The organism is Kitasatospora sp. NPDC059327 (genome assembly GCF_042752535.1).
In the GTDB taxonomy this organism is placed as follows: Bacteria; Actinomycetota; Actinomycetes; order Streptomycetales; family Streptomycetaceae; genus Kitasatospora.
The window spans coordinates 1-56,295 of sequence record NZ_JBHYYB010000059.1; the positions used below are offsets into that span (position 1 = coordinate 1).

The window sequence follows — 56,295 nt, forward strand, 5'->3', positions numbered from 1 at the left end:
GCCGGCCCGCGGGGGCGGGTCGCCCCCCCGGGGGGCGGGGGGCCCCCCCCGGCCGGGGGCCCGGGCGCCCCCGGGCCGGTGCGGCGCTCCCGGTTCAGGAGGCGATGCCGCAGTACTGCTGCTGCTTGCCGATCGCGCGGTACATGCAGTCGGCCGTCTCGACCAGCCGCAGCACGGCCTCGCGGTTGCGGCTGGTCTCGCGCCCGATCACCTCGTCGGGCGGGTAGAAGCCGCTGCTGCCGTTCGGGCCCGGGTACATCTCGAAGGTGTACGCGAAGATCCGCTGCGCGCCCCACAGCCAGTCGTCGATCGCGCCGTCGGTGATGTACAGGTCGCTCGACTGCTCGGGCGTGTAGCCGTTGGTCCCGGCCATCGTCGTGCCGAAGGTCGCGAAGGTGTCGTACTCGTCGGCGGTCATCCCGGTGGCCGTGTTGGCGGTGGTCCAGCCGAACGGCCAGAGCACCAGCTGGCTGTAGGTGTGGAAGTCGATCGCGGCGGTGATCTGCTGCTTGCCGCCGACCACGCGGGTCCGGACGAAGTCGGCGACCACCTTGGTCTCCTTGGCGGACTCCGGGGCGGCGCCCCGGTAGGTCTCGCTGGAGGTGGAGCCGGAGGAGCCGCCGCAGCAGCCCCACTTGTAGTCCCAGTTGCGGTTCAGGTCGGTGCCGACGTTGCTGCTGCCGGCGTTCGGCTGGCGGTCCTTGCGCCAGCTGCGGTAGCGGCCGGTGGCGATGTCGTACTCGCCGCCGTCCGGGTTGAGGTCGGGGATCACCCAGATCTCCCGGCTGTTGACGGCGTTGGTGATCCGGCTGTCGCTGCCGTACTTGTCGCCGAACTCGTGCAGCAGATAGAGCGCCATCTCGACGGTGAGGTGCTCGCGGGCGTGCTGGTGGGCGGTGAACAGCACCTCGGGCTCGTTCTCGTCGGTGCCGACGTTGTCGCTGATCTTGACGGCGACGATCGGCCGGCCCTCGTAGGAGGTGCCGATGACGCGCTTGCTCATGATGGCGGGGTGCGCCGCCACGACGGCGTCGATGTCGGCGGAGGCCTCCGCGAAGTTGTGGTAACCGGAGTCGGCGGACGGGAAGTCGTACACCGCCGCGCCGACGCCCTGTTCGCCGGCCCCGGCGCCGTACGTCGGGTTCGGCAGCGGGCTGGGGGACCAGCCGAGCGCGCGCAGGCGGTCGGCCTCGGCGGGGGTGGCGGTGACCACCACCGAATCGGTCCGCACCGCGTCGACGGAGGCGCCGGTGGCGGCGACGGCGGTGCGTTCGGCGACGGTGCGGGGGCCGTCGAGGACGTACTGCCGGGCGGTGTCGGCCGCCGCGGCGGTGACCGGGTGGGCGGCGACCTGGGTGGTGAGGGGCGAGGCGAGTGCGAGAGCCAGTACCGCGGCGGTGACCGCGGCGGGCTTCCCTCGGCGGGGCAGTCGCATGACTGTCCTCCTGTGGGGGGTCCGTAGGGACGGAACAGGGGAGGAGCTGCGGCGCGCGCCAGCATGATGGTCCGTCAGTGTCATGCAATCGTCAAGACGGTGGGCGGTGGTCGGTCCGTTCGGGCCGCGTGGTGCGCCGCGGGCGACGGGCGGTAGTCAGCCGGTCCGGCCCTCGTGCCGGTCGTCGCCGGGGTCGCCGGCGGCCCAGGAGTCCGGTGTCCCGTAGGCGGTGCGCAGGTGGCGCAGATAGCCGGCCGCGCCGCCGTGGCGGTGGTCCTGGGCGCCGTGGCGGTACAGGTCGAGGCCGCCGCCGGGGTGCAGGCGCAGGGTGGTGGTCGCCCGGCGCGCCGGTGCCGGTCCGGTGGCGGGGAGGTCGCCGAGGGGGAGGCCGGTGGCGGGAAGGTCGCCGGTGCCGAGGACGGCGGTGCCGGCGGGGAACATGGCCAGGGCGTCGGCGGCGCTCTCCGCGGGGGGCCTGCCGGTCCGGTTGGCGCTGCTGACGTACAGCAGCGGGAAGGGGGCGAGGAGTGGGCGCAGGGGAGCCCAGCGGGCTCCGAAGAGCAGGGCCCAGCCCGCCTGGGCGGCCGGTGCCAGCCAGTCCGGCGGCGGGCCGTCGGTGCGCAGCGGGACCAGGAGGGTGAGGTGCTCCTCGGCGAGGAGGCGATGGGCCAGGGCGGCGGCGGAGGCGTCCAGGGCGAGGGCTTGGCGGAGCGCCGCCAGGGTGTCCGGATGGTGGGCCCAGAGTGCCACCGGTTGGGCGACGGGGCGGCCCTTCGCCGCGTTGACGGTCCCGGGCGCGGTGGCGGCGACCACGCCGGTCAGTGGCGCCGGGTTGGGCAGGACGACCGCCGCACCCCGGTCGAGGGCGCTGCGGGCACCGGGCAGGCCGACGTTGCCGGTGTCCGCCGCGCCCCGGTGCGCGGTGTCCCGGTTCACCGGGCGGCCCCGGTCGCGGTGACGGGGAGCACGGGGACGGCGGGTGCGGGGGCGGGGATCGCGCTGCCGGCGGGTGCGGCCGCCGCGGGGCCGGCGAGGCCGTCGAGGTAGGCGGCGAAGGCCTCGTCGTCGACGACGGCACGGCCGGTGCGGAACGCCCGGGACTTCACCCAGGCCATGGCGGTCCCCGCCTGCTGCCGGTCGAGGTCGTGGCCCAGTCGGGAGGCGACGGCGGTGACCACCCGGGCACTGGCCAGCTGGGTGAGCACGACGCTCGGGGCGATGCCCAGGAGCTGCTCCGGGTCGTAGGGCTGGAACAGTCGGGGATGGACGAACGGCGTGCCGGTGGAGATCGTGCCCACCCCGGGGCCGACCACCGGGGTGGTCACCGTCAGGGGCACCCCGGTCTCCGCGCCGACCATCCGGGCCACGGCGGGCAGCCGGGTGAGGTCGGGAGGCGTCCACCACGGCTCGGCGGTCTGGCCGCCCAGGAGCTGCGCGGCGCGCTCGGGGCGGTGCGCGAGCAGGAGCAGCAACTGCTCCGTGGCGACCATGCCGGAGCGCTCCGCGATGCCCAGCCAGGCACTCGACACCACCCGTACGCCGGCCCGCAGTGCCTCAAGGGTGTTGGCCAACCCCAGTCCGAGGTCGTTGTGCAGGTGCGAGGCCAGCACCACGTCATCGGTGCAGGCGGCTCGGACCCGGGAGAACATCGCCGCCGCGTCGGAGGGGAGTTGATCGCCGACGGTGTCCGCCAGGACCACCACGCCGGCGCCCGCCGCCGTCATGCGCTGGGCGGCGGCGGCCACCAGGGCGTGGTCGGCCCGGCCGGCGTCCGCCAGACAGACGTCGACGGCGACCCCGTCGTCCAGTTCCCGAGCGTCCTCGACCAGCGTGACGCCGCCCTCCAGGGCCTCCCGGGCGGTGCGATGGACCATCACCTGCGCCATCGCCTCGGAGGCCGGGACCACCACCATCACCCGGGCGTGGGCGCTGCCCCGGACCGCCGTGACGGCCTGCCGCACATCCGCCGCCGCGCCCCGGCAGACCGCGGCCACGCTCACCGCTCCCTCGGCCTCCACCGCCACCCGGCGTACGGCCTCGAACTCCTCCGCGCACACCGCCGGGAAGCCCGCCGCGAACACCACGTGGCGGGGTCCGTCCGCCCCGAAGATCCGGCCCTGCTCCAGGGCCAGCCGCACCCGGAAGTCCGCGCTCATCAGGGTCTTGGCCTGGGCGCCGTCGCGAGCCGACTCCTCCCAGATCACCACCCGGCCCGCCAGGGCCGACTCGCGCACCACGTCCCGTGCCATTGCTCCCCCTCGTGCCGGTCGTCGCCCCGGCCGCGCCGTGCGGCTGACGGCGCTCCGGGCCTGCGTCCGAGGGGCCGGGGGCGCAGTGATCGTCGCACCGTGGGGCGCGGGCGTCCGGCCGGTGTGCTTCCGGTTCACTCGTTCGAGTGAAGAGCGCGCGTCGCAGTCCTGACCTGGTGGGTTCCGCAGCGAGAATCGCGCGTCTTCCGCAGGTCCGCCGGGGGCCGATGGTCGTCAGCGGCCGGTGCCGGGGCGCTCCGCCGGTGGCTCGTCGTCGTCCGGCGCCGGTGCCACGGCCGCCGAACTCCCGTAGAGGTCGTCGTCGCCGCTGTGGGAGGCCGCCGCGCGGGCGGCCTTGCGACCGGCTGGCCTCGAACGCCCGGTGAACAGGTCGTCGGGCGCTGCCTCGCTCATCCCGGACAGCGGGTCCGCCGCGCTGTCCCGTTCGTTTCCGCCGGTCATCGGATGCTCCTGCCCTCCGCCGCTCCGGACACCGCCGATCGTACTCCGGGTGGTGGCGGCGCCGGCGCCGCCGCAACGGCCCCCGGGGCGCGGTCCGGGGTGGCTCCGAGCTGCGAGGACGGGGCTTCCGGCGGGCGGGCGGCGGTGGGTAGGTTGGTGGTCACCGACCGAGGAGTTGCGCCGTGCCCGCCCGCCCCAGCGTTCTGTTCGTGACCGATCTCGCCTACCAGGCTCGTGGCCGGCGGTACTGCGACGAGGACATCGGGCTGTCCGCCCGGCTCCGGGCCGACTTCGACATCGCGCTGAGCCACCCCTTGGACGCGGCCGCGCTGATGGACGGCTTCGACGCGGTGGTGGTCCGCAACAGCGGGCCCGTCCTGCACTACCAGGAGCGGTACGAGGCGTTCCGGGCCGCGGCCGCGGCGCGCGGTACCCGGGTCTACAACCCGCTCTCCGGCCGCGGTGACATGGCCGGCAAGCAGTACCTGCTGGACCTGACCTCGGCCGGGTTCCCGGTGATCCCCACCGTCGACCGGGCCGAGGACCTCGGGCGCCTGCCCGCGTCCGCTCAGTACGCCGTCAAGCCGAAGGCGGGCGCGGACTCCATCGGCCTGACCTTCGTGACACCGGACCGGCTGTCCGGCCTCGCCTACGGCGACATCCTGGTCCAGCCGCGCATCGACTTCCGCTACGAGGTGTCGTTCTACTTCGTCGACGACGAGTTCCAGTACGCCCTCCACGCCCCCGATCCGGACCGGCGCTGGGTGCTGGAGCCGTACCGGCCCACGGACGCGGACCTGGGCTTCGCCCGGCGGTTCATCGACTGGAACACCCTGGACCACGGCATCCAGCGGGTGGACGCCTGCCGGACCCCGGAGGGGGACCTCCTCCTGGTCGAGCTGGAGGACCTCAACCCGTACCTGTCCCTGGACCGCGTCGCGGAGCCGACCCGGGAGGCCTTCGCGACGGCCCTGACGGACTCGCTGCACCGCTTCCTGGAGACCCCGCACCGGGACTGAGGCGGGACCCGCGCGACCTGGGCCGCGCGGGTCCGGCACCGGCTGGTCAGGGGCGGACCAGCCGCACGTCGGAGACTTCGAGCAGGCCGTCCAGCTCGACCTTGCCGACGGTCTGGCCCGGGTCCACCACGAGGCCGTCCCGGCGCACGATGTCGAGCAAACGTTCGGCCAGCGGCATCACCATGTGGCGCCCCCAGCAGCGTTCGTTGACGTGGCCGAACGGGAGGTAGCCGGGGTGGTCGTCGGGGTCGAGGCCGGCCCAGCGCTCCGGGCGGTAGGTGTCGGGGTCGTCCCACAGGCGCGGGTCGCGGTGGCTCAGCAGCGGCAGCAGCAGGATGTCGTCCTTCGCGCCGATGCGGTCGTCCACGGCGGGGAACTCGGGGGAGGCCACCCGCAGGATGTTCCAGGACGGCGGCAGCAGCCGGAGGGCTTCATGCAGGACGTCCCGGTTCGAGACGCCGTCGTCGAAAGGCGATCCCAGCCAGAGCGCATTGGTCACGAGGGCGGACACGGTGAAGCAGATCGGCGCCGCCACCCGCCGGTAGAGATACATGGCGTAACGTCGGTCGGCATATCCCTCGGCATTCAGGACGCGCGCCGCGAGATTGGACAGCGGTACTTCCGAGCCGGGCTTTCCGAGCATGGCCGTTCCGGAGGCGACGGCCGCCCAGGTCAATTTCGGAGTGAGTTCCAGCCGGCGGTCCACGAGGACGCGGAATCGGAAACTCTCGCGGCCGAAGACGAGGTCCCGGAGATGGACGTGGGCGACGTGCGGCCATTTTCCGGTGAGGTCGACATCGTCGCCCAGGGGCTTCTTCAGGGCGGCCCGGACATCGGCGGAGACGGCCTGCATGAGCGCGGACGCGTCCGCCCGGGTGACGGACCTGCCCTGCACGGGCTTGAAGGTCGGGCGCTCGGCGTCGTTGGCGGGCCTGCCCCGGAGCAGGCTGTCCATCAGGTCGGCGCCGGCCACCCCGATGGTGTCGGGCTCCAGGCGGAAGAGGTCGGCCCCGCGGTGCGTGCGGAGAAGTTCCTTGAGCCGCGGTGCGAAGACGGTGGCCCGGGCGCTCCTGCCCGTGCTGGACATAGGCATCGGTGAACTCCAAGGGTGAAAGGCCCGGCCCGGTGAGACAGGGCTCACCGGGCCGGGCCCGGTAGGCGAACTACCCGATTAGATCCAGCCGTACCAGGCGTAGGCCTTCAGGCTCTTCTCCGGCATGACCTTCTTCACGAAATGCACGAGCTTCATGACAGTACCTCCGTCTGACGGTGAACCGGACGAATTGCTTTGATGGTTCGACGGGTCGCGGTTGTTCGGCAGAATTCTGCGATCCGCTTCTCGTCGACCCGAAGTGAAGCCCGGCGGCGAAAAGAGCGTCAAGTGACGCAGCTCACGCGCCGGCCGGCGGTTCGCCAGGTTTCGCGGCCGGCCGCTGCCGATTTCCCGTGGAACGACGGAAAAGGTCCGGATTGGGCGGGTCGTGCGCATCGGGGCGGTTGTCGGACCGGGGTGGCCGGGCGTCCGTGCTGGTCGGGGCCGTGCGCGGGGTGTCGGCCCGGTGAACGGGCGGCGTCCGGCGTTCGGCGGTGGAGGGTCGCGAAGGGGATGGCGGGTGCCGACCGAACGTTAGGTCTGCCCGTTCGGGCACGTCCGCTGCCCCGGCGAACCGGAGTGCGGCCCTCCGCGTGACGGCGTACCGTCACACCGGTGTCACCAACTGTCGTCGCCCGGTGGGTCGCGGGCGGCCGACCGGGCACCGCGGCGCGCGATCCGAGGTGATCGGCCGTCAGTTCCTGTCGTGTTCAGGAGGATATGATCTTGGTCCGCGCGCGGGACCCGCCGTGCGAGGGACCGACGAATCAGGGGAATCCGCCGATGGTGAAGATCAGGCTCGCGCGTTCGGGAGCGGTGGCCGCGGCCGCCGCCCTGCTGATGGCCGGCGTCGGAGCGGGCACCGCGGTGGCCGCGCCGGTGCCGACCGCGCCGCCCGTCCCGGACACGACCGCTGTGCGGGCCGCCCTGCAGAACACCCTGAACGCGGGGGCGCCCGGCGCCTTCGCCGTGATCAGGGACCACGGCAGCGGCGAGCTCGCCTGGTCGCTGACCCTGGGCAAGGCCGACCTCGACGGCAGCCCGATGAAGGCCAACCGGCAGTTCCGGGTGGGCAGCAACAGCAAGATGTTCGCCTCGGTGCTGGTGATGCGCCTCGTCGAGCAGGGGCTCATCGACCTGGACCGGCCGCTGCGCGAGTACCTGCCGCAGGGCACCCTGCCCGAGGGCTGGACGATGACCGGTCGTCAGGTGATGCAGCACCGCGCGGGCATCTACGACCACACCAACGACCTGCTGGAGCAGGCCGGCGAGGAGACCACGAGCGCCTTCGAGGCGCGGATCCGCAACACCGTCTACGCGCCCCAGGACCTGGTGGCCCTCTCGGTCAAGCACGGTGTGCAGTACACCCCGGGGACGAAGTACGCGTACTCGAACACGGACTACGTGCTGATGGGGCTCGCGATCGAGCACCTCACCGGGCGCGCCTACGGCGATCTGCTGCGCGAGGAGATCATCGAGCCGCTGAATCTGCGTCAGACCTCCTTCGTGGTACCCGAGAAGGCCATCGCGGGGCCGCACATTACCGGCTACCTGACCAACGACGACCGCGGCAAGCCGCTGCTGGACTCCACCGAGCAGACCGCCTCCTGGCTGTGGAGCGCGGGCGGGGTCATCTCCTCGGCCGGCGACATGGACCGCTTCCTCACCGCGCTGCTGGCCGGCAGCGCCGGGGGCCTCGTCTCGGACGACTCGCTGAAGCAGATGACCAGCGTGCTCCCCACGCCCACGGCGAAGATCAGCTACGGCCTCGGTGTCCGGCAGATCGCCCTCTCCTGCGGGAACGTCTTCGGCCACGGAGGCATCGTCCAGGGCTTCCAGACCCAGAGCTTCGTCACCCCCGACGGCCGGCGCAGCGTCGTGGTGTTCGCCAACGCCTCCAACAACGGGGCCGTCACGACGGGCCTGATGGGCGTGCTGGAGCCGGCCTTCTGCGGCAAGCAGCCGGCCGCCGCGGCACCCCGGTCGGCGCTGACCTCGCCCGCCGGCGGGGCGCAGCGCGACGCGGCCGGTGCGGCCGACAGGACCGTTCCGGTGGTGGAGGACACCCGGATCTGACCGGTGGGCGGCGGCGGGCCGGGGCACGCCGCGGTCCGCCGCCCCGGTCCGCTGCCGGTCCGCTGCCGGTCCTGCCCCGCTTCGCCCCGCCCCGGTCCGGCGGGCAAGGAGCTCAGGCCCAGGGCAGCGCGGCGCGCGTGTGCCAGTACGCCTCGGCGGGCTCGGCCAGCGGTGCGAGCGCGGCCAGGTCCGCCGGAGCGAGGCCGATCCCGGCCGCCGTGAGGTTGGAGGCCAGTTGCTCCACGGTGGCCGCGCCGGAGAGCACCACGTCGGCCCAGGGCTGGGCGGCGGCCGCGGCCAGGGCGAGCGCGTCGCAGGAGGCGCCGGTGCGGGTGGCCAGCGCGCGCAGCGCGGCGGTGTCCGGGCCGGTGGCGTTGCGGTCGGCGAGCCGGCCGTTGGCCATGCCCTCCTTCACCACCACCAGCCAACCCGCCGCGTGCGCCTCGGCGAGGGCCGGTCCGGCGGATGGCTCCAGCAGGTTCCAGGTGGACTGGACGGCGGCGAACAGCGGCCGGCCCTGCGCCGTCACCTCCAGCGCGGCCCGGACGGTGGCGGCCTGCGCCGGACCGCTGGTGGACAGGCCGATCCGGACGCCGTCGGCGGCCAGTCGCGCCAGCCGCGCGTGCAGCGCCGGGTCGGTGAGCGCCGGGCTGTCGGGGGTGACCGAGTGCACCAGGTACACCTGCGGCCACGCACCCAGCAGCGCCCTGGTCTCCTGGACCTGACGGTCGAACACCGCCGTCGAATGCTCCTTGACCTCGTGCACCGCCACCCCGGTGGCGCGCCAGTCGGCGGTGTAGGTGTAGCCCCACTTGCTGCCGACGACCACGTCGGGCGCGGCCTCCGGACGGGCGGCGAGCCACTGGCCGACGAACTCCTCGGCACGGCCGTAGGAGCGGGCGGTGTCGAAGTAGCGCACCCCTGCCGCGTAGGCGGCGTCGAGCAGGGCGTGCGTCCGCTCCCGCAGCGCCTCGACATCGCGCCCGGCCGGCAGGTCGAGGTCGCGGCCGAGCGTGATGTAGCCGGGCCGCCCGACGGCGGCGGTGCCCAGGCCGAATCGCGCGAGCGACGGTCCGGCGGCTGGTCCGGTGGCGGGGGCGGTCGGCATGGCGGGGGTCCCTTCGGCGGCACGGGTGCGGTGGCGGTGGTTCGCCCACCCGCCCGCGACCCTATCCGTCGCCGCCGGAGCACCCCTGATCTGGGCCGACTCCGTGACCTGGTCCGACCACGTGGCCCGGTCCGATGGCGCGGCCCGGTCCGAGTCCGCGATCCGGTTCGACCCAGCCCGGATGCCGACGGCCTCGCCCCGGGGCACGGCGGCCGGGGTCGGTCAGCCGTACCAGGAGGCCTCGGTCGGCCGCGCCCGGTGGGGCACGTCGCGCGGGGGCATCGGCAGCCGGGCGTCGCCGTCGACGAGCGTGGCGCTCGGCAGGCCCCGGATCGCGCCGGGCAGTTCCACCTCGACGGTGATCGTGCGCGGCGGGTCGGTGGGCAGCGTGGTGGCCAGCGAGCGCCGCTCGGCGTGGTGGCCGTGGACCGGTTCGACGACGACCTCCTTGCCGTCGACGAGGAGCTCCACCTCCCGCGTCCCGGCCAGGCGGACGCCGACGGTGACCGAGCAGTGCGCGTGCTCGCGGTGGAAGTGGTATTCGCGGCTCATGGGACCGCCTCCCTGTCGCGGCGGACGAGGGTGCCTCGCGTCCATCCTGGCACCGGCACGGGTGCGGGCGCCCCCGGGGTGCCGTGCCCGGCCCGGTGCTGGGGCCGGGCACCGTCGGTCAGGAACCGAGCAGGCGGGCCTTCTGCGCCTCGAACTCGGCCGCGGTGAGCACACCCTGGTTCTTGAGCTCGCCGAGCTGCTTGAGCTGGTCGAGCTTGGCGGACATGTCGTCGGGCTGGGCGGCCGGTGCCGGAGCCGGCGGGGGCGCGTAGGCGGGCTGGGCCGGCGCCTGCGCCGTCTCCTGCTGGGCCCAGCGGCCGGCCTGCCGTCGGGAGACCCGGTTGGAGACCGCGGTCGCGGTCCCGGCGACGACGGCGGTACGGGCGACGCCGCGAAGAAGTCCTGGCATGGTGCACCTTCCTGACTCTCGGGGTGGGCCGACTCCCGGGGTGGGTCGCCCGGGTGTCCGACGGGATCAGTTCCCGTCCGTGCCCTCGGCCGCTTCGAGGGAGGCGAGGACGGCCTGGACGGGGATCCGGCCGTCGGCGACCAGGCGCGCTCCGCCGCGCCGCAGGGCGGCGGCGAAGGGGCCCGCCCAGGCGTTCTCGTAGACCAGGATGCCGGCGGAGCTACCTGCTTCGAGGACGGCGCCGGCCTGGGCGAGGTCGTCCTCGTCGAGCAGACCGGAGGAGACGCCCTCGAACACGGTCAGGTCGAGTTGGCCGTCACCGTCGAGGTCGGCGAGTTCGATACCGGTGACCGATCCGTCCGCCTCCTTGCGGACGAAGACCAGGTCGAGGATGCGGATGATGCCCCGGTCGACGAGGTCGACCAGCAGCGGCAGCCCCTCACCCGTCATCCGGTTGCCGGGGAACTCGACGACGATGTAGTCGATCGGTCCGGTCTCGTTCAGCTCGTCGCTCACGTGGATTCCTCTCCGGCCGGTCGGGTGGAGGATGCCGGCCGACGCCGTGGCGGTGCCCGCCCGGGAGGGTGGCACGGACACAGGGCCGCTCCCGTCACCGGGGGGCTCCCGCTCCTGTCATTCCAACAGGGCCGGTACGACCGCGCATCTCGGCCGGGTACGGGAGCCGGCGGTCGGTCGGGGCCACCGGGCGGTCAGGTGCCGGCGTGCGGTCCGGTGCCGGCGGTCGGTCCGGTGCCCGAGACGCTGCCTGGGCCGGTGGGGGGACGCGCGGCACCGTCTGCGCCGGGCCCGGGGGCCGGGCCGGTGTCGAGCAGCTCCCGGATCAGGAAGGCGAGCAGGACGACCAGGGTGATCCACAGGACCACCACCGTGGTCGGGTAGTTCCAGGTGGCCAGGACGACCGCCGCCACCGCGAGGATCAGCGCGCCGAGCCACTTCTTGAAGCGGTGGACGAACGGCCCCACCGGGCCGAGCCGCAGCCCGATGCCGAACAGCACGTCGCGCAGGGCGTCGACCATGCGGCGGCAGGCGGTGCGGATCGCGACGGCGGCCTTCGAGGGGCCGATCACGAGCGCGCCCAGGGCGGTGACGACGGCCACCGCGAAGACCACCCGGACGCTGGCGCGCATGAACCGGATCAGGGTGTCGTAGACCGCGCCCGCCGCCGCCTGGCTCGCGCCCGGTGGGAGGTGGTCGAGGTAGAAGGCGCGGAAGACGGTCAGGACGATCCCCAGCAGCAGCATGGCGAGCGCCACGCCGGTGGCCGCGCCGACCAGGGCCCGGCGCCGGTTGGCCGCGAGGAACACGCCGCAGGCGGCCACCACCACGGTCACCAGCGGGAGCCAGGAGCCCATGATGTCCAGCAGCCGGAAGTACGTCTTGATCTTGCCGATGTCCTCGGACTGGAAGACCACGAAGTCGGTGTGGACCTCCGGGATCTTGGCGGCGACCCCGAGGCCGGCGTTCACCAGCTCGGTCTTGACCCGGTCCACGATCGGTGCGATGTCGATGCCGACCTGGTTGTTGGTCAGCGTGATCGCACCACCCCCCTTGCCGGTCAGGGCCTTGTCGAGGGAGGTGTGGATCACCCGGTTGGCATCGACCCAGATCGTCTCGAAGGCGCTGCTGGTGACCACCCGGTCGACGGTGGAGTGCACCAGGTTGGTGAGGCCGCTGGTGATCGGCGCGCTCAGGTTTCCGATCAGGTTCGCGAGCTGGGGCGGCACGCCCTGTTCGGCAGCCGCGTCGGAGAGTTGCTTGACCAGGGCCTTCACGTCGATCTGGTCCAGGACGACCTGGGTGACCCGGTTGGTGACGGCGTCCTGGACCGCGGGTTCGGTGGCCAGCGGCGCGACGGTGGCGACGTAGCGGTCGGTGTTGCCCACGATGTCGCTCGTCCAGACCGCGAGGACGGAGAGCAGGGACAGCAAGGACGCGATGACGATGACCACCACGGACCCGGAGGTGCGCAGCCGGTGGTGTTCCCGGTGCTTGGGCGGGGTGGCGGCCTCCAGCGCGGCGAGCCGGGCCTTCAACTGCTCGACCTCGTCCGCCGGTTCCGGAGTGGGCCGCGCGGTGGGGGGCAGCGGCGGCGTGACCGGTGGCGGACTGACCGGTGGCGGGGTGGTGGGCTTCGTCGAGGGCGTCGAGGGCGTCGAGAGTGCCGAGGGCTCGGTGGGAGGCTCGGTGGGGGGTGGAGTGACCGGCGGCGGGGTGGTGGGCTTGGCCGAGGGCTCGGTGGGAGGCTCGGTGGGAGGTGGAGTGACCGGCGGCGGGGTGGGGTGCGGGGGCCGGTCGCCCGTGGGCTCGGCTCCGCCCGCCGCGGTGGGATCCGCTCCGGAATCCGTCGGGGCCATCGCCACTCTCCCTGGGTCGGACGCTTGCCCCGCCGGGGAGCGCACGTGGTTGTAGCTCCTCTCCAGCAGAGCCGCGCCCGCCCCGGCCCACCAGCGGGCACGGCCGGACGGGTGGCGGTCACCGGTCGGTCGCCGCCCCCGGGGAGCGGTCGCCCGGGCGGCCCCGACCGGTCGGCCGGTGGGATCCGGCACGGGGAGCGCGTCCGGCACCCGTGTGGAACGCTGGAATGCGGAGCTGCGGCCGGGCCCGGACCGATGGGCCCGCGGGCTCCCCGAGAGTTCGGAGGCCCCCATGGCCGGCAACCTCAACACGCCACCGCCCGCAGCCGCCGAGCCGCCACCGCCCGCGGGCGTCGGCACGGGCTCGGGTTCCTCGGGGCACTTCCTGAGATCCGGCTGGATCGTGCTGGCGGGGGTTCTGATGGTCTTCGGCGGGACGATGGCGATCTTCGAGGGGATCGCGGCCATCGCCAAGGACGACATCTTCGTCAGGACCAACGACTACGTGTTCCGCTACAGCCTGACCGGCTGGGGCTGGATCCACCTGATCCTCGGCATCGTCATCGTGCTGGCCGGGGTCATGGTGTTCACCGGAGCGGTCTGGGCACGCGCGGTCGGCGTGGTCCTCGCGGGGCTGGCCCTGATCGCCAACTTCCTGTGGCTGCCGTACTACCCGTTCTGGGCCATCACCCTGATCGCCGTGAACATCTTCATCATCTGGGCCCTGTGCGCGGGCACGCTGCGCGGGCGCGACGTGGTCTGACCCGCGGCACGCCGTCGTGACCGGCGCGGGGGCGCCGGTCACGGGCCAACCGGCTGACTTCGCGGTGTGTCGGGTGGGCCCGCCCGCCGGCCGCGGGGACGATGCCCGCCATGGCACCCACAGCAGGCACGTCCGGCAGGTCCGCCGTCGCCGGGTTCGTCCTTCCGACCCTCGCGGCCGGACAGTTCCTGATGGCGCTCGACAGCTCCGTCATGAACGTCTCGATCGCGACGGTGGCCGAGGACGTGGGGACGACGGTCGCCGGGATCCAGGGCGCGATCACCGCGTACACCCTGGTGATGGCGATGTTCATGATCCCGGGCGGCAAGGTCGGCGTGCTCATCGGCCGTCGGCGGGCGTTCATGATCGGCTGCGTCATCTACGGCTGCGGATCGCTGACCACGGCGCTCGCACCCGATCTGACCGTGCTGCTGATCGGCTGGTCGTTCCTGGAGGGGGTCGGGGCGGCGCTCATCCTCCCGTCGATCGTGGCGTTGGTGGCCGGAAACTTCGCCGTCGAGCGCAGACCGGCCGCCTACGGGTTCGTCGCCGCGGCGGGAGCGGTGGCGATCGCGCTGGGCCCGCTCATCGGCGGCATCGCGACGACGTACTTCTCCTGGCGCTGGGTGTTCGCCGGCGAGGTCGTCATCGTGCTCGTCATCCTGCTGTTCGCCCGCCGGCTCGCCGACGCCCCGACCGGCGACCGGGCCCGGATCGACCTGGTCGGCGCGGTGCTCTCCGCCCTCGGGCTCGGGGCCTTCGTCTACGGGGTGCTGCGCTCCAGCGCCTGGGGGTGGTTCCTGCCCAAGCCCGGCGCGCCCGGCTGGCTCGGCATCTCACTCACGGTGTGGCTGCTGCTGGCCGGTCTGCTGCTGATCCTGCTCTTCCTCCGCTGGGAGGCCCGCGTGCTGGCGCGCGGCGGAGAGCCGCTGATCGACCCCGCGCTGCTCCGCAACCGCCGACTGACCGGCGGCCTGACGATGTTCTTCTTCCAGTACTTCGTCCAGATGGGCGTGTTCTTCGTCGTGCCGCTCTACCTGTCCGTCGCCCTGGGCCTGTCCGCCCTCCGGACCGGGGCCCGGCTGTTGCCGCTCTCGCTGGCCCTGCTGGCCGCCGCGATCCTGATCCCGCGCCTGTTCCCGGACGTCTCGCCGCGCCGGGTGGTGCGGCTCGGGACGCTCGGCCTGCTCGCGGGCGCCGTCGCTCTGCTGGCCGCGCTCGACGCGGACGCGGGGGCGGAGATCGTCACCCTGCCGCTGTTGTTGATCGGGCTCGGGATGGGCGCGCTGGCGTCGCAGCTCGGCGCGGTCACGGTGTCCGCCGTCCCGGACGAGCAGAGCGCGGAGGTCGGCGGCATCCAGAACGCCGTCACCAATCTCGGCTCCTCGATCGGCACCGCGCTCGCCGGCGCGATCATGATCGCCACGCTGACCAGCTCCTTCCTGAGCGCCGTCGAGCAGAGCCCGGTCGTTCCGGACGAACTCGCCGGCCAGGCCGTCGTCCAGTTGGAGAGCGGCGCGCCCTTCCTGTCGGACGTCCAGCTCCGGACGGCTCTGGAGGAGGCCGGCGCGAGCCCGGAGGTCACCCAGGCGGCCCTCGACGCTAACGCCGCCGCGCGGCTCGACGGGCTGCGGGCGGCCCTGGCGATCCTCGCGCTGACGGCCCTCGTGGCGCTGTTCTTCACCCAGCGGATTCCGGCCGCCCAGTCCGGTGCGGTCGAGACGGCGGGTGGGTAGGGGGGCGGGCTGTCCTGCTGCTGTCGAGCCGCGCTGTCCTGCGTCCGTCTGTGCCGGCGCCGCGCCCGACCCCGCGCCCGGCCCCTGCCTGGGCGATTGCCTCCCCGATCTGGATGTGTCACATGTGAAATGGTAGTTTCGCCGTGAATCGGACTGCGGCGATCGGAGACATGTGATGGAGCAGCAGGGCGGGGCGCGTGGAACCGGGAGCCACGATCGCGCCATGTCGGCCGCGTTGACGGAGCACCTCCAGCAGGGCTGGGCGGACACCGGGACGACGCTGCCGCTCCTTCCCGGCGCGGCCTTCGCCGCCAAGCGTCGCGCGGCGCTCTCCGCACGCTTCCCCGGTGAGCGGATCGTCGTCCCCTCGGGCGGGTTCAAGGTCCGCAGCAACGACTTCGACTACACCTTCCGACCGCACTCCGCGTTCGTCCACCTCACCGCGGAGCAGGGGACGCGGGCCGTCCCGGACAGCGTCCTCGTCTTCGAGCCCACCGGGAGCGGGCACGAGATCACCCTGTTCACCCGGCCGCGTTCGCCGCGCGACGGCGGGCCGAACAGCGCCGAGTTCTACAGCAGCCGCCAGCACGGCGAGTTCTGGGTCGGGCGGCGGCGGACGCTCTCGGAGACCTCCGACGCCCTCGGCGTCCAGGCGGCCGCCCGCGACGACCTGGAACGGGCACTGGCCGGACACCTCCCGACCCGGGTGGTACGCGGCGAGGACGCGCTGGTCGACGCGCTGGTCCGGCCGGCCCGCGAGGCCGAGGCCGAGCTGCTCACCTTCCTGGCGGAGTCGCGGCTGATCAAGGACGACTGGGAGGTCGAGCAGCTGCGGGCGGCCGTCGGGTCCACGGTGGCCGGGTTCCACGACGTGGTCGGCGAGCTGCGCCACGCCACGGGCCTCGCGCGGGGCGAGCGCTGGATCGAGGGCACCTTCAACCGGCGGGCCCGGCTCGACGGTTACGGCCTGGGCTTCGAGACCATCGCGGCGGCCGGCGCGCACGCCTGCGTCCTGCACTGGATGCACAACGACGGCCCGGTGCGCGACGGCGACCTCCTGCTGCTGGACGCCGGCGTCGAGGCCGACTCCTTCTACACCGGCGACGTCACCCGGACGCTGCCGGTCGGCGGACGCTACACCGAGGTCCAGCGCCGGGTGTACGACCTGGTCTTCGCCGCCCAGTCGGCGGGGATCGCCGCGCTGCGGCCCGGTGCCCGCTACGGCGTCTTCCACGACGCGGCGATGAGCGTGATCGCCGAGGGCCTCGACGCCTGGGGGCTGGCGCCCGACGGCGGGCCGTCCCTGGCGGAGTCCGGCCTGTACCGCCGGTTCACGCTCTGCGGCTCCGGGCACATGCTGGGCCTGGACTGCCACGACTGCGCCGCCGCCCGCAGCCAGACGTACCTGGACGGCACCCTGGAGGTCGGCCACGTCCTGACCGTGGAGCCCGGCCTGTACTTCCAGCCCGACGATCTGACGATCCCCGAGGAGCTGCGCGGGATCGGCGTGCGGATCGAGGACGACTTCCTCATCACGGCCGACGGCGCGCAGTGGCTGTCGTCGGGCCTGCCGCGCGAGGCGGACGAGGTCGAGGCCTGGATGGCGTCGCTGCGGTGACCGCGCGGGGGCCGGCCGGGCCGGCCCCCGCGCCCGCGGCGGGCTGCGCTCAGGACCGCCCGAACTCGCCGCCGTGGGCGGCTGCGATCTCCTCCAGGACGTGCGCGGGCGTGGCGAAGGCCCCGGACTCGCGCGGGTAGTGGACCACCAGCTCGGTGAACCCCAGCTCCGCGCAGCGCCCCGCCACCTCCTCGAAGGCCGCAGCCGACCGCATCGTCGGCAGCGGCGAGAACCCGGTCAGCAGTGTGCGGCCCAGCGACTTCGGGTCGCGGCCCTCCGCCTCGCACGCCGCGTCCAGGCTCTCCAACCGGTGCGCGAGCAGGGCCCAGGTCGAGGCCTCCGTCAGTTCGGCGTCCCTCGGCGCGTCCGCGTCGTCGGTGACGGCCCAGGCCGCGCCGTACCGCGCCACGGTCCGCATGCCGAGCGGGCCGCTCGCCGCCAGCAGGAACGGCACCCGGGGCCGCTGGACGCAGCCGGGCTCCAGCCGGGCGTCGATCGCGTCGAAGTGCCGCCCGCGGAACGTGGTCCGGGGGCGGCCCTCGGGTGCCCCGGTCAGCAACTGGTCCAGCAGCTCCACCGACTCGCGGAACCGGCCGCCGCGCTCCTTCAGCGACCAGCCCCTGCCCGGCTCGCCCTGGCCGAGCACGATGCCGTCGGCGTCGGGCGCGCCGGCGCCGTAGCCGAGCACGAACCGGCCCCCGCTGATGGTGTCCAGCGTCATGACGTCCTGCGCGAGCGGCACCGGGTGGCGGAAGTTGGACGACGAGACCAGTGTGCCGAGCCTGATCCGTGCGGTGGTCGCGGCGACCGCCGCGAGGGTGGGGACGGCGCCGTACCAGGCGCCGTCCGGCAGCCCGCCCCAGCTGATGTGGTCGTAGGAGTAGGCGGTGTGGAAGCCCAGCTCCTCGGCGCGGCGCCACATCGGGGCCGCCTCGGGGAACGGCCGGTCGGGGAGGATGCAGACGCTGATGTGCACGGGGGACTCCAGACGGTGGGTGGGTTCGCCGGCCCCGCCGGCGTGGGGTGGCATCCTGTCAGAGCCCCGCACTCCGACGGCGGACCCGCTGATTTCGGCCTCGGCGGTATGACTGGAAGCGACGGGTGGCGGATGGCCCGAGTGTCCGTACAGGTGGCAGAGTGATGTGCCGACAGTAGATGGCGGACAGGCGAGCGTGGCCTGCTCGGGCCCCGACCCGCTGAGCCGCTACGCGGCTCAGCGCAAGCGCTTCCTCCATCATGGCGACCTGCTCCCAGAGAAGATCGACACTGAGCAGCTACTTGATCAAGTGGAAGTCGGGATGGTGCAGCCAGGCTTCCAGGAACTCCACGTCTCCCACGTGTCGAAACCACCGCCCCCCGCCCCAGGTGTCATGGGAAACCTCCGCGAGCCTTCCGGGGAGGGTTGACGCCAGTGCTTTCGCCCGTGTCAGGACTGCCTCGTTGCTCGTGTCGTCTCCTGCGGTGGGGTGGCCACTCAAGAGGCCGTCGAAATCGACAGGAAGAACACGCCGACGCCGGCCGGGTCGAAGGCCCCCAGGCCCAGGGCCGCACCGTCTCGCACCCAGAAATCCACGTCGCCGTCGGCCGTGCTCTCCACCGGCTCGCAGAATGTCCGCAACCACGGGACCACATCGGCCAGGATGTCGGCGAACCCGTGCGGTTCGAAGAGCCACAGTCCAACTGCCGGTCCCGCCATGCCGCCCCCAGAGCCTCGGGGCCCAGGTGCCACCAGGACCTGGTTGTACCAGGCTCTGGAGGCAGACGCCCGGTCGTTTCCAAGAATCGGCTCGCCCAAGACCGATTCCAGCGCCGGGGCGCTCCGGCTTCGAATGATCGTGACCGAGTGCCAATCAACTTGTCACGGATCGGACTTGTGGCAGGAAGTGGTAGCTGGAACCGCTGTGCGGTGGTGACCTGGCGATCCGGATCCCCGGGGGACGATGGCTGGAGCCAGGAGCGGTGCGGAACGTTGCCCCAAGCGCCGACTGCGTCGGCCGGGGCGGCCGGGGCGGCCGACGCAGTCGATCAACCTGTTCGAGACGCGCGGGCGAAGCGGCCTCGTCCTGGTGGCTGCGCGGGCGATGACCGCCGCGCACCTCACCAGGGCACGACGCCGGCGTCCTCGAAGAACTGGCCCGTCGGGCCGTCGTCCGGCAGGGTCGCGAGTGTGATGGCGATGGCCGCGCCCTGTTCGGGGGTGCGCACGCCCCGGAAGCCGTTGAGGTCGGTCGCGACGTAGCCGGGGCAGCCGGCGTTGATCAGGATGTTCGTGCCGCTCAGCTCCCGGGCGTACTGGACGGTGACGGCGTTCAGGAACGTCTTCGAGGGCGCGTACGCCACGGCCACCGGACCTGTGGTCGGCTCGCCGGCGGTCCCCGACTGGCGGGTGAGGGAGCCGACACTGCTGGACATGTTCACGATCCGCGGTGAGGCGGAGCGGCGCAGCAGCGGCAGCATGGTGTTGGTGACGCGGATGACGCCGAGCACGTTGGTCTCCACGACCGTCCGGACGGTGGCGAGGTCGACGCTGGTGGGTTCCTGGGGCATGCCGCCCGCGACGGCGGCGTTGTTGACGAGCACGTCGAGGCGCCCGGCCTGTTCCTCGATCACCTGAGCGGCGGTGGTGACGCTCGCGTCGTCGGTCACGTCCAGCGCCACGCCGAACGCGTCGACGCCGGTCGCGCGCAGCTTCTCCACCGCGGCCTCGCGGCGCCGGTCGTCGCGGGCGCCGACGCCGACGCTCCAGCCGAGGGCGCCCAGGCCTGCGGCGATCTCGTAGCCGATTCCCTTGTTCGCGCCGGTGACCAGCGCGATCGTTCGTACGTTCATGGGGACCATGCTGCTCTCGGACCCCGGTGGCGGTCCAAGACCGATCGGGTGGGAAACGATACCTTCCAGGTATTGATCCGGAGTACCGTGGCCGGATGGAGACCAGGGAACTGCGCTACTTCGTCGCTGTCGCGGAGGAGTTGCACTTCGGGCGCGCCGCGCAGCGGCTCGGGATCGCACAGCCGCCCCTGTCACGGGCGATCCGGCAGCTCGAACGCCGACTCGGGGCGACGCTGCTGGATCGGACCAGCCGCACCGTCACGCTGACCGAAGCCGGCTCGGTGCTGCTGGCCGAGGGCCGGGCGGCCCTCGGCGCGGTCGACGCCGCCGAGCGCCGGACCCGCCGCGCCGCCCTTCCCGCGACCGGCCGACCCGGCCTGGTGCTGGTCACGAAGGCCAGCGCGTCCAGAGAACTGCTGGCGAGACTGCTCGACGCGTACGCCGCCGAACCCGGCGCCGTCCCCGTCGACGTCATCCTGTGCGGCCCGGCCGAGCAGGAACGACTCCTGCGGGAGGGCCGGGCCGATGTGGCGCTGCTGCACCGGCCGTTCGACTCGACGGCCGGGTTCCACACCGAAGAACTCGGCGCGGAGGGCCAGGTGGTGGTCCTGCCGGCCGGGCATCCGCTCACCCTCCGGACCCACGTGCACATGGCCGACATCACCGGCCTGCCGGGCCTGCCCCTGCCACGCTGGCCCGATCGCGACGGCAGCTACCCGCCCGGCCTCGGCCCGCAGGTCCGTGACCACGCGCAGTTGTTGCAGCTCGTCGCGCTCGGCCGGGCGTGCGCGGTCTCGCCGGAGTCGTGCCGGGCCCACCTGCACGGCGACCTCGCCGCCGTGCCCGTGCTGGACGCGCCGACGGTCACCACCGTGATCGCCTGGCCGCCGCACAGCCGGTCCAGGGCCGTCGCCGACCTCGTCCGGACTGCCACCCGGCTCCAGTAGCCCCAGCGCGCCTGGCCGGGTGGGCGGGGCGGAATCTCAACTCTTGACGGCGTCCGCGATCCGCAGGGCGGCCTGGGCGGGCGTGAGGTGCGTGGTGTCGACGACCTCGGCCTCGGCGTGCAGCCACGTGCGGGCCGCCTCGGCGTAGGGTGCGAGGTATTTGAGACGGAACGGGGAGTCGGGACCGAGAACGGTGTCGCCCGCGATGCGCCCGCGGAGGGTCTCCTGGTCGGCGTGGAGGACGAAGTGCCGTACCGGAATGGCATGGTGGGCGAGGCCTGTGCTGATCTCGCGCCAGTACTGCTCGACCAGGACCGTCATGGGCATCACCAGGGTGCCGCCGGTGTAGTCGAGTACGCGGCGGGCGGTCTCGACCACGAGTGGCCGCCACGGCGGCCAGTGCTGGAAGTTGTCGGTCCCGGGCAGTCCCGGCGTGATGTCCATGAGTGTCTCGCCGACCTTCTCGGCGTCGAACACCCGTGAATCCGGGAGCAGCTGCTGCACGAGGGCGCCGGTCGTCGTCTTGCCCACACCGTGGGTGCCGTTGAGCCATACGATCATGGATCCCGATCCTAGGGCTGCGCGGGCCGCGAGAACGGGCACAGGGCAGATCTTCATGGATCGATACGGGGGCTGACACTGTCCCACCATGCGTGGCCGGGTTCCCAGGACCCCGGCCCGGTTCGGGTGACTCGCCGTGGTCGCCGAGCCGACCGGCCGGCTGTCGGTTCCAGTGGCCAACCGCGGCTTCCCGTCGCAGGCGGTCGGTCCTGGCCGGTGCCCCGCCGGGCGGCGCGGGGGAGGAAAACAAGCAGGCGTGATTGCTTTTTCCTGGGTCCGGTGCCACGCTGCTGCCCGACGGCAAGCGTGGCAGGCGTTGGGCCACCGGTAGGGGAGGCGCACCTGTGGGGTCGCGTTCGGTACTGCGGATCGGCAACGCGTCGGGCTTCTACGGGGACCGCTTCTCGGCGGTCCGCGAGATGCTCACGGGTGGGCCGCTGGACGTTCTGACCGGGGACTACCTGGCCGAGCTGACCATGCTCATCCTGGCCCGGGACCGGCTCAAGGATCCCTCGCTGGGCTACGCGAGGACCTTCCTGCGGCAGATGGAGGAGTGCCTCGGCCTGGCGTTGGAGCGCGGGGTGCGGATCGTGGTCAACGCGGGCGGGCTCAATCCGGCGCGACTCGCCGACGCCATCCGCGAGTTGGCGCGGCGGCAGGGGCTGGAGCCGGCCGTCGCCCACGTCGAGGGTGACGATCTGCTCGCCCGCCGGTCCGAACTCGGCCTCCCCGAGGGCCTGCTGGCCGCCCACGCCTATCTGGGCGCCTTCGGCATCGCCGAGTGCCTCGCCGCCGGGGCCGACCTGGTGGTCAGCGGCCGGGTCACCGACGCGGCGCTGGTCGTCGGCCCGGCGATCGCCCGATTCGGCTGGGGGCCGGGGGACTTGGACCCGCTCGCCGGTGCGGTGGTGGCCGGGCACGTCCTGGAGTGCGGTGCGCAGGCCACCGGCGGGAACTACGCGTTCTTCGGCGAGCACGACGTCACCCGGCCCGGCTTCCCGGTCGCGGAGCTCGCGGCGGACGGCTCCAGCGTCATCACCAAGCATCCGGGCACCGGCGGCGCCGTCACCATCGGCACGGTCACCGCCCAACTCCTCTACGAGACGGGCGACGCGCGCTACCTGGGCCCGGACGTCACGGCCCGGCTGGACACCGTGCGGCTCGCCGAGGAGGGCCCGGACCGGGTCCGGATCCACGGTGTGCGGGGCGAGGCGCCGCCGCCGACGCTCAAGGTCGGGCTGAACCGGCTCGGCGGTCACCGCAACGAGGTGGTCTTCGTGCTGACCGGGCTGGACATCGAGGCCAAGGCCGCGCTGGTGCGCCGGCAGCTGGCCGAGGCGCTGCCGCCCGAGGTCGCCCCCGCCGAGCTGCGGTGGACCCTCGCCCGCACCGACCACCCCGACGCCGCCACCGAGGAGAGTGCCTCCGCGCTGCTGCGGCTCACCGCCCGGGATCCCGACCCGGCCAAGGTCGGACGTGAACTCGGCAAGGCAGCCGTGGAGTTGGGCCTGGCCGGCTACCCCGGGTTCCATCTCACCGCGCCGCCCGGTCCGGGCGTGCCGTACGGGGTGTTCACCGCGGCCCACGTCGACGCCAAGGCGGTGGAGCACACCGCCGTACTGCCGGACGGACGGCGGGTCGTCGTGCCGCCCGCGCCGGTGACCGGTCCGGCCGGGCCGCTGTCCGACTCACCGTCCGACCGACCGCCGGACTCGCTGCCGGAGCCGCCCGCGCCCGGCCCGTGTGTCCGGGCGCCGCTGGGGCGGGTGGCGGGGGCCCGGAGCGGCGACAAGGGCGGCGACGCCAACCTCGGGGTCTGGGCCCGCAGCGCGGACGGCTGGCGCTGGCTCGCCCACACCCTCACCGTGCAGCGGCTGCGCGAACTTCTCCCGGAGACGGCCGAGTTGCCGATCACCCGGCAGGTGCTGCCGCATCTTCGCGCGGTCAACTTCACCATCACCGGCCTGCTCGGCGAGGGCGTCGCCGCCCAGCACCGTTTCGACCCGCAGGCCAAGGCGCTGGGGGAGTGGCTGCGCTCCCGCCATCTCGACATCCCGGAGGCGCTGCTGTGACCGTTCTGCCCACCCGCCTCGACCCGGCGGGCGCCGACTACGCCGAACACCGTGCCGCGATGCTGGCCAGGCTCACCGAACTGGACGCCGAACACGCGAAGGCGCTGGCCGGCGGTGGCCCCAAGTACGTCGAACGCCACCGGGACCGGGGGAAATTGCTGCCGCGCGAGCGGATCGAGCTGCTGGTCGACCAGGACTCGCCGTTCCTGGAGCTCTCCCCGCTCGCCGCCTGGGGCAGCGACTATCCGGTCGGCGCGGCGCTGGTCACCGGGATCGGGGTGATCGAGGGTGTCGAGTGCGTCATCACGGCCAACGACCCCACCGTGCGCGGTGGGGCCAGCAATCCCTGGACGCTGCGCAAGGCCCTGCGAGCCAACGAGGTCGCCCTGACCAACCGCCTCCCGCTGGTCAACCTGGTCGAGTCCGGCGGTGCCGACCTGCCCAGCCAGAAGGAGATCTTCATCCCCGGGGGCGCCCTCTTCCGTGACCTCACCCGACTCTCCGCGGCCGGGATCCCCACCGTGGCCGTCGTGTTCGGCAACTCCACGGCCGGTGGCGCGTACGTACCCGGCATGTCCGACCACACCGTGATGGTGAAGGAGCGGGCGAAGGTCTTCCTGGGCGGCCCGCCGCTGGTCCGGATGGCCACCGGGGAGGAGTCCGACGACGAGTCGCTCGGCGGCGCGGAGATGCACGCCCGCACCTCGGGCCTGGCCGACCACTTCGCGGTGGACGAGCCGGACGCGCTGCGGCTGGCCCGGCGGGTCGTCGCCCGGCTGAACCACCGCCGCGGGGGCCCCGGACCGGACCCGCTCGCCGAGCCGCCCCGGTACGCGGAGGAGGAGCTGCTCGGCATCGTCCCGGGCGATCTCAAGATCCCGTTCGACCCGCGCGAGGTGATCGCCCGGATCGTCGACGGCTCGGACTTCGACGAGTTCAAGCCGCTCTACGGCACCAGCCTGGCCACCGGCTGGGCCCGGTTGCACGGCTACCCGGTGGGCATCCTCGCCAACGCCCAGGGGGTGCTGTTCAGCCCGGAGTCGCAGAAGGCCGCGCAGTTCATCCAGCTGGCCAACCAGCGCGACATCCCGCTGCTCTTCCTGCACAACACGACCGGCTACATGGTCGGCAAGGACTACGAGCAGGGCGGCATCATCAAGCACGGCGCGATGATGATCAACGCCGTCGCCAACTCCACGGTGCCGCACCTGTCGGTGCTGATGGGCGCCTCCTACGGGGCCGGCCACTACGGGATGTGCGGGCGGGCGTACGAACCGCGCTTCCTGTTCGCCTGGCCGAGCGCCAAGTCGGCGGTGATGGGACCGCAGCAGCTCGCCGGGGTGCTGTCGATCGTGGCCCGGCAGTCCGCGGCGGCCAAGGGGCAGCCCTACGACGAGGACGCGGACGCCGCGATCCGGGCGATGGTCGAGCAGCAGATCGAGGCGGAGTCGCTGCCCGTCTTCCTCTCCGGCCGGCTCTACGACGACGGGGTGATCGATCCCCGCGACACCCGGACCGTGCTCGGCCTCTGCCTCTCCGCGATCCACAACGCGCCCGTCGAGGGCGCGCGCGGCTACGGCGTCTTCCGCATGTGAGCCGACTCTGAGAGGGACCGACATGATCACCAACCTGCTGGTCGCCAACCGGGGCGAGATCGCCCGCCGGGTCTTCCGCACCTGCCGGAGCCTCGGGATCGCCACCACCGCCGTGTACGCCGACCCGGACGCCGACGCCCCGCACACCGGGGAGGCCGATGCCGCCGTCCGCCTGCCCGGCGCGGCGCCCGCGGACACGTACCTGCGCGGCGACCTGATCGTCAAGGCCGCGCTGGCCGCCGGGGCCGACGCCGTCCACCCCGGTTACGGCTTCCTCTCCGAGAACGCGCAGTTCGCCCAGGAGGTGCTCGACGCCGGCCTCACCTGGATCGGCCCGCCGCCGGCGGCGATCGCCGCGATGGGCTCCAAGACCGCCGCGAAGCGCCTGATGGCCGCCGCCGGGGTGCCCGTGCTCGCCGCCGTCACCGACCCCGTCGAGGCCGACCTGCCCCTGCTGGTGAAGGCGGCTGCGGGTGGCGGCGGGCGCGGCATGCGGATCGTCCACCGGCTCGACGAGCTGGAGCCCCGGCTGGCCGAGGCCCGCGCCGAGGCGGCCAAGAGCTTCGGCTCGGACGAGGTGTTCTGCGAGCGCTACCTGCCCACCGGCCGGCACGTCGAGGTCCAACTGCTCGCGGACCTCCACGGCACGGTCTGGGCGGTCGGCGAGCGCGACTGCTCGCTGCAGCGCCGTCACCAGAAGGTGGTCGAGGAGGCCCCGGCCCCCGGCCTCGACGAGGCGGTGCGCACCGCCCTGCACGCGTCCGCCGTCGCCGCCGCCCGGGCGATCGGCTACACCGGCGCCGGTACCGCCGAGTTCCTCCTGGGCCCCGACGGCCGGTTCCACTTCCTGGAGATGAACACCCGCCTCCAGGTCGAGCACCCCGTCACCGAGTGCGTCACCGGGCTCGACCTGGTCGCCCTCCAACTGCGGGTCGCCGAGGGCGAGCCGCTGCCCGGACCGCACCCGCCCGCCCCGCGCGGTCACGCCATCGAGGCCCGCCTCTACGCCGAGGACCCGGGCCGCGACTGGCAGCCGCAGACCGGCCTCCTGCACCGTCTCGAACTCCCCGGTGTCACCGCCGAGTTCACCACGGCCGCCGGTGACACCGGGCTGCGCCTGGACTCCGGGGTGGCGGCCGGCAGCGTGATCGGCGTCCACTACGACCCGATGCTCGCCAAGGTCGTCGCCTGGGCGCCGACCCGGGCCGCCGCCGCCCGCCGGCTCGCCGACGCGCTCACCCGCGCCCGGATCCACGGGCCGCTCACCAATCGCGGCCTGCTCGTGGCGGCTTTGCGCCACCCCGCCTTCCTGGCCGGCCGGGTGCACACCGCCTTCCTGGCCGAGCACGCCGCCGACCTCACCGCCGCCCCCGGCGGGGACGCCCTGCCCGCGCTCGCCGCCGCGCTGGCCGACGCCGCGGCCCGCCGCCGCGGCGCGGCGCTGCCCTCCGGCTGGCGGAACCTGCCCTCGCAGCCGCAGAGCAAGCGGTACGCCGCCGCCGACGCCACCGAGTACGAGGTCCGCTACCGGTTCGGCCGCACCGGGCTCGTCGCCGAGGCGCACCCGGGCACCACGCTCGTCTCCGCGACGCCCACCAGGGTGGTCCTCGACACCGACGGTGTCCGGAGCGCCTTCGACATCGCGCGCCACGGCGACCGGGTCCACCTGGACACCCCGGCCGGCGCCACCGTGCTGACCGTCCTGGAGCGCTTCGCCGATCCGGCTTCCCAGACCGATCCGGGGGCGCTGCTCGCGCCGATGCCCGGCACCGTCGTCCGGACCGCCGCGGCCGTCGGCGACACCGTCACGGCCGGCCAATCGCTGCTCTGGCTGGAGGCGATGAAGATGGAGCACCGCGTCACCGCCCCCGCCGACGGCGTCCTCACCGAACTCCGCGCCGTCCCGGGCCAGCAGGTCGAACTCGGCACCCTGCTCGCCGTCGTCCAGCCCGCGCCCTGATCCCGCCCCGCAGCCGCGCCCGTTCCCGTTCCCGTTCCCGTTCCCGCCCGTTCCCCGTACCCGCCCGGAAGGACAAACCGCATGTCCGCACCGCGCACCACCACGCCCGGCAGCCCGCTGATCGAGACCCCCGAACGCCAGGCCCTGCGCCGCGCGGTGGCCGACCTCGGCCACCGCTACGGCTCCGCGTACTACCTGGGCAAGGCCCGCGAGGGCCGGCCCGCGGACGAGCTCTGGGCCGAGGCCGGCAAGGCCGGCTACCTCGGGGTCAACCTGCCCGCCGAGTACGGCGGCGGGGGTGGCGGCATCACCGACCTCGCCATCGTCCTGGAGGAACTCGGCACCGCTGGCTGCCCGTTGCTGCTGCTGATCGTCTCCCCGGCGATCTGCGGCACGGTGATCGCCCGGTTCGGGACCGAGCGGCAGAAGCGGCAGTGGCTGCCCGGACTCGCCGACGGCACCCGCAGGATGGCCTTCGGCATCACCGAGCCGGACGCCGGCTCCAACTCCCACCGGATCTCCACCACCGCCCGCCGCGACGGCGAGGACTGGCTGCTCACCGGCCGCAAGGTGTTCGTCTCCGGCATCGACCACAGTGACGCCGTGCTGTTCGTCGCCCGCGCCGAGAGCACGGACGCCGGAGGGGGCCGGACCGGCAAGCTCCGGCCCGCCCTCTTCATCGTCCCGCGCGACACCCCCGGGTTCGAGTACCACCCGATCCCGATGGAACTCGTCGCCCCCGAGAAGCAGTTCCAGGTCTTTCTGGACGACGTCCGACTGCCCGCCGAGGCCCTGGTCGGCGACGAGAACGCCGGACTGCTGCAGCTCTTCGCGGGCCTCAACCCCGAGCGGATCATGACCGCCGCGTTCTCGCTCGGCCTGGCCCGCCAGGCCCTCGGCAAGGCCGTGGAGTACGCCAGGACCAGGACGGTCTGGTCGACTCCGATCGGCGCCCACCAGGGTCTGGCCCACCCGCTCGCCCAGTGCGCGGTGGAGATCGAGCTCGCCCGGCTGATGACCCAGAAGGCCGGTCTGCTCTACGACGGCGGCGACGACCTCGCCGCGGGCGAGGCCGCCAACATGGCCAAGTACGCGGCCGGCGAGGCCGCCGCCCGCACCGTCGACCAGGCCGTCCAGACGCTGGGCGGCAACGGGCTCACCCAGGAGTACGGGCTGGGCGCCCTGCTCGCCGCCACCCGGGTCGGCCGGGTCGCCCCGGTCAGCCGGGAGATGGTGCTCAACTTCGTGGCCCAGCACACCCTGGGGCTGCCCAAGTCGTACTGACGGGGCGAACACGGACCCGGCGCTCCCGGGGCGAACACCCGCGCGACGCCGACGGCGCAAACCACCGTCTGTGCGAGGCGCCGACCGGTCCGGCGCGACGGGCCGACGGCCCTCCGGCGGACCGGCCAGCCGGGTGCGCCCTGGTCGCGGGCGGATGGCCGGGGCGGACCGCGGCCGCCCCGCGGACCGGGCCCTCCGGCGGGTCGTTCGGGATTGGACGATCCTTCGTCACAATGGAGCAACGTCTCGCCACTGTCCGTATGCTCCTGTCCGCGAGCTCGGCCGACCGGCGGGCCAGGACCACTCGCCGGCCACCCGACCGGGCGTCAACTACCCCTTTGGAGGCACGCCTTGGTGTTCCACAGCGAGTTCCCGGACGTCGGCACCGTCGATCTGCCGATCCATGAGGCGGTGCTCGGCGCCGCCGCCCGGTACGGCGACCGGCCGGCTCTGATCGACGGGGTCACGGGGGAGTCGGTCAGCTACGCGCGGCTCGCCACGGCCGTCCGCCGGGCAGCCGCCGGACTGGCCGAGGCAGGCGTGCGCCAAGGTGACGTGGTCGCGCTGTTCAGCCCCAATACGATCGCCTACCCGATGGCCTTCTACGGCGCGACCCGGGCCGGCGCCACGGTGACCACGGTCTCCTCCCTCGCCACCCCCGGCGAGCTGGCCGGCCAGCTCGCCGACAGCGGCGCCCGCTGGCTGATCACCGTCTCGCCGTTCCTGGCCACCGCCCGGCAGGCCGCCGGGAAGCTCGCCGCCGAGGGCCGGGCGCTCGCCGAGATCATCGTGCTGGACGGCGCCGAGGGTCACCGCTCCCTGGCGGACCTGCTCGCGTCCGCGGGCCCCGACCCCGAGCCGGTCATCGATCCCGGCACCGACATCGCCGTCCTGCCCTACTCCAGCGGGACCACCGGCCTGCCCAAGGGCGTGATGCTCACCCACCGCTCGATCGCCACCAACCTCGCCCAGACGGACGCCCTGTACCGGCCGGCGGAGGGCGAGCGGATCCTCGCCGTCCTCCCCTTCTTCCACATCTACGGCCTCGCCGCCCTGCTCAACCAGCCGCTGCGGTGCGGCGCCACCGTCGTCGTGCTGCCGCGCTTCGACCTGGAGCAGTTCTGCCGCACCGTGCAGGAGCAGCGCGTCCAGGCGCTGATCGTGGCCCCGCCGATCGCCCTCGCCCTGGCCAAGCTCCCGGTGGTCGACCGCTTCGACCTCTCCTCCGTGGAGTACCTGCTCTGCGCGGCCGCCCCGCTGGACACCGAGCTGGCCGACACCTGCGCCCGGCGGCTCGGCCTGCCGCACATCCTCCAGGGGTACGGCATGACCGAGCTGTCACCGGTCTCGCACGTCGTCTCCCCGACCGAGACCGACCCCTCGCCGGGCTCGGTCGGCCGGATGGTGCCCTCCACCGAGCTGCGGGTCGCCGCCCTGGACGGCAGCGGCGCCGATCTCGGCCCGGGCGAGCCGGGCGAGCTGCTGATCCGCGGCCCGCAGGTGATGAAGGGCTACTTCGGCCGCCCCTCCGACACCGCCGCCACCGTCGACGCCGAGGGCTGGCTGCACACCGGCGACGTCGGCTACGTCGACGAGCGCGGGTACCTCTACGTCGTCGACCGGGTCAAGGAGCTGATCAAGTACAAGGGCTACCAGGTCGCCCCCGCCGAACTGGAGGCCCTGCTGCTCACCCACCCGCAGATCGCCGACGCCGCGGTGATCGGCGTCCTGGACGCGCAGGGCACCGAGTACCCCAAGGCCTTCGTGGTCCGCGCCCCCGACAGCGCGCTCACCGAGCAGGACGTCACCTCCTTCGTTGCGGGCGAGGTCGCCCCGTACAAGAAGGTCCGCGCGGTGGAGTTCCTGGACGCCGTCCCCAAGTCGGCCGCCGGCAAGATCCTGCGCCGGGAGCTGCGCGCCCGTGAGGCCGCCCGCTGAGGCCGGCCGCCGATCTGCGAGGATCGACCCCGCCCGGACACCGCACGGACAGGACCAGTCGCCGCCGATGACCGCCCACCCCGCCGCCCGCACCCCCCAGCAGGACCGCAGCCGCGCCACCCGGCAACGGCTGCTGGCGGCGGCCGTCGAGTGCCTGGCCGAGGTCGGCTGGAACGGCGCCACCGTCACCGTGGTCGCCGAACGCGCCGGGGTCTCCCGGGGCGCCGCCCAGCACCACTTCCCGACCCGCGAGGACCTGTTCACCGCGGCCGTGGAGCACGTCACCGCCGAGCGGCTGGCAGCCGTCCGCGCCCACGCGGACGAGTTGCCGGCCGCTGGCCCCGACCGCACGGTGGCCGTCGTCGACATGATCGTGCGCCTCTACACCGGGCCGCTGTTCCGCGCCGCCCTCCAGCTGTGGGTCGCCGCCGCCACCGAGGAACCGCTGCGTGCGCGGATCGTCGCACTTGAGGGCCGGGTCGGCCGCGAGGCCCACCGGGCGGCCGTCGAGTTCCTGGACGCCGACGAGAGCTGCCCCGGGGTCCGGGAGACGGTGCAGGCGACCCTGGACCTGGCGCGCGGTCTCGGACTGGCCAATCTGCTCTCCGACGACAGTGCCAGACGATCCGGAGTGATCCGGCAGTGGGCGGGCCTTCTGGAGGGTACGCTGCGGCCGGTACGCCCATGACGCCCGTACTGCAGGCCCGTCCGAGGAACCTCTGACCAAGGGGTCGCCGGGCGGCCGATGTCCGTGCAGTCTGGAGAAGAACCCCGGCCGGCACGGACCACGAGGCCCCGCCCGGCCGGACACGAGCCGAACGCGGGGTGCTGGCTGATCATGCACGGACACGAGTGGGACGCGACCGACGCCGCCGGCCCCGCACCGGGCGGAGCCTCCGTACGCCTGGACGGCCATCGCCTCGTCCCGCTCGCCACCGCGCTGCTCCAGGAGGACGGCCTCATCCTGCACTGGAGCGAGGACGCCGAGGCGCTGCTCGGCTTCTCGGCCGAGGAGGCCGTCGGCAGCTACGCCGCCCAGCTGCTCACCGAGCGGACCGACCGCCCCGAGGTGCTCTCCCTGTTCGAGCGCATCATGAGCGGCAAGGGCTGGTCCGGCGTCTTCGCGGTCCGCCACCGCGACGGCCACGTCGTCGAGCTTGAGTTCCGCACGTACCCGATCGCCGGTCCCGGCGGCACCCTGCTGCTGCTCGCCACCGCCTCCGACACCGAGACCCTGCACCGGGTCGAGGCGGACCTCGCCGTCCTCGACGGCATCTTCGGACAGTCCCCGATCGGCATGGCCGTCTACGACACCGACCTGCGCTACGTCAGGCTCAACGGGGCGCTGGCCCGGATGAACGGCGTCCCGGTCGAGGAACACCTGGGGCGCCGGATCAGCGCCGTCCTGCCCGCCATCAACAGCGCCGAGATAGAACAGACCATGAGACAGGTGCTCACCACCGGCAGGCCCGTGGTCGACGCCCGCTCGCACGGACGCGTCCCCGGCGACCCGCGCCGCGACCGTGCCTGGTCCGCCTCGTACTTCCGGTTGGAGGACTCCACCGGCCGGGTCTTCGGCGTCTGTTCCTCCATCATCGACGTCACCGAGCGCTTCCAGGCCGAGGCCCGCGCCGCCCGCGCGCAGGAACGTCTCACCACCATCGCCGAGGCCACCGCCCGGATCGGCACCACCCTCGACCTCCAACGCACCGCCGAGGAGCTGATCGAGGCGGTCGTCCCCCGGTTCGCCGACTTCGCGACGGTCGACCTGCTGGAGCCGGTGCTGCGCGGCTCCGAGCCCGCCGCGATCCCGGAGGACCGTGCCGTCCAGCTGCGCGCCGTCGCCGTCGGCGAGTCCTACGAGTCCGGACTGACCCACGCCGTCGACACCGTCGGGGACGTCTCCGAGTACGCCCCCGACCGCAGCTACACCCAGTGTCTGCGCAGCGGCCGCCCGCTGCTGCGGGCCAGCGTCGACGAGGAGGTGCTGCGCGGGCTGGTCGCCACCGAGGAGCGGGTCGCGCCGGGCATCGAGGCCGGCATCCACTCGTACCTGATGGTGCCGCTGACCGCCCGGGGCATGGTGCTCGGCGGATCCGAGTTCATCCGGATGCGCAACCCCGAGCCGTTCACCGCCGCCGATGTCGCGCTCGCCGAGGAACTGGTCGCCCGCACCGCCATCGCGATCGACAACGCCCGGCTCTACCGCCGCGAACGCGAGACCGCGCTCACCCTGCAGCGCAGCCTGCTGCCGCAGGAGATCCACCGCACGCTCGGCCTGGAGATCGCCTACCGCTACCTGCCCAGCAGCATGACCAGCGAAGTCGGCGGCGACTGGTTCGACGTCGTCCCGCTGTCCTGCGGGCGGGTCGCGCTGGTGGTCGGCGACGTGATGGGCCACGGCATCCGCGCCGCCGCCACGATGGGCCAGCTGCGGACCGTCGCCCGGACGCTGGCCACCCTGGACATGCCGCCCGAACAGGTGCTCACCCGGTTGGACGAGACCGCCTCGGGGATCGGCGAGGGCCAGTTCGCCACCTGTATCTGCGTCGTCTACGACCCGCTGGAGCGCACCGTGCAGGTCGCGTCGGCGGGCCATCTGCCACCGGTCTGGGTCGCCCCCGACGGCACCGCCCGCAGGATCGACGTCCCGCCCGGCGTCCCGCTCGGGGTGGGCGGGGTGGCCTTCGAGTCGATCGGGTTCACCCTCCCCGAGGGCGGCATGCTCACCCTCTACACCGACGGCCTGGTGGAGCGGCGCGGGCAGGACCTCGACGACGGCATCGACCTGCTCGCCCGCACGCTCTCCGGTCCCGGTCGCACCCTGGAGGAGAACTGCGACGCCGTGCTCGGCGCCCTGGTCACCGACGGCACCGACGACGACATCGCGATGATCATGGCCCGGGTGCTGCCGCTGCCCGCCGACCGGATCGCCACCCTCCCGCTCACCGGCGGCGGCCGGCTGCCCGGCCAGGCCCGGCGCTTCACCCGGGCCACCCTGGAGGGCTGGGGCCTGTCCGCGCTCGCCGACTACGCCGAGCTGCTGGTCAGCGAGCTGGTCACGAACGCCCTGCTGCACGCCGACGCCCCGCGCCGGCTCCGGTTGTTCCGCGACCGGGTGCTCACCCTGGAGGTCGCCGACTCCGGCGGCCAGACGCCGCAGCTGCGCCCGTTCGCCGAGCAGGACGAGGGCGGGCGCGGGATGTTCCTGGTCAACGAGCTGGCCCAGCGCTGGGGCAGCCGGCTCACCCGGGACGGCAAGGTGGTCTGGGCCGAGCTGGAGCTGCCGTTCGGGGTCGTCTGACCGCACCAGGACGCGCGGGACCTCGCCCCCGGGGAGGGGCGAGGTCCCGCGCGTGAGGTGGGCCCGGTCCGGGCTAGACGGCCGTCTTCGCGGGCTCCGGCCGCTCCGCCGGCTCCACCTGGTCCCGAGGAGCCTTCGGCAGGCCGCGCAGCAGGCGCCAGGCGAGCGCGGACGCGGCCAGCAGCAGCGCGCCGGCCAGGATCGCGGCGACGTTCATGCCGTGCACGAAGGCGTCGCGGGCGCTCTCCAGCAGCGGACCGGCCAGCGGTTGCGGCAGGCCGTGCGCGGCCTCGACCGCGCCGCCCAGCGACTCGCCCGCCCGGGCGGCCGCGGCCTGGTCCGCCCCGGCCGGCACGGTCAGCCCACTGGCGTAGAGCGAGCCGACCACCGAGCCGACCAGGGCGATGCCCAGGGCCGTGCCCAGCTCGTACGCGGTCTCGGAGACCGCCGAGGCGGCGCCGGCCTTGTCGGCGGGAGCGGCGCTCAGCACCAGGTCGGCGCCGAGCGTGTAGACCACGCCCTCGGCCGTACCGACGATCAGGAAGGCGGCGGCGAGCACCAGGTAGGTCGAGTCCTGCTGGACCCAGCCGAGCAGGCCGATGCCGGTGCCCATCGCCAGCAGGCCCAGCGTCAGGGCGGCCCGGGCGCCCGCCCGGCGGGCCAGCCGGGCGGTCAGCAGACCGCCGACCACGGCTCCGGCGAAGGCCGGCAGCTCGGCCAGGCCGGCCTTCAGCGGCTCGTAGCCGCGGACCAGCTGCAGGTACTGGGAGGTCACGAAGACCACGCCGGAGAGCCCGACCAGCGCGGTGAGCGAGGCCAGCACCGCCGCGGTGAAGCGCCGGTCGGAGAAGAGCCGTACGTCCAGCAGCGGAGTGGCCAGCCGCAGCTGGCGCCGGACGAAGACGGTCAGGGCGGCGGCGCCCAGCACGGCCGCGACGGGGACGTCCCAGCGCGCCACGCCGTGGGCGGCGGCCTCCTTGATCGCGTAGACCACACCGATCACACCGACCAGCGAGAGCGCCACGCTGAGCACGTCCCAGCGGCCCGGCTTCGGGTCCTTGGACTCGGGCAGCAGCCAGGCGCCGAAGACCAGCAGCAGGACCAGCACCGGGATGTTCAGCAGGAACACCGAGCCCCACCAGAAGTGCTCCAGCAGCACCCCGCCGACCACCGGGCCGAGCGCGGCGCCGGCGGTGGCGGCCGCACCCCAGATGCCGATCGCGGTGGCCCGCTCGCGGTCGTCCGGGAAGAGGCTGCGGATCAGCGACAGGGTGGACGGCATGATGGTCGCCCCGGCCACGCCGAGCAGCGCGCGGGCCAGGATCAGCCAGCCGGGGCCGGGCGCGTAGGCGGCCAGCAGCGAGGCGGCGCCGAACGCGGTGGCACCGGCCAGCAGCAGCTTCTTGCGGCCGATCCGGTCGCTCAGCGAGCCCATGCTGACCAGCAGGCCGGCCAGCACGAAGGAGTAGATGTCGCCGATCCAGAGCAGCTGGGTGCCGCTGGGGCGCAGCGTCTCGCTGATCGAGGGGATGGCGAGGGAGAGGACGGTCGCGTCGACGGCGACCAGGGTGACGGCCAGGACGAGGACGGCGAGGCCGGTCCAGCGCTGGCGGGGGCGGGCAAGGACGGTGCTGCTCATGGGTATCGGTTTCCGGCCGCTGTTCCGAGGGCCTGTGGTCCGAGGTGCTGTGGGTGAGGGCTCAGTGCGGCTGCGACGGTCGCAGCGCGCCGCCGAGGAAGAGCTCGGCGAGGGAGAAGGCGGCGTCGCGGGGAGCGAGCTTGCCGTCCTGGAGGGCCCAGCCGACGCCGGCCACCAGATCGAAGAAGGCTTCGCTGAGCCAGCCGGCGGAGAGTTCGACGCGGAACACGCCCTGTTGCTGGCCGCGCAGGAAGAGCGCCTGCAGCCGGGCGATCTGCGACTCCCAGAGCTCGTTGATGTCCTCGTCGTCGTAGAGCTGGTTCTCGCCGGCCAGGAAGGCGCAGAGCGCGGCGTCCGGGACGACCAGGTCGACCAGACGGCGCAGCGCGGCGTGCGCGTCGCCGTCCTCGATGGCGGCCGCGTCCAGGGCGGTGCCGAACGTGCGCAGCCCGAGCATCCCGACCTCGCGGATCAGCGCCTCGCGGCCCGGGAAGAGCCGGTGCAGGGTGGCGCGGCTGATGCCCGCGGCGCGGGCGATCTCGTCCAGGTGGGCGGTCGGGCGGCGGGAGAGCACGCCCACGGCGGCTTCGAGGACGGAGTCGCGGTCGGTGGCCATGGGACGAGTGTACATTGAATGAGACATGGATGTCTCAATATTGATTCGGATGACGCAGTTGAGGCTCTGGTGTCCTCGGCGGGCCGGGATGGGCCGGGGTGCGGGTACGCAAAGACCGGGGACGGCGCTTGCCGTCCCCGGTCGCGGGTCGTGTGCTGCCGGGCGGTGGCCGGTCAGCTCTGGTTGTAGAAGCCGGTCTCGTCCAGCGGTCGGTCGATCACCATCACCTCGACGTCCGCCGGCGTGAGCAGGAACACCCGGCGGGCGATCCGCTCGATCCCGCCGCAGGTGCCGAAGATCAGCCCGGAGGCGAAGTCGACCATGCGCTTGGCCTCGGCCTCGTCCATCTCGGTGAGGTCCATGACGACCGGGATGCTCGCCCGGATGTGCTCGCCGACCGTTCGCGCGGCCTCGAAGCCCGTCGGCCGCAGGGAGACGATCTTCGTGGGAGCGGGGGAGGACGGTACCGTCTCCTGCTCGATCCACTCGTCGTCGTACACCGCGGCCGGGTAGTTCCCGGAGGGCATCAGCCACCCGTTGTGGTGCTCGTCGCGAAGTGCTCCCATGCCGCGCCTCCCTGCCTCGTTCCGTACAGGTCCCCCGGTGCGCGTGTCCTTTTGACACGTCATCCACTCGTCGGAACTGTCCGAGTATCGCACTGATCACCGGTCCCGTGCCGCTCGCGACCCCCGTCCGGGTCGTGCCGCGCCGGAAACCCGGGCGAACCCGGGCAACAGTTGCGACGCAGTGCGGCGGCGGACGGTTGCGCGCGTAGACCATATCGGTCGTGGTCACCGCCCAATTGACCTTCTGTCAACGATGAGGGAACGATTTCACTCGCCGGTGGCGCCGTCGACCCGTTCCCGCAGCAGATCGGCGTGGCCGTTGTGCCGGGCGTACTCCTCGATCAGGTGGACCAGGATCCAGCGGAGCGTCACCTCCCGGCCCTCGCGCGGGCGCTTGCCGACCGTGTCGAGCGGCAGGCCCTCGCAGGCGGCCCGGGCGGCGGTGATCTGTGCCTGCCAGGTGGCGAAGTCCGCCTCGGCGTCGGCGGTGTCCAGGAGGTCGAAGTCGCCGTCCGGGTGCCGCGCCGTCCAGTAGAGGCCCTCGGGCCCGGTGTCCTCGCCGAGCAGGACGGTCCGGAACCAGTAGCGCTCGACCTCCGCCAGGTGCCGGACCAGACCGAGCAGCGAGAGCGAGGACGGCGGGACGGAACGCAGCCGCAGCTGGTCGGCGGTCAGCCCCTCGCACTTGCGGGCGAGGGTGGCGCGGTGGAACTCCAGCCAGGCGGTGAGCATCACCGCCTCGTCCGCGGCCAACGGGGGCTCGGGCCGGTCCACGGCAGGCGTCAGGTCGTTCGTCATGGCGGCCATCCTGGCGCAGCCGGTGGGCCGGAGGCGACCGAATAGTCGGTGGGCGGGCCGGCGTGGTTCCCGCCGGCGCGCCGGGCCCGGGCCCGCGGCAGCCGGGGGCGGCGCTCAGGCCCGCCGGGCGCGGCGGCGCGCGGCGGCCTGCCAGAGCGGGACCAGACTGGCGACGACCAGCGCGACGATCGCGCCGGCCGACAGCAGGAACGCCGCGGAGCCCGGCTCCCCGGCGCTGGCCGCCGCCGTGACGTAGATCGCCGTGGTCGGCACCACCCCGATCGCGGTGGCGGTCAGGAACGGCAGGAACCGCACGCCGGAGAAGGCGGCGCCGTAGTTGCCGGCCTGGAACGGCAGCCCGGGCAGCAGGCGCAGCAGCAGCACGCTGCGGAAGCCCTGCTCGGTGAAGCGCCGGTCCAGCGCGGTCAGCAGGCGCCCGCGCAGATAGGGGCGCAGCGCCTCGCGGCCGAGCGCCCGGCCGAGGACGAAGGCCGCCGCCGCGCCCAGGGTGGTGCCGAGCACGGCCAGCAGGATGCCCTGCTGGATGCCGAGCAGCAGCCCCGCCGCCGCGTTGAGCGCCGGGCGGGGCACGAAGGCGAGCGTGCCCACCGCGTAGACCGCGGTGAACGCGGGGGCCAGCCAGTACCCGGGCACCCCGGCCGGGAGGCCGTGGGAGAGCAGGTCCGACGGGCTCCACAGCAGCAGTGAGCCGGCCGCCGCGGCGAGGATCAGCACCAGCAGGGCGAACCGCGGCCACGGCGAGCGGGGCAGCGGTGCCTGCGGCGCGCCGACGGCGGGTTCGGTCGGCGCGGCCGGTGCGGGTTCGGTCGGTGCGGGTTCGCTCGGCGCGGGCCCGACCGGCGGGGGCGCGGTCGGGGAGAGGGCGGGCGAGGCGGGTTCGGGCACGGCCCGAGCCTAACCGGGTGGCTCGCCGGCCGGGGCGGCGGGTTCACCCCGGGGTTCCGGGGCCACGACCGGCGCCGACCGGTCCGGGCGTCCGCCGCACCACCCGGTCGGCGCCGGTCACCAGCCGGGTGGTGCGGCGGACAGTGGTCAGCTGTGCGAGCCGGGCGGCCAGGGGGAGTAGAGCCAGGCCTGGTTCAGGCCGCTGTTGCGCCCCCACTGGATGACCGGGGTGCCGTCGGCGTCGCTGGAGCCGGCGAGGTCCAGGACCAGCCCGCTGGAGCGGTTGTCCACGGTACGGATCCCGCTGTGGTGGACGATGGTCTCCGACCAGGCCTGGTTGAGTCCGCCGTTGCAGTCCCACTGGCCCGCCCGGGTGCCCCAGGTGGTGCTGTAGGCGGGGATCTCCAGGCACTTGCCGCTGTGCACGTTGACGAGTCGGTCGGTGTCGGTCCAGACCCATTGCTGGTTGTCGCCGCCGGTGCAGCTCCACTGGCGGACGGGGGCGCCGTCGTCGGTGCGCCAGTCGGCGACCTCCAGGCACTTGTTGGTGAGGGCGTTGCGGATCTCGAACGGGACGGTGGTCGCGGCCTGCGCCGAGGCCGGCGCCGCCACGGCGAGCACGCCGGTGACGGCGAGCGCGGCGGCGGAGCCCAGGCGTCCGAGCGCGGAGCTGCGGTGCGTGGTCATGGAGGTCCCCTCGGTGTCGGTGGTCGCGCGGGGGTGGACGAGCGGGGTGGACGGCAGGTCAGTGGTGCGGTCCGGGCGGGAACGGCGAGTAGTACCAGACCTGGTTGTACCCCCCGTTGAGGTCCCACTGGATCACCGGCGCGCCGTCGGCGGTGCTGGCGCCGGCCACGTCGAGGTAGCGGCCGCTGTGGCGGTTGACGAGGTGGCGCAGTCCGCTGTGCAGGCGGTCCGCGTCGCTCCAGGCCTGGTTGAGTCCGCCGTTGCAGTCCCACTGGCCGGCCGGGGCGCCCGGATCGGTGCGGTAGGCGGGGATCTCCAGGCACTTGCCGCTGTGCACGTTGACGAGTTCGTCGGCGTCGGTCCAGACCCACTGCTGGTTGTCCCCGCCGGTGCAGGTCCACTCGCGCACCGGGGCGCCGTTGTCGGTGCGCCAGTCGGCGACCTCCAGGCACTTGTAGGTGGCGAGGTTCCCGATCGCGAACGGGGCGGAGGTCGCGGCCCGGGCCTCGCCCGCCGGGGTGGCGAGTGCCAGCCCGGCGGCGAGTGCGAGGACGGCGGCGGTCGGCCCGAAGCGGTGCCGGACGGATGTGCGGTCGTTCACGAGATCCCCCTGGAGCCGGTCGGTGGTCCCCGCCCCGGGGTCAGGCCGGCCTGAGCCGGTCCGGGGCGGCGAGGAAGGCGAGCAGGCGCTGCCAGGAGGTCCTGGCGGCGTCGGAGTGTTCGACAGCGCTCAGTTCGAAAAAGTTGTGCGGGGCTCCGGAGAACGTCAGGAACTCGTGCGGACAGCCGGCCGCGGTCAGCGCCGCGTCGAAGGCGGTCACCGCGGCGGCCGGGATGTGTTCGTCGGCGCCGCCCCAGAAGGCGAGCACGGGGGCGGTCAGGCCGGGGGCGAGCTGAGTGGGGCCGGGGGCGCCGTTCAGGGCGTCCGGGTAGCCGTAGTACCCGGCCACGCCGGACAGGCCGAACCGGGGCGCGGCGGCGCGGAACGCCTGACGGCCGCCGAAGCAGAACCCGAGGGCGGTCACCTCGGTGACCCCGGTCGCGCGCAGCCGGGAGATGGCGGCGGTGAGGTCGGCGTCGAGGCCGGCCGGCGTGAGGGCGAGCAGGTGCGGCAGCAGGTTCGGGAGTTCGCCGAATTCCGGTCCGCGCTCCCGCGGCGCGGCGCCGGCGGTCCGGCCGTAATAGTCGACGGCGAGCGCGGGGTGCCCCTGCTCGGCGAGCCGGACGGCGGTCGCGCGGTAGAAATCGGAAAGGCCCCGGTTGTCCGGCAGGACGAGTACGCCCGGACCGGTCGGCCGCGCGGGCCGGGCCAGGAAGGCGGCGAACTCCGTACCGTCGCCCGAGGTGAGGGTGAGGGCGGCGGACTCGGCCACGGCGCTGGTGGCGGGAGTGAAGGACGGTGGCGCGGAGTCGGCGTCGTAGCACACGGGGAATTCCTCCACTGGTCGCGGAACTGCCGGGCGCTCGGTGCACCCGGCAGTCGGCGATATTAGCGGGGAATTCCATTCCAGGAGGGGATCATATCGCCGGGGAATTTCTTTGGTAAGGCTATTTCGATGACGGTGTGATCACCTTTTCGGTGGGCCGCCCGGTGGTGGGCGTGGGGTGGTCGCCGCCGGGCGGGTGGGCGGCGTCCGGCTCGGCCCGGCGCAGGGCGCCCGCGCTCAGCAGCAGGGCGAAGGTGAGCGCGGCGACCACCCCGAAGGAGACGGTCAGCGAGGTGGCCTGGGCGAGGGCCCCGATGATGGCCGGTGCCACCAGGCCCGAGGTGTAGGTGACGGTCGCGACGCCTGCGATGGCCTGGCTCGGGTTGGTGCCGATCCGGCCGGCGGCCGCGAAGGCGAGCGGGACGACGACGGCGATGCCGATGCCGATCAGCGCGAACCCCGGAATGGCCAGGGCCGGGCTGTCGGCGAGGACTACCAGCACACCGCCCGTGGTGGCGATCGCGCCGCTGATCCTGGTCGCCCGGACGGCGCCGAGCCGGCGGATCACCGCGTCGCCCGCCAGCCGGCTGACCGCCATGGTGAGCGCGAACGCGGTGTACGAGGCGGCCGCCATCGTGGCCGAGGCGCCGGTGACGTCCTTGAGGTAGACGCCGCTCCAGTCCATCGACGCGCCCTCGGCGAACACCGCGCAGAAGCCGACCAGTCCGATCACGAGCGAGCTGCGCGGCGGCAGGGCGAACCGCGGCGGCTCCTCCTCGCCCTCGGCCGCCCGCAGGTCGGGCAGGCCGCGGCTGACCAGCTGCGCCAGGCCCAGCAGGACCACGGCGGTGACGGCGAGCTGGAGCCGGGCGTCCAGGTCCTGGTGGGCGGCGAGGATGCCGAAGGCGGAGGCCAGCAGCCCGCCCACGCTCCACATCCCGTGCAGTCCGGACATGATCGAGCGGCCCAGGCGCTGCTCGATCTCCACGCCCTGGGCGTTCATCGCCACGTCCGCCATGCCCGCCGTCGCGCCGAAGGCGAGCAGCGCCAGGCAGAGGAACGGCAGCGACGGGGCGAGGGCGGGCAGGGTCAGCGCCAGGCACCAGAGCGAGAGCAGTCCGCGTACGGCGGCCCGCCCGCCGTAGCGGTGGACGAACCGGCCGGCGAGCGGCATCGCGAGCGAGGAGCCGATCGCGGGCATCACCAGGGCCAGGCCGAGCTGGCCGGGGGAGAGGTCCAGTCGGTCCTGGATCCAGGGGATGCGGGTGACGAAGCTGCCGCTGACGGCGCCGTGCACGGCGAACACCAGGCCGATGCTCGCCCTGGCCCGGCGCGGCCGCTCCAGGGCGGCGTCGGGCGGCGGGTCGTGGGGTGGTCCTGCGGTCAGGTGGTCGGTCATCCGGTGTTCCCTCCCGGTCGCGCCGCGGCGCGACGGTGCCCTGTGGGTGCTTCCTGTCGATGGATGCCCGTTCGCCGGGGTTCGTGCCCGCGTGGCGTCCTCCGATAAATTATCAGGAAGGGACCCTGATAGAAACATTCTGGAAGGATGCAGCCCATGACCACCGTGCGTACGGCCACGCCGAGCACCGCCCGGGCGATCAACGACCGGCTGGCGCTCAACCTGTTGCTCGACCAGGGGCCACTGACCGCGACCGAGCTCCGCGATCTCACCGGACTCTCCCGACCCACCGTCGCCGACCTGCTGGAACGGCTGCAGCGGAGCGGCCTGGTCGCGATGGTCGGCGAACGCGGCGAACAGCGGCGCGGTCCCAACGCCCGGCTGTACGCCCTGGTCGCCTCGCGCGCCCACCTCGCCGCGATCGACGTCCGCTCGGGCGGGGTCAACCTGGTCGTCGCCGACCTCGCCGGACACACCCTGGCCACCGCCGAGCTGGCCGTCGAGGGCCGGGGCGACGCCGGCACGGCGGAACGGATCGTCCGCACCCTGCGCGAGACCGCGGCCCGGGCCGGGGTGGAGCGGCTGCACACCGTCGCCGTCGGCGCCCCCGGGCTGGTCGCCCCCGCCACCGGCCGGCTCTACAGCACCGGCGCACTGCCCGGCTGGCACGCCGAACTGCTCACCGCCCTGGAGGCGCTGCCCGGCACCGACGTGATCCTGGAGAACGAGGTCAACCTGGCCGGCCGGGCCGAGTACCGGATCGGCGCGGCCCAGGGCCAGCACACCTTCGTCCTGATCTGGCTCGGCCACAGTGTCGGCGCCGCCGTGATCCTCGACGGGCAGCTGCGCCGCGGCGCGTCCGGCGGCACCGGTGAGATCTGCTTCCTGCCCGTCCCCGGCACCACCGGCCTGCCCGACGCCACCGGCTGCGAGGGCGGTTTCCACGGGCTGGTCGGCAGCGCCGCCGTCTGCGACCTCGCCCGCGCCCACGGGCTGCCCGCCGACCCGGCCGACGACGCCGCGGCCGCCGAGGCCGTCGTCCGGGCCGCGCTCGGCGCGTGCGGCGACGGGGAACCGGGCGGACCGTTCCTGGACGAGCTGGCCGCGCGGATCGCGGTCGGCGCCTCGGCCGTCTGCGTCGTCCTCGACCCGGGCTGCGTCGTGCTCGGGGGCGAGCTCGGCCGGGCCGGCGGGGTCGAACTCGCCGTCCGGGTCGAACGCCGACTCGCCGCGCTCTCCCCGCTTCGCACCGAGGTCCGGGCCGGAACGGCGGGCGGCGGCGCGGTGCTCGCCGGTGCCGTCCTCACCGCCGGCGACGCCGTCCGCCGGGACCTCTTCGGCGAGCCCTGAGGCCGGCCGCCACCACCCGGTGGACGCCGGGGTGCTCCGCTTCGCCCGGCGGGCGGCCGGTACGGCAGGATGGCGGGGACGGCCGGACCAGCGCCGCCGTCGCTCTCCGGGAAGCTCCTCCGGAAAACCCTTCGGGGAACCCTTCCGGGATTCCTCCGGGAGGACCCTCCGGGAGACCGGACGTGATACCGAACGTGAACCGAACCACCGTCAGGAGTCGCACATGGGCCAGTCCGACGCACCGGTCAACCCGTACCGGATCGGCGAGGCCGCGGCGATGCTCGGCGTGAGCGCCGACACCATGCGGCGCTGGGTGGACGCCGGCCGGGTCGCCGCGGTGCGGGACGAGCACGGCCACCGGATCATCCCCGGTGCCCAACTGGCCGCCTTCGCCCGGGAACTCGCCCGCCCCGAGAACGCCGAGGCCGAGGGGCGGCCCTCCTCGGCCCGCAACCGGTTCCCGGGGATCGTCACCGACGTGGTGCTCGGCGATGTCGCGGCGCAGGTGGAGATCCAGGCCGGGCCGTTCCGGGTGGTCTCGCTGATCAGCCGGGAGTCGGCGGAGGAGCTCAAGCTGGTGGCCGGTGCTCCGGCGACGGCGGTCATCAAGTCGACCAATGTGATGGTCGAACTGCGGTGACCGGGCGCACCGGGCCCGGACCCGGGCCCGCGGGCACGCTCGCGCCCCGCCGAAGCCGTGCTGCCCGGAGTCGTGCCGCCCGGAGTCGTGCCGCCCCGCCCGGACCCGTTCCACCGGGCCCGGACCTGTAGACACCGTCGACGAGAGGACCGCCACCCGATGCCCCACCCGCCGCTGCCGTCCACCCAGAGCGCCGTGTTCGCGGTCGAGGCGATGGCCGCCCGGCACGGCCGCGAGGTGCGCGCCGACCACGACATCGGCCGCGACCGGACCTTCGCCGGACTGGTCGCCGGCGACGCCCCGGGCGACGGACTCGACGCGATACCCCACGAGGCCTTCCTGGAGATCGGCGGCCGCCCGGAGATCACCGTCCGTCTCTTCGTCCACGACGAAGCGGTGGTCGCCGTCGAGGGGATCGCCTTCGACGTGGCGCGCGACAGCGTGCCCGCCTTCCTCGACGCCGTCTGGAGCGGGCTCGTCCACGTGCGGCAGCGGACCTTCCCGCCCTCCTGCACACTGATCGTCAGCGTCCCCGGCGAGCCCGGCTACCGGGAGGCCGTCACCCACCTCCAACTGTCCCCGTGGCTCGCGGGGCTGATCCGATGAGCGCTCCGATGAATGCCACCACCGGCCCGAACGCCGTCCGTCGCCCGGTCCTTGCCGTCGCCCACCGGGGCGACCCGTACCGGTACCGCGAGAACACCCTGCCCTCGGTCGAGTCCGCCCTGGCCGCCGGTGCCGACGCGGTGGAGGTCGACGTCCGGCTCACCCGCGACGGAGTGCCCGTCCTGCTGCACGACGAGACCCTCGAACGCCTCTGGGCCGACCCGCGTCCGCTGCGCCGGGTGACCCTCGACCAGCTCGACGAGCTGCGCGACGGAGCCCTCGCCGTGCCCACGCTCGCCGAGGCGCTCAAGGCCGTGGCCGCCACCCCCGCCGCCCGGTTGCTGATCGACCTGGACGACCCGCACCCCGTCGCCGCCACCTGGTCGGTCGTCGCCGGTCTCGGCGCCGAGCACCGCGTCGCGTTCTGCGGGCCCGCCACCGCGATGCTCGCCGTCCGCGCCCTCGCCCCGGACGCGGAGGTCGCGCTGACCTGGAAGCAGCCGCGGCTGCCCGCCCGCGCCCTGCTGGACGACCTGCGCCCGCGCTTCCTCAACCCGCCGTTCGGCCTGGTCACCCCCGAGTTCACCGCCGCCGCCCACGACGCCGGCCTCGCCGTCTCCACCTGGACCGCCGACCTGCGCCGCACCATGCGCCGACTGCGCGCCGCCGGGGTGGACTCGATCACCAGCAACCGGATCGACGTGCTGCGCGCCGTGCTGGACGGGCGTCGATGACCGCGGCGCGGGTGCTGGGGGCCCGCGCGCTCGGCCGGGCCCTGCTGGCCCGTCAGCACCTGCTCGCCCGCGGCACCGTGACCCCGGCCGCGATGATCCACCACCTCGGCGGACTCCAGGCGCAGGCCGTGCCGCAGCCGCCCCACCTCGGGCTGCTCAGCCGGTTGGAAGGCTTCGCCCCCGAGGGGCTCGACGAGCTGATCGAGCGGCGCGCGGTGGTCCGGACCGCCCTCCAGCGCGGCACCATCCACCTGGTCACGGCGGACGACTGCCTGACGCTGCGCCCGCTCCTGCAGCCCGTGTTCGACCAGGGCCTGCGCGCCGCCTACGGCAAGCGGCTGGTCGGGGTGGACCTCGCCGCGCTGGGCGCGGAGGCCCGGGCCCTGCTGGAGGAGCGGCCCCGCACCTTCCAGGACCTCGGCGCACTGCTCGCCGTGACCCGGCCCGGCCGCGACCCGGCGGCGCTGGCCCAGGCCGCGCGCTGCCTGTTGCCGCTCGTCCAGGTGCCGCCGCGCGGTCTCTGGGGCCGCAGCGGGCCCGCGGCCCACACGACCGCGGAGTCCTGGCTGGGCCGCCCGCTGGACGGGGAGCCCTCGCTCGAAGGCCTGGCCCTGCGCTACCTCGCCGCCTTCGGCCCGGCGACGGTGGCCGATCTGCAGAAGTGGTGCGGCCTCAGCCGGCTCACCGCCGTGCTCAAGCGGCTCGCGCCGGACCTGGTGACCTTCCGCGACGAGCACGACCGGCTGCTGTACGACCTGCCGGACGCGCCCCGGCCCGACCCGGCCGTTCCCGCGCCGGTGCGGCTGCTGGCCCCGTTCGACAACCTGCTGCTCTCGCACGCCGACCGCACCCGGGTGCTGCCCGAGGAGTACCGGCCCCGGGTGATGACGCCGAACGGCATCGTGCTCGGCACCCTGCTGGTCGACGGCCTGGTCGCCGGGAGCTGGCAGCTGACCGAGGACCGGAGCGGCGGGAGCGCGGTACTGGTCCGGCCGTTCGCGGCGCTGGGCCGGGGGGAACGGCGGGAGGCGCTGGCGGAGGCCGAGCGGGTGCTCGCCTTTGCCGGCCGTGGCGGTGAGGTCCGCTTCGAGGAGGCCGGGTAGTTCCGCAGTTCGACCCGGGAACGGTTGTGCGGGGAGCCGGTCCCGATGGGGTGAGGCTCCGCGATTCCTCCGTGCACGGTCGGGTTGGCGCCGCTTGAATCGGCTCACCCAATGGTCAGCGGTGTCCGCGCGGCACCGCGTCGCAGAACGGAGCCGACCGTGGCCCCCGTACCCAACGGCGTCTACGCCATCACCAGGCCGTACGAGCAGCTGATCACCTTGCTGGAGCCGAAGGACCTCGCGGTGCTGCTGTCGCCGACCGGGGAGCCGGGGCAGCAGGAATGGCAGCTTGAGGGGCTCGACGACGGCACCGTCCAGATTCGCAATCTGCGGCACGAGACGTTCCTGACCTATGACGACGAGCCGAACATCAACGAGATGATCATGGGGAGCACCGAGCCCCGGAAGTGGTCGCTCCGCCAGGCGGCCGAGCCGTTCGGCTTCCACGTGGTCGTCCCGGGCGGCCCGATCGACGGGGTCGAGCTGGCGTTGGACCTCAGCCTGCTGAGGATCTTCCCGCCGCGCCTCGCGCTGCGCCCGCTGGACGTCAACGATCAGCGGCAGGCATGGACGTTCGAGTTCCACGAGTAGGGACGCGCGACCGGGTGCCCGGGCCGGAGGCGGCCGGCCCGGGCGCGCCGGATACGGCATAACGGGCGATTGGTCAGATCATCTGCTGAGATGGGGCGATGGGACCGGTCGAGGCGGGCGGAGGTGGACATGTCCGGGGAGCTCCCGTCCGGCAGGACTCCCGACGAGCGGCGGTCGGACCACCGCAGGCCGTACCTGATGCTGCCGCCCCCGGTCCGGGCGGCCGCCGCCTGGTCGGTCGCGGTCATCCTCCTGATCACCGTCGCCTCGCTGGTCGTCTTCGCGCTGGTCGAACTCCGCGCGGCGACCGTCCCGGTCATCCTGGCGCTGCTCGGCACCTCGCTGCTCTACCCCGTGATGCCGTGGATGGTCCGCCGCGGGATGGGCCGCGGCCTGGCCGCCGGACTGACCTGCGCCCTGCTGGTCACCGCCGTCGGCGGAGTGATCGCCCTGCTGGTCAACTCCCTGGTGCACAGCGCCCCGCAGATCGCCACCTCGCTCCAGGAGGCCGGTGACCGGCTCGCCGACTGGCTCGGACCGGTCGGCGAGAAGATCCGCCACGCGCTGGACAACGCCTCCGGCGAGACCAGCTCGCTGCTCTCCACGGTGACCAACGGCGTGCTCTCGGGCCTCGGTCTGGCCACCCAGATCCTCACCGGCGCCGTGCTGGCGCTGGCCCTGGTCTTCTTCTTCCTGCGTGACGGCCACCGCACTCCGCAGGCCCTCCGCGCGCACCTCCCGGCCGGCAGCGCCGAGACAGTCATCGCCTGCGCGGACCGGGCGTTCGAGGCGATGGCCGGGTTCATGCGCGGCACGACCCTGATCGCCCTGATCGACGCCTTCTTCATCACCGTCGGCCTGCTCCTGCTCGACATCCCCGGTGCGCCCGGGCTCGGCGCGCTGGTCTTCATGGGCGCCTACATCCCGTTCGTCGGGGCGTTCCTCTCCGGGACGGTGGCCGTCCTGGTCGCCCTGGCCGACGGGGGGTTGGGGACGGCGCTCTGGGCACTCGGCATCGTCCTCGCCGTCCAGGCCGTCGAGGGGAACATCCTCCAGCCGGTGATCCAGAGCCGCACCGTGGAGTTGCACCCGGCCACCATCATGGTCGCCGTGGTGGCGGGCGCGGGTATCGCCGGCATCCTGGGCGCGCTGCTGGCCGTCCCGATCTGCGCCGCCGGGGTCGGGGTGATCTCGGTGCTGCGGGGCGCCGCCGACCCCGTCCGGTCCGGCCGCCGGGGCCCGGGAGGGGCTGAACCCGCGCCGGCCGACGGGGGCGGACCGGACCGGGAGCGGGAGGCGACGGCGGGTCAGGAGTAGCTCCGGTCCGGCCTGCCGGGCGTGCGACGCCGGACCGGGCCGGGGGAGCGGCCGCCCGGACCGGCGGCGGGGGAGTGTGCCACTATTAATGCGACTGATGTCGCGATAGTGGGGAGCGGGGATGAGCGGGAGCATCGAGCGGTTCCGGGTGTCGGAGGGCGGGGCCGGGCCCTACGGCGTCGCGGTGGGGCCGGACGGCGGGGTCTGGTTCACGCTGGTGCACGCCGGGGAGGTCGGGCGGCTGGCGGCGGACGGGTCGGTGCGGCGCTTCGCGGTGGGGGCGGCCGGGTCCGGTCCGTCGGTGATCACGGTCGGTCCGGACGGCGCCCTCTGGTACACCCGGACGCGGGACCACCGGATCGGGCGGATCGACACCGGGGGGCGGCAGCACTCGTTCGAACTGCCGACGGCGGGGGCCGGGCCGTTCGGGATCGCCACCGGACCGGACGGCGCGCTCTGGTTCACCGAGCTGAACGCGGACCGGATCGGCCGGATCACCGTGGACGGCCGGGTGACGGAGTATCCGCTCCCGGTGTCCGGCGCCTTTCCGTCGATGATCACGGCCGGGTCGGACGGCGCGCTCTGGTTCACCCTCAACCAGGCCGGCGCCGTCGGTCGGATCACCGTCGACGGGGAGATCGCCGTCCACCCGCTGCCGACCGAGGGGGCCGCGCCCGTGGGCATCACCGCCGGCGGTGACGGCGCGCTCTGGTTCGTCGACATCGGCGCCGGCCAGGTCGGCCGGATCACGGTGGACGGCCGGGTGACCGAGTACCCGCTGCCCGACCGGGCCGCCCGCCCGCACGCCGTCGCGGCCGCCCCCGACGGGCGGCTCTGGTTCACCGAGTGGGCCGGCAACCGGATCGTCTCCCTCACCGCCGACGGCCGCCGCACCGGGTACGACCTGCCCGTCCCGGCCGCCGAGCCGCACGGCATCGCCGTCGGTCCGGACGGCGTGGTGTACGCGGCCCTGGAGATCGGCGAGATCGTCCGGCTGACTCCCTGAGGGGACGGCCGGCGGGGAGCGCGGGTGGCGCGCCGGCCCGGGGCGGGCGTCGCTCAGCCCACCGGTTGCGGGGACGGGCCCGGGCCCCCGTCGCCGGGCCCGGCGCAGAGCTCGGCGGCGAGGTCGCAGAGCGCCGCGCGGTCCGGGCGGCCGGTCTTGGCCAGCAGGTTCGCCACGTGCTTCTCCACCGTACGGGGGGAGATGGACAGGGCCCGGGCCAACTGCTGATTGCCGGGGCGGTCGGTGAGCAGGGCGAAGACCTCGTACTCGCGCAGCGTCACCCCGGTCGCGCGCAGCCCGGCCGGGATGGCGTCGCGGCCGCCGCGGTGCTGGGCGACACTGGCGCCCGCCCGGCGCAGCAGGGCCCGGCAGGCGGCGGCGACCGGCTGGATCCCGGCCTCGTGGAAGTACTCCTCGGCGGTGCGCAGCCAGCCCACCGGATCGCCCCAGCCGTCGCCGAGGGCGGCTTCGGCGGTGAGCCGCAGCGCCAGGTGGTGGGCGAGCGGGAACGGCGCCGCGGCCGCGCGGGCCTCGCCGACCGCTCGGACGGCGTCCTCCGGACGGCCCTCGCGGCCGAGCAGCACCGCCTCGGCGAAGCCCAGGAACTGGCGGTTCCAGGCGAGTTCGGTGGCGGGCGCGGCCATCGCCCGGGTGAGCTCGGGGCGTTGCCAGGTGCCCTCGGCCACCTCCAGCAGCGGGTGCAGCCCGTGGCGGCCGGCCAGGTAGAAGACGTTGGGGTGCTCCCGCTCCCAGGCGAGGCCGGCGGCCAGTTCGGCCCGGGCCTCCGCGCGGTCCTCGGCGAGCAGGGCGCCGACGGCCCGGCAGAGGCCGTGCCGCAGGGGCATCAGGAAGGACTCCTCGCCGCCGGCCTGGCGGAACTTGACGAGAGCGCGCTCCATCTCGCGGCCGCGGCCCCGGTGGGCGGCGAGGGTCGCGGAGCCGAGCAGCAGGTACCGGTGGGCGGGCACGTTGTTCAGCCGGGCGGTGGCGTCCAGGCAGCGGTCGACGATGTCCCGGGCGGTGCGCCACTCGCCGCGCAGTACGGCGTTCATGGCGAGCAGGCCGTCCAGGGTCTGGGTGAGCACGATCGCGCCGAGCCCGGCGGCGGCCTCCCGGGCACGTTCGAGGCGGGCGCCGTCGCCGGTGCGCATGAAGGCGTTGGCACCCAGCCGAAGCAGCGCCTCCACGCGCCAGACGGGCAGGGCGTGGGTCTCGGCCACCGCGAGCATGCGTTCCAGGCAGGCGTCGGCGTCGTCGAAGCCGCGCTCGCGGGCCAGCAGGGCGAGCAACTGCCAGGCCTGGCAGGCGACCACCGGCAGTCCGGAGCGCTCGGCCACCTCGGCGGCCCGGCGGGCGAGGACCTCGGTCCGGGCGAGGCGGGCCCGCCCCGGGTGCTCGTCGCGGTGGTCCTCGCCGGGCTGCCCCCCGTCGGCGCGGCTCTCCCCGGGGGCCCGGCCGGGGTCGGCGGCGGGGCCGGGCACATGGTCGGGCAGGAGCGCCAGGTGGCCCTCGACGACGACGAGCGCGGCGTCCTGGCCGGGGCGCGGGTGCGCGCCGGAGAGGGTGCGGGCGGCGGTGACCTGGGCGGCGGCCTCGGGAGCGCGCTCGGCCATCACGGCGGCCCAGGCGAGCCGGGTGTGCAGGTCGACCCGGCGGTCGACGGCCGGACCGCGGCCGCCGGGGTGCTGGGCGGCCGCCGGCTCCGGCCGGACCGGGGGCAGCGTGCGAACCAGCTCGAACGCCCGGTCCAGCTGACCGGCCTCGGCCAGGGCGGGCAGCAACTGTTCGGTGACGGCGGCCCGTTCGGCGTCCCCGGCGAGCTCGTGCGCGCGCTCCAGCAGGACCACCGCCGACCCGGCGGCGCCGGCCTCCAGGACGCGCCGTCCGGCTTCGGCGAAGTGCACGGCCGCGCCGGACCGGTCGCCACCGGCCAGCAGCAGGGAGGCCACCAACTGGCGCCGCTCGTCGGCGAGGTCCGGATCGGCCCGGAGGATCGCCCGGGCCGCCCGGCGGGCCACCGCCGCCCGCTCGGCCGGTGCCAGGGCGGCGGTGACGGCACCGGCGGTGAGGGTGTGGCGGAAGGCGTAGCGGTCCGGGGCGGCGCCGTCGGGCACGATCACGTTGGCCTCGGAGGCCGACCGCAGATGGCTGAAGAGCGTCCGGTCGTCGTACCCGGTGATCAGCTGGACGGTGGTGACCGAGAACCGGCTGCCCAGGGTGGCGGCGGTGACCAGGAGGTCGCGCACGGGCGGGTCCAGTTGGTCGATCCGCCGGCCCCAGCTGCGGACGATGGTGCTGGGCACGCCGGTCCCGAGCCCGCCGGACACCTCCCAGCGGCCGCCGGAGCGGTGCAGCGCGCCGCCGGCCAGCATGTCCGCCAGCAGTTCCTCGATCAGGTAGGGGCAGCCGTCGCCGCGTTCGGCCAGTGTCTCCAGGACGGGCGCCGGCACGTCGGCGGGCTCGCTCTCCAGGACGGCGGCGGCCATCGCCCGGACGTCGGCGGCCGGCAGCGGGCGCAGTTCGGTGACGGTGGCGGCGCGTCGGCGCTCGGCGGCCCGTACCAGGTCCAGCGCCGGGCCGGGTTCGGCCCGCAGGGTGCCGACGAGCAGGACGGGCAGGCCGGCCAGGTTGTCGACCAGGTACTCCAGGACGGCGACCGTCTCCGCGTCGGTGTCGTGCAGGTCCTCCAGGAGCAGCACGCAGCCCTGGTCCCGGCCGAGGACGGCGAGCAGGCGCAGCAGCGCCTCGGCGAGCTCGACGACCGTCTCGGGGTAGACACCGGCCGTCGGGGCCGCCGCCCCGCGCCACTCGGGGACGAGCCGGGCGAGGGCGGGGCGGTACGGGTCGAGTTCGCGGTCGGTGGGCGGGCCGGCGGCCCGGAAGCGGGAGGAGAGCGCCTCGATCAGCGGCCGGAACGGGGTGACCGTCCCGGTGGAGCTGCCGCGTCCGCGCAGCACCGGCTGGCCCGTCCCGTAGGCCTGGTAGGCGCACTCGCCGGCCAGCCGGGACTTGCCGATGCCGGCCTCGCCGAGCAGGAAGACCGCCCGTCCGGACCGCTGCCGGGCGGCGGCGAGCGCGCTGCCGAGCAGGCCGAGCTCGGCAGTCCGGCCGACGGTGATCGACGAAGTGGTCCGCATGGCCGCAGGCTACTTGACGACCTGTCCGATCTGTAGAGTGGTGAATCGGCCACGAAGCGAACACGGCTCCGGCACCGGATGGTTGCCGTACGACCACATCGGCGAGAGGCCCCTCCGGTCCGCCACCGGGGGGCTGCCCGGTCCCCGGTGGCGGACCGACGGTCGCGAGGGCCGCGACGATCGGGACGTGCCGGTCACGGCCGGAACGGCCGGGGCACGCGGGACGGCCGTGACGCGCGGGCCGCCGCGGTCGCCGTCCGCCCGGTCGGTGCCGGGCGCCCGTACGGTGGCCGTCGCGCCGGGTGCGGTCAGATCGGCACGGTCATGGTGGGGAACTCGAAGGCCGGTGCCGTGCCGCCGGCGGACAGCAGCTGCGAACGCAGGCCCAGCCCGCCGCCGGCCCGCAGCCGGATCTCCCCGGCGGGGTGGTCCACCGCCTCGTCGGGCCGTGTGTCCGGCTGCTTCCGGCTCAGTGCCGGGTCGGTGTCGTTCATGGGTGCGGTACTCCCATTCGTCATTGAGCGAGTGATGGCGTGGTCGGGCACGGGCGAGGGGCGCTCGCCCGCCGCGCCGCCGCGGTCGTCGTGGACGGTGGACGGCGTGCGGTCAGGGGGCCGGCCGGTCGGCCGGGATGAGGGCGCGCAGCAGCAGGGCGGGCGGCACCCGCTCGGGGAACCCCAGTCGGAGCAGCCCGTGGCCGATCCCGGCCAGGCCGGTGAGCAGGCCCGGGTGCGGCACCGCCCCGGGGGTGCCGCAGTGCGGGCCGTCCTGGTCGACGCCGGTCAGCAGCGCGCCCGCCCGGCGCACCCACGGCGTCCGCCCCGCGGCCGGGCCGCCGCGGCCGAGCAGCTCCAGCACGCCCGCCTCGCCGTGACACAGGCTCTGGTCGGCCGACGCCGCGGCGCGCGCGGTGTTGCGGACGGCGCGCTGGGCCCAGTCGGTGAGCCGCCGGTCCTCCCGGGCGAGCGGGCTGTCGGCCACCGCGAGGGCGATGCCGGGCCGCCCCCGGCACCAGGAGGACTCCCGGGCCCGCGCGGCCGTGGCGGCGTGCAGGGCGGCCAGGCCCGCCCGGTGGTGCGGGCCGTCGACGGGCTCCCCGACGGCCTCCGCGTACCGCAGCAGCGCCCAGCCGGTGCCCGCCGAGCCGTGGGCGAAGCCGGTACCGGCGGGTGTCGGCGCGTCGGCGAGCCGGTCGGCGCAGGCCGCCGCGGCCGACAGGGCCTCGGGCCGGCCGGTGGCGGTGTGGACGGCGAGCAGCGCGGCCAGGCCGCCGGCGGTGCCGCTGTGCACACCGGTGTCCGTCTCGCGGGCGGCGGCGGCCGCGGTGAGCGCGACCGCCGGGCCGGTCCACTGCCGGATCAGCGGGTCGTCCAGGGTGCGGCCGATCTCGGTGAGCGCGTAGGCGATGCCGCCGAGACCGGCGAAGGCGCCCGAGCCGACGGCGGCCGGCCGGTCGGGGTGCGCGCCGAGGCTGTCGAGCAGACCGGGCACGGGCGACAGTGCCCGGCGGGCGACCTCGGCGTAGCGGTCGGAGCCGGTCAGGGCGGCCAGTTGGGCGAGGAACAGCGCGGTGCCGGTGTACCCGCCGGCCAGGTCGGCGCCGAGCGGCCGGACCCGCCAGTAGCGGTCGGCGAGCAGTTCCAGGCCGAGCCAGTTGGTGCGCGCCCGCCCCCGGTACGCGGCCGCGACCAACTGGTCGCCCACCCCCCGGGCGGCGGCCAGGAGTTGCTCGGGCTCGGGGGCGGTGGCCCAGACGTTGTCCGGCGCCGGGCGGCCGGGGCGGTGCGCGGGAGTCCCGGCGGTGCCCGCCATCGCGGCCCGGACGATCCACTCCTGGTCCTTGCGGTCGACCTCGCCGAGGGCCGCCAGCTTCGCCTCGACGCGGGCCAGACCGGTCTCGGCGAGCACGCCGGGGAGCCGGCGGCCGGCCGAGGTCCACAGATCGCGGCTGCCCGGGCGGGTGGTGAAGAGCGGGACGTCACCGGAGCGGAGGTCGGCGAGTTCGTGGTCGGCCAGCTCCGGGCGCCCCGGGTCGGCGACGGCGTCGGTGCGCAGCAGCTCCAGGACCGCGCCCCGGGCGGCCGCGTCGCGCAGGACGTCCGGGTGGGTCGACTCGTCCAGCAGCCGTGCGTACACCCGGGTGGCGCGTGGCACCACCCGGACCTCGGCCTCGGCGAAGGAGCGCAACAGGCCTCGGGGGCCGAGGAGTTGGCCGCGACCGGCGACGATGGCGGTGTATCCGGCGCGGAATCCGGCCACCAGTGCCTCGGTGTGCTCGGCCGGGTCGGCGGGCGCGCCGTCCAGCCAGGGCCGGTTGCGCGCCTCGGCGAGCGGGCGGGCGCGCCGCACCAGCCGCATCTCGTCGGTGCCGGCGTTCGCCCAGTCCACGCCCTCGACCGGGGAGACGGCCCGCCGGCCGCCGCCGATGCCGGAGACGTCCACGGCGCCGTCGTCGCCGAGCAGCAACTGCGGCAGCAGACCGACCCGGTGGACCGACTCCTCCAGGGCCCGGGCCGCCGGGTCCTGCGCCGGGGCGGGCCGGGCCGGCGGGTGGAACAGGGTCTCGACGTCCACCAGTACCGGCTGCTCCCCGGCGGCGACGAGGTTCTCGTAGTGCAGGTCGGTGCCGTCCAGGGCGTGCAGCAGGGCCAGCAGGGCGCCCTGGCGCCGGTAGAACCGCTCGACCTCGTAGCCGGTGCGGCAGGGGCGGGCCTCGGCGAACTCCGTCCAGCCGTAGTCGCCCCGGTCCAGCAGGCCGAGCGCGCGCAGCCGGGGCACGCCGGGTTGCGCGTCGAGCCAGCCGAGCAGGGTGTTGAAGTGCCGGTGGGCGGCGGGCGGCCGGGGCCGGTGCACCACGGCGGCGCCGCTCGCGAAGTGCAGCACCGCGACGGCGCGGCCGCGTCGGTGGCGGTCGCCGGCCTCCGACTCGACGGCCACCAGGGGCCCGGGGTCGGTGCCGCGCCACAGACCGGCGACCAGCTGCGGCCGGTCGGCGGCGAAGCGGGTGAGCAGTTCGGTGTGCGCGTCGACGGCGTCCAGACAGGTCCGCGCGAGCAGCCGGGCGAGCACGGGGTACTCGCGCAGCAGCGCGGCGAGGCCGTCGCGGCGGGCGGTGAGCGCGAGGAAGGCGCGGAACCGTTCCTGCGGGGTGCCGCCGGCGAGCCGCCCGGCGGCCCGCGCGGTGTGCAGTTCCAGTACCAGGGTGCGGGCGGCGATCCGGGCCAGGCGCTCGGCGAGGCGGGCCGTGAACCCGGCCCGCAGGGCGGGGACGTCCAGCACGCCGGGCCGGCCGGACCGGTGGGCGGCGGGGTCGAGCGCGGCCGGCAGCCGGACCAGGGCGCGTTCGGCGAAGGGCGCGAGGACCAGGGCGAACCCGGTCAGCCCGGGGTAGGCGGCGCGCGGCACGATCGGCCGGACGGGTGCGGAGGCGACGGCGGCCTCGGTGAAGGCGGCCCAGTCGGGGCGGCCGGCCGGGCGGGGCAGGCCGGGGGTCAGCGCCCGCTCCCACCAGACGGGCCGGTCCGTCCGGGCCCGCGGGTGCCGCGAAGGCCGGGACGTGGGGGCCGGGGCCGGTGCCGGGGCGAGAGCGCGGGCCCGGACCGGGGCGTCGCCGGGCATCGGAGGGTGCGGCGTCGTGGCGGCCTTGACGGACGCCGGTGCGACCGGGCCCTGAACCGGTGCGCCGCCCCCGTCGGGGTGCGCTCTGCGCACGGCGTCCACCTCTGCCACCACCGCACCTCCGATGCCGCGAGAGGACCGCGTCGCCGTCGAAGCCGCCGCCCTCGCTGCCGATCCTTGTCCTGCTGTGGCCGCCGGGGCATGGGGGACGGGCCCCCATCTTTGTGGCACCGCGCCCGCATGATCCGGGGCCGGGCTTGGCGTCCGCGTGGTCGGGCGCGGGTGGGGCCGGGGGCGCGGGTACGGGCGCGCGGGCGCGTGCCGGGGGCGCTCGTGGTGCTGGGCGGGCGCGGGCCGGGTGGCGGGCGCGGGTGGGTCGTTCGGCCCTTCCCCGTCCCGCCCGGCGGCGGGATCGTGAGCGCCGCACGGGTGTGCGAGGCGCACCGGTGGGAAGACGTGACGGGACGGCGAACGGCGTGACTGGACAGGAGAGGCCTGAGGTGGGCGAGTTGGTCGCGATACAGGTGGGCGAGGGGCTTTCGCGGGGCGTCGGGATCGACGCCAGGGACCGGATCGCGGCGGTGGTGGGCGGGGCGGACGCCCTGGTCGAGGCGGTCCGGGTGCGGATCCGGCCGATCGGCGCGGCGAGCGTGCTGGCGCAGGTCAACGCCGAGGTGGACGGCCGGCGGATCCGCGTCCAGGAGGCCGCCGCCGACCGGGCGGCGGCCCTGGACCTGCTGGCCGACGGGCTGCGCGCCCGGATCGCGGCC

At 74.5% G+C, this 56,295-nt stretch carries 50 protein-coding genes (1 of these 50 only partly in view); 22 read left to right on the forward strand and 28 right to left on the reverse strand.

Annotated features, from left to right (window positions below; translation table 11 throughout):
* Positions 1-94: 94 nt before the first annotated feature.
* The 4 genes from ACFXHB_RS29235 to ACFXHB_RS29250 form a co-directional block, all read right to left on the reverse strand.
* Positions 95-1,435: a M14 family metallopeptidase gene (locus ACFXHB_RS29235; RefSeq protein WP_380577674.1), complete on the reverse strand. Its 1,341-nt coding sequence runs from the start codon at positions 1,433-1,435 to the stop codon at positions 95-97.
* A gap of 156 nt (positions 1,436-1,591) precedes the next feature.
* Entirely contained in the window at positions 1,592-2,371 is a 780-nt protein-coding gene (locus tag ACFXHB_RS29240; protein WP_380577675.1) for a hypothetical protein, read from the reverse strand.
* Complete coding sequence (locus tag ACFXHB_RS29245; RefSeq protein WP_380577676.1) at positions 2,368-3,684, reverse strand: 2-isopropylmalate synthase; 1,317 nt, start codon at positions 3,682-3,684, stop codon at positions 2,368-2,370. The genes ACFXHB_RS29240 and ACFXHB_RS29245 overlap by 4 nt, the downstream gene beginning before the upstream one ends.
* A gap of 234 nt (positions 3,685-3,918) precedes the next feature.
* On the reverse strand, positions 3,919-4,146 hold the full coding sequence (locus ACFXHB_RS29250) for a hypothetical protein (RefSeq protein WP_380577677.1): 228 nt from the start codon (positions 4,144-4,146) through the stop codon (positions 3,919-3,921).
* 182 nt (positions 4,147-4,328) lie between these two features.
* Here ACFXHB_RS29250 and ACFXHB_RS29255 point away from each other — a divergent pair, with 182 nt between their 5' ends.
* Positions 4,329-5,165 carry a hypothetical protein gene (locus ACFXHB_RS29255; protein ID WP_380577678.1) on the forward strand — a complete coding sequence of 279 codons (837 nt, stop codon included), beginning with the start codon at positions 4,329-4,331 and terminating at the stop codon, positions 5,163-5,165.
* Between the two features lie 46 nt (positions 5,166-5,211).
* On the opposite strand, the gene ACFXHB_RS29260 is transcribed toward ACFXHB_RS29255, so the two are convergent.
* Together ACFXHB_RS29260 and ACFXHB_RS29265 are read right to left on the reverse strand one after the other, a co-directional pair.
* Entirely contained in the window at positions 5,212-6,258 is a 1,047-nt protein-coding gene (locus tag ACFXHB_RS29260) for a cytochrome P450 (protein ID WP_380577679.1), read from the reverse strand.
* 78 nt (positions 6,259-6,336) lie between these two features.
* Positions 6,337-6,654 (reverse strand): tryptorubin family RiPP precursor, encoded by a 318-nt coding sequence (locus ACFXHB_RS29265; protein ID WP_380577680.1) that lies wholly within the window; start codon positions 6,652-6,654, stop codon positions 6,337-6,339.
* Between the two features lie 387 nt (positions 6,655-7,041).
* Here ACFXHB_RS29265 and ACFXHB_RS29270 point away from each other — a divergent pair, with 387 nt between their 5' ends.
* The gene (locus ACFXHB_RS29270; RefSeq protein WP_380577681.1) at positions 7,042-8,334 is read left to right on the forward strand and encodes a serine hydrolase domain-containing protein; all 1,293 of its coding nucleotides are present in this window, start codon (positions 7,042-7,044) and stop codon (positions 8,332-8,334) included.
* Positions 8,335-8,446: 112 nt separating this feature from the next.
* Here ACFXHB_RS29270 and ACFXHB_RS29275 read toward each other — a convergent pair whose 3' ends face one another.
* From ACFXHB_RS29275 to ACFXHB_RS29295, 5 genes are all read right to left on the reverse strand, one after another.
* Complete coding sequence (locus ACFXHB_RS29275; protein ID WP_380577682.1) at positions 8,447-9,442, reverse strand: aldo/keto reductase; 996 nt, start codon at positions 9,440-9,442, stop codon at positions 8,447-8,449.
* A gap of 222 nt (positions 9,443-9,664) precedes the next feature.
* A complete protein-coding gene (locus ACFXHB_RS29280) occupies positions 9,665-9,994 on the reverse strand; it encodes a hypothetical protein (protein WP_380577683.1) in 330 nt (109 codons plus the stop codon).
* A 118-nt stretch (positions 9,995-10,112) separates the two neighbouring features.
* Positions 10,113-10,403 carry an SHOCT domain-containing protein gene (locus ACFXHB_RS29285; protein ID WP_380577684.1) on the reverse strand — a complete coding sequence of 97 codons (291 nt, stop codon included), beginning with the start codon at positions 10,401-10,403 and terminating at the stop codon, positions 10,113-10,115.
* Positions 10,404-10,469: 66 nt separating this feature from the next.
* Positions 10,470-10,919, reverse strand: coding sequence for a DUF6325 family protein (locus ACFXHB_RS29290; protein WP_380577685.1), 450 nt, complete (start codon positions 10,917-10,919; stop codon positions 10,470-10,472).
* Positions 10,920-11,113: 194 nt separating this feature from the next.
* Complete coding sequence (locus tag ACFXHB_RS29295; RefSeq protein ID WP_380577686.1) at positions 11,114-12,778, reverse strand: hypothetical protein; 1,665 nt, start codon at positions 12,776-12,778, stop codon at positions 11,114-11,116.
* A 421-nt stretch (positions 12,779-13,199) separates the two neighbouring features.
* Between ACFXHB_RS29295 and ACFXHB_RS29300 the strand changes: the two genes are divergently transcribed.
* From ACFXHB_RS29300 to ACFXHB_RS29310, 3 genes are all read left to right on the forward strand, one after another.
* The gene (locus tag ACFXHB_RS29300; protein ID WP_380577724.1) at positions 13,200-13,541 is read left to right on the forward strand and encodes a hypothetical protein; all 342 of its coding nucleotides are present in this window, start codon (positions 13,200-13,202) and stop codon (positions 13,539-13,541) included.
* Positions 13,542-13,651: 110 nt separating this feature from the next.
* The gene (locus ACFXHB_RS29305) at positions 13,652-15,277 is read left to right on the forward strand and encodes an MFS transporter (protein ID WP_380577687.1); all 1,626 of its coding nucleotides are present in this window, start codon (positions 13,652-13,654) and stop codon (positions 15,275-15,277) included.
* Between the two features lie 223 nt (positions 15,278-15,500).
* Positions 15,501-16,895 (forward strand): aminopeptidase P family protein, encoded by a 1,395-nt coding sequence (locus ACFXHB_RS29310; protein ID WP_380577688.1) that lies wholly within the window; start codon positions 15,501-15,503, stop codon positions 16,893-16,895.
* Positions 16,896-16,944: 49 nt separating this feature from the next.
* Here the strand turns inward: ACFXHB_RS29310 and ACFXHB_RS29315 are convergent, their stop codons facing one another.
* From ACFXHB_RS29315 to ACFXHB_RS29330, 4 genes are all read right to left on the reverse strand, one after another.
* Positions 16,945-17,871 (reverse strand): LLM class flavin-dependent oxidoreductase, encoded by a 927-nt coding sequence (locus ACFXHB_RS29315; RefSeq protein WP_380577689.1) that lies wholly within the window; start codon positions 17,869-17,871, stop codon positions 16,945-16,947.
* Between the two features lie 298 nt (positions 17,872-18,169).
* A complete protein-coding gene (locus tag ACFXHB_RS29320; RefSeq protein WP_380577690.1) occupies positions 18,170-18,373 on the reverse strand; it encodes a DUF6368 family protein in 204 nt (67 codons plus the stop codon).
* Positions 18,370-18,591: a DUF6368 family protein gene (locus tag ACFXHB_RS29325; protein ID WP_380577692.1), complete on the reverse strand. Its 222-nt coding sequence runs from the start codon at positions 18,589-18,591 to the stop codon at positions 18,370-18,372. Before ACFXHB_RS29325 ends, ACFXHB_RS29320 begins: the two co-directional genes overlap by 4 nt.
* 401 nt (positions 18,592-18,992) lie before the next feature.
* Positions 18,993-19,724, reverse strand: coding sequence for an SDR family oxidoreductase (locus ACFXHB_RS29330; protein ID WP_380577693.1), 732 nt, complete (start codon positions 19,722-19,724; stop codon positions 18,993-18,995).
* Between the two features lie 95 nt (positions 19,725-19,819).
* Here ACFXHB_RS29330 and ACFXHB_RS29335 point away from each other — a divergent pair, with 95 nt between their 5' ends.
* Positions 19,820-20,671: a LysR family transcriptional regulator gene (locus ACFXHB_RS29335; protein WP_380577694.1), complete on the forward strand. Its 852-nt coding sequence runs from the start codon at positions 19,820-19,822 to the stop codon at positions 20,669-20,671.
* Between the two features lie 36 nt (positions 20,672-20,707).
* Here ACFXHB_RS29335 and ACFXHB_RS29340 read toward each other — a convergent pair whose 3' ends face one another.
* A complete protein-coding gene (locus tag ACFXHB_RS29340; protein WP_380577695.1) occupies positions 20,708-21,232 on the reverse strand; it encodes an ATP-binding protein in 525 nt (174 codons plus the stop codon).
* 344 nt (positions 21,233-21,576) lie between these two features.
* Between ACFXHB_RS29340 and ACFXHB_RS29345 the strand changes: the two genes are divergently transcribed.
* The 7 genes from ACFXHB_RS29345 to ACFXHB_RS29375 all read left to right on the forward strand — a co-directional run bounded on the left by ACFXHB_RS29345 (position 21,577) and on the right by ACFXHB_RS29375 (position 33,385).
* Positions 21,577-23,304, forward strand: coding sequence for an acyclic terpene utilization AtuA family protein (locus ACFXHB_RS29345; RefSeq protein ID WP_380577696.1), 1,728 nt, complete (start codon positions 21,577-21,579; stop codon positions 23,302-23,304).
* A complete protein-coding gene (locus ACFXHB_RS29350; protein ID WP_380577697.1) occupies positions 23,301-24,899 on the forward strand; it encodes an acyl-CoA carboxylase subunit beta in 1,599 nt (532 codons plus the stop codon). Before ACFXHB_RS29345 ends, ACFXHB_RS29350 begins: the two co-directional genes overlap by 4 nt.
* 22 nt (positions 24,900-24,921) lie before the next feature.
* Positions 24,922-26,859, forward strand: a complete 1,938-nt coding sequence (locus tag ACFXHB_RS29355) for an acetyl/propionyl/methylcrotonyl-CoA carboxylase subunit alpha (protein ID WP_380577698.1) — start codon at positions 24,922-24,924, stop codon at positions 26,857-26,859.
* Positions 26,860-26,940: 81 nt separating this feature from the next.
* A complete protein-coding gene (locus ACFXHB_RS29360) occupies positions 26,941-28,143 on the forward strand; it encodes an acyl-CoA dehydrogenase family protein (protein ID WP_380577699.1) in 1,203 nt (400 codons plus the stop codon).
* Positions 28,144-28,494: 351 nt separating this feature from the next.
* Positions 28,495-30,081: a 4-coumarate--CoA ligase family protein gene (locus ACFXHB_RS29365; RefSeq protein WP_380577700.1), complete on the forward strand. Its 1,587-nt coding sequence runs from the start codon at positions 28,495-28,497 to the stop codon at positions 30,079-30,081.
* A gap of 67 nt (positions 30,082-30,148) precedes the next feature.
* Positions 30,149-30,769 carry a TetR/AcrR family transcriptional regulator gene (locus ACFXHB_RS29370; protein WP_380577701.1) on the forward strand — a complete coding sequence of 207 codons (621 nt, stop codon included), beginning with the start codon at positions 30,149-30,151 and terminating at the stop codon, positions 30,767-30,769.
* Positions 30,770-30,919: 150 nt separating this feature from the next.
* Complete coding sequence (locus tag ACFXHB_RS29375) at positions 30,920-33,385, forward strand: SpoIIE family protein phosphatase (protein WP_380577702.1); 2,466 nt, start codon at positions 30,920-30,922, stop codon at positions 33,383-33,385.
* A 73-nt stretch (positions 33,386-33,458) separates the two neighbouring features.
* Here ACFXHB_RS29375 and ACFXHB_RS29380 read toward each other — a convergent pair whose 3' ends face one another.
* The 9 genes from ACFXHB_RS29380 to ACFXHB_RS29420 form a co-directional block, all read right to left on the reverse strand.
* Entirely contained in the window at positions 33,459-35,024 is a 1,566-nt protein-coding gene (locus tag ACFXHB_RS29380; RefSeq protein WP_380577703.1) for an MFS transporter, read from the reverse strand.
* A 61-nt stretch (positions 35,025-35,085) separates the two neighbouring features.
* On the reverse strand, positions 35,086-35,640 hold the full coding sequence (locus tag ACFXHB_RS29385; RefSeq protein ID WP_380577704.1) for a TetR/AcrR family transcriptional regulator: 555 nt from the start codon (positions 35,638-35,640) through the stop codon (positions 35,086-35,088).
* A gap of 173 nt (positions 35,641-35,813) precedes the next feature.
* Complete coding sequence (locus ACFXHB_RS29390; RefSeq protein ID WP_329486140.1) at positions 35,814-36,206, reverse strand: cell division protein SepF; 393 nt, start codon at positions 36,204-36,206, stop codon at positions 35,814-35,816.
* Between the two features lie 267 nt (positions 36,207-36,473).
* Entirely contained in the window at positions 36,474-37,004 is a 531-nt protein-coding gene (locus ACFXHB_RS29395; protein ID WP_380577705.1) for a DinB family protein, read from the reverse strand.
* 114 nt (positions 37,005-37,118) lie between these two features.
* Positions 37,119-37,910, reverse strand: coding sequence for a TVP38/TMEM64 family protein (locus ACFXHB_RS29400; protein WP_380577707.1), 792 nt, complete (start codon positions 37,908-37,910; stop codon positions 37,119-37,121).
* A gap of 147 nt (positions 37,911-38,057) precedes the next feature.
* Positions 38,058-38,597, reverse strand: a complete 540-nt coding sequence (locus tag ACFXHB_RS29405; RefSeq protein WP_380577708.1) for an RICIN domain-containing protein — start codon at positions 38,595-38,597, stop codon at positions 38,058-38,060.
* A gap of 58 nt (positions 38,598-38,655) precedes the next feature.
* Positions 38,656-39,198 carry an RICIN domain-containing protein gene (locus ACFXHB_RS29410; protein ID WP_380577709.1) on the reverse strand — a complete coding sequence of 181 codons (543 nt, stop codon included), beginning with the start codon at positions 39,196-39,198 and terminating at the stop codon, positions 38,656-38,658.
* 40 nt (positions 39,199-39,238) lie between these two features.
* Positions 39,239-40,024: a dienelactone hydrolase family protein gene (locus ACFXHB_RS29415; protein ID WP_380577710.1), complete on the reverse strand. Its 786-nt coding sequence runs from the start codon at positions 40,022-40,024 to the stop codon at positions 39,239-39,241.
* 121 nt (positions 40,025-40,145) lie between these two features.
* Positions 40,146-41,423 (reverse strand): MFS transporter, encoded by a 1,278-nt coding sequence (locus ACFXHB_RS29420; protein WP_380577711.1) that lies wholly within the window; start codon positions 41,421-41,423, stop codon positions 40,146-40,148.
* Positions 41,424-41,579: 156 nt separating this feature from the next.
* Here ACFXHB_RS29420 and ACFXHB_RS29425 point away from each other — a divergent pair, with 156 nt between their 5' ends.
* The 8 genes from ACFXHB_RS29425 to ACFXHB_RS29460 all read left to right on the forward strand — a co-directional run bounded on the left by ACFXHB_RS29425 (position 41,580) and on the right by ACFXHB_RS29460 (position 48,770).
* A complete protein-coding gene (locus tag ACFXHB_RS29425; protein WP_380577712.1) occupies positions 41,580-42,773 on the forward strand; it encodes an ROK family transcriptional regulator in 1,194 nt (397 codons plus the stop codon).
* A gap of 223 nt (positions 42,774-42,996) precedes the next feature.
* Positions 42,997-43,413, forward strand: a complete 417-nt coding sequence (locus ACFXHB_RS29430) for a molybdopterin-binding protein (protein WP_380577713.1) — start codon at positions 42,997-42,999, stop codon at positions 43,411-43,413.
* A gap of 159 nt (positions 43,414-43,572) precedes the next feature.
* Complete coding sequence (locus tag ACFXHB_RS29435) at positions 43,573-44,019, forward strand: hypothetical protein (RefSeq protein ID WP_380577714.1); 447 nt, start codon at positions 43,573-43,575, stop codon at positions 44,017-44,019.
* A gap of 8 nt (positions 44,020-44,027) precedes the next feature.
* Positions 44,028-44,753 (forward strand): glycerophosphodiester phosphodiesterase, encoded by a 726-nt coding sequence (locus ACFXHB_RS29440; RefSeq protein WP_380577715.1) that lies wholly within the window; start codon positions 44,028-44,030, stop codon positions 44,751-44,753.
* Positions 44,750-45,856, forward strand: a complete 1,107-nt coding sequence (locus tag ACFXHB_RS29445) for a winged helix DNA-binding domain-containing protein (protein WP_380577716.1) — start codon at positions 44,750-44,752, stop codon at positions 45,854-45,856. Before ACFXHB_RS29440 ends, ACFXHB_RS29445 begins: the two co-directional genes overlap by 4 nt.
* A 159-nt stretch (positions 45,857-46,015) precedes the next feature.
* On the forward strand, positions 46,016-46,447 hold the full coding sequence (locus tag ACFXHB_RS29450; protein ID WP_380577717.1) for a hypothetical protein: 432 nt from the start codon (positions 46,016-46,018) through the stop codon (positions 46,445-46,447).
* A 129-nt stretch (positions 46,448-46,576) separates the two neighbouring features.
* Positions 46,577-47,764, forward strand: coding sequence for an AI-2E family transporter (locus ACFXHB_RS29455; protein WP_380577718.1), 1,188 nt, complete (start codon positions 46,577-46,579; stop codon positions 47,762-47,764).
* Positions 47,765-47,885: 121 nt separating this feature from the next.
* A complete protein-coding gene (locus ACFXHB_RS29460; RefSeq protein WP_380577719.1) occupies positions 47,886-48,770 on the forward strand; it encodes a virginiamycin B lyase in 885 nt (294 codons plus the stop codon).
* A 53-nt stretch (positions 48,771-48,823) separates the two neighbouring features.
* On the opposite strand, the gene ACFXHB_RS29465 is transcribed toward ACFXHB_RS29460, so the two are convergent.
* From ACFXHB_RS29465 to lanM, 3 genes are all read right to left on the reverse strand, one after another.
* Positions 48,824-51,907 carry an AAA family ATPase gene (locus tag ACFXHB_RS29465; RefSeq protein ID WP_380577720.1) on the reverse strand — a complete coding sequence of 1,028 codons (3,084 nt, stop codon included), beginning with the start codon at positions 51,905-51,907 and terminating at the stop codon, positions 48,824-48,826.
* Between the two features lie 308 nt (positions 51,908-52,215).
* A complete protein-coding gene (locus ACFXHB_RS29470; protein ID WP_380577721.1) occupies positions 52,216-52,401 on the reverse strand; it encodes a hypothetical protein in 186 nt (61 codons plus the stop codon).
* Between the two features lie 112 nt (positions 52,402-52,513).
* The gene (lanM, locus tag ACFXHB_RS29475) at positions 52,514-55,618 is read right to left on the reverse strand and encodes a type 2 lanthipeptide synthetase LanM (RefSeq protein ID WP_380577722.1); all 3,105 of its coding nucleotides are present in this window, start codon (positions 55,616-55,618) and stop codon (positions 52,514-52,516) included.
* A 407-nt stretch (positions 55,619-56,025) separates the two neighbouring features.
* On the opposite strand from lanM, the gene ACFXHB_RS29480 reads away from it, so the two are divergent.
* Positions 56,026-56,295: the start of a sigma 54 modulation/S30EA ribosomal C-terminal domain-containing protein gene (locus tag ACFXHB_RS29480; protein ID WP_380577723.1), read on the forward strand. Its footprint extends 573 nt past the window's final position; only the first 270 of its 843 coding nucleotides appear in the window; its start codon is at positions 56,026-56,028; its stop codon lies off the right edge, out of view.

What these genes read in the sequence shown, in the direction of transcription:
- ACFXHB_RS29390 (WP_329486140.1), bottom strand. Translation starts at nt 36,206, where the DNA reads ATGGGAGCACTTCGCGACGAGCACCACAACGGGTGGCTGATGCCCTCC.
- ACFXHB_RS29385 (WP_380577704.1), bottom strand. Translation starts at nt 35,640, where the DNA reads ATGGCCACCGACCGCGACTCCGTCCTCGAAGCCGCCGTGGGCGTGCTC.
- ACFXHB_RS29455 (WP_380577718.1), top strand. Translation starts at nt 46,577, where the DNA reads ATGTCCGGGGAGCTCCCGTCCGGCAGGACTCCCGACGAGCGGCGGTCG.
- ACFXHB_RS29360 (WP_380577699.1), top strand. Translation starts at nt 26,941, where the DNA reads ATGTCCGCACCGCGCACCACCACGCCCGGCAGCCCGCTGATCGAGACC.
- ACFXHB_RS29370 (WP_380577701.1), top strand. Translation starts at nt 30,149, where the DNA reads ATGACCGCCCACCCCGCCGCCCGCACCCCCCAGCAGGACCGCAGCCGC.
- ACFXHB_RS29440 (WP_380577715.1), top strand. Translation starts at nt 44,028, where the DNA reads ATGAATGCCACCACCGGCCCGAACGCCGTCCGTCGCCCGGTCCTTGCC.
- ACFXHB_RS29435 (WP_380577714.1), top strand. Translation starts at nt 43,573, where the DNA reads ATGCCCCACCCGCCGCTGCCGTCCACCCAGAGCGCCGTGTTCGCGGTC.
- ACFXHB_RS29260 (WP_380577679.1), bottom strand. Translation starts at nt 6,258, where the DNA reads ATGCCTATGTCCAGCACGGGCAGGAGCGCCCGGGCCACCGTCTTCGCA.
- ACFXHB_RS29420 (WP_380577711.1), bottom strand. Translation starts at nt 41,423, where the DNA reads ATGACCGACCACCTGACCGCAGGACCACCCCACGACCCGCCGCCCGAC.
- ACFXHB_RS29310 (WP_380577688.1), top strand. Translation starts at nt 15,501, where the DNA reads ATGTCGGCCGCGTTGACGGAGCACCTCCAGCAGGGCTGGGCGGACACC.
- ACFXHB_RS29305 (WP_380577687.1), top strand. Translation starts at nt 13,652, where the DNA reads ATGGCACCCACAGCAGGCACGTCCGGCAGGTCCGCCGTCGCCGGGTTC.
- ACFXHB_RS29325 (WP_380577692.1), bottom strand. Translation starts at nt 18,591, where the DNA reads ATGGCGGGACCGGCAGTTGGACTGTGGCTCTTCGAACCGCACGGGTTC.
- ACFXHB_RS29280 (WP_380577683.1), bottom strand. Translation starts at nt 9,994, where the DNA reads ATGAGCCGCGAATACCACTTCCACCGCGAGCACGCGCACTGCTCGGTC.
- ACFXHB_RS29340 (WP_380577695.1), bottom strand. Translation starts at nt 21,232, where the DNA reads ATGATCGTATGGCTCAACGGCACCCACGGTGTGGGCAAGACGACGACC.
- ACFXHB_RS29405 (WP_380577708.1), bottom strand. Translation starts at nt 38,597, where the DNA reads ATGACCACGCACCGCAGCTCCGCGCTCGGACGCCTGGGCTCCGCCGCC.
- ACFXHB_RS29465 (WP_380577720.1), bottom strand. Translation starts at nt 51,907, where the DNA reads ATGCGGACCACTTCGTCGATCACCGTCGGCCGGACTGCCGAGCTCGGC.
- ACFXHB_RS29460 (WP_380577719.1), top strand. Translation starts at nt 47,886, where the DNA reads ATGAGCGGGAGCATCGAGCGGTTCCGGGTGTCGGAGGGCGGGGCCGGG.
- ACFXHB_RS29445 (WP_380577716.1), top strand. Translation starts at nt 44,750, where the DNA reads ATGACCGCGGCGCGGGTGCTGGGGGCCCGCGCGCTCGGCCGGGCCCTG.
- ACFXHB_RS29335 (WP_380577694.1), top strand. Translation starts at nt 19,820, where the DNA reads ATGGAGACCAGGGAACTGCGCTACTTCGTCGCTGTCGCGGAGGAGTTG.
- ACFXHB_RS29330 (WP_380577693.1), bottom strand. Translation starts at nt 19,724, where the DNA reads ATGAACGTACGAACGATCGCGCTGGTCACCGGCGCGAACAAGGGAATC.
- ACFXHB_RS29245 (WP_380577676.1), bottom strand. Translation starts at nt 3,684, where the DNA reads ATGGCACGGGACGTGGTGCGCGAGTCGGCCCTGGCGGGCCGGGTGGTG.
- ACFXHB_RS29250 (WP_380577677.1), bottom strand. Translation starts at nt 4,146, where the DNA reads ATGACCGGCGGAAACGAACGGGACAGCGCGGCGGACCCGCTGTCCGGG.
- ACFXHB_RS29380 (WP_380577703.1), bottom strand. Translation starts at nt 35,024, where the DNA reads ATGAGCAGCACCGTCCTTGCCCGCCCCCGCCAGCGCTGGACCGGCCTC.
- ACFXHB_RS29425 (WP_380577712.1), top strand. Translation starts at nt 41,580, where the DNA reads ATGACCACCGTGCGTACGGCCACGCCGAGCACCGCCCGGGCGATCAAC.
- ACFXHB_RS29285 (WP_380577684.1), bottom strand. Translation starts at nt 10,403, where the DNA reads ATGCCAGGACTTCTTCGCGGCGTCGCCCGTACCGCCGTCGTCGCCGGG.
- ACFXHB_RS29270 (WP_380577681.1), top strand. Translation starts at nt 7,042, where the DNA reads ATGGTGAAGATCAGGCTCGCGCGTTCGGGAGCGGTGGCCGCGGCCGCC.
- ACFXHB_RS29355 (WP_380577698.1), top strand. Translation starts at nt 24,922, where the DNA reads ATGATCACCAACCTGCTGGTCGCCAACCGGGGCGAGATCGCCCGCCGG.
- ACFXHB_RS29295 (WP_380577686.1), bottom strand. Translation starts at nt 12,778, where the DNA reads ATGGCCCCGACGGATTCCGGAGCGGATCCCACCGCGGCGGGCGGAGCC.
- ACFXHB_RS29395 (WP_380577705.1), bottom strand. Translation starts at nt 37,004, where the DNA reads ATGACGAACGACCTGACGCCTGCCGTGGACCGGCCCGAGCCCCCGTTG.
- ACFXHB_RS29470 (WP_380577721.1), bottom strand. Translation starts at nt 52,401, where the DNA reads ATGAACGACACCGACCCGGCACTGAGCCGGAAGCAGCCGGACACACGG.
- ACFXHB_RS29235 (WP_380577674.1), bottom strand. Translation starts at nt 1,435, where the DNA reads ATGCGACTGCCCCGCCGAGGGAAGCCCGCCGCGGTCACCGCCGCGGTA.
- ACFXHB_RS29300 (WP_380577724.1), top strand. Translation starts at nt 13,200, where the DNA reads ATGGTCTTCGGCGGGACGATGGCGATCTTCGAGGGGATCGCGGCCATC.
- ACFXHB_RS29275 (WP_380577682.1), bottom strand. Translation starts at nt 9,442, where the DNA reads ATGCCGACCGCCCCCGCCACCGGACCAGCCGCCGGACCGTCGCTCGCG.
- ACFXHB_RS29265 (WP_380577680.1), bottom strand. Translation starts at nt 6,654, where the DNA reads ATGCGCACGACCCGCCCAATCCGGACCTTTTCCGTCGTTCCACGGGAA.
- ACFXHB_RS29375 (WP_380577702.1), top strand. Translation starts at nt 30,920, where the DNA reads ATGCACGGACACGAGTGGGACGCGACCGACGCCGCCGGCCCCGCACCG.
- ACFXHB_RS29430 (WP_380577713.1), top strand. Translation starts at nt 42,997, where the DNA reads ATGGGCCAGTCCGACGCACCGGTCAACCCGTACCGGATCGGCGAGGCC.